Here is a 49239-nt window from a genome sequence, read left to right as displayed (position 1 = left end):
CCTCATCGGGGAATCGCTGCTGAAACTCGAAAATAGTAAGGCTGTCGAACTTCTTCTCCATACTCTAAATCATTTATACCCCTAAAATACTACATTTATCCGTATTGGCTGAATGCCTAATTCAATACAAGAAATACCTTAAGATGCTGGGCGACAACGGTGTGCACGTGAGTATGGGCCTATTGGCAACCGATAACGCTTACGCGGAAAGGGTTAACGGAATAATAAAAAACGAGTATCTCGCCTGCTGGAAAATGAACACGCTCGAGGAGCTACGGCGGGGTGTGGCTAGAGCGGTTAAGCACTACAACACCCAAAGAATACACCGATCGTTGCCAAACCATAGCACGCCAGCTCAGTTTGAAAAAGAATTGCTAGCTTTACCGCGCCAGAAAAGGCCAAAGGTGATTGTTTATTCCGAGGGTAACCATACAATCCGAAATACAGCAAATCGAAAGGGTTATTGGCCAGAACAAACACTTAATGCTCTGGTTTGTCCGATAGCAACGTTAAGTTAATTGTTAGTATAAATCGGTCAACACTAATCAGGGACGGTCACTCCGGACTTCTGACTTCTGACTTCTCTTTCTTCCCCTGTCCCATTCTAACACAGCCATTGGATGATTTTGGAACAGATGGTTTCTTTCGGTGTTCTCTGATTTTACTTATTGTGTTGAAAATCAGTTGCCATTTTGTTGTGGCACAGCAGTTGCTTAATGGCAGAAGAAGTTTTTTCCAACATCAATAAACCGGGTTAGCCATGATACTAACAAACCTTAAAATTGCCTTCCGAAATCTCCTCAGGAGTAAAGGCTATAGCTTTATTAACATTTTTGGGCTGGCTATTGGCATGGCCACCACCATACTGCTGCTGCTTTGGGTCAGCTTTGAGCTCAGCTGGGACAAGTTTTACCCCAACACCAAGCAGTTATACGAGGTGGTGTCGCTCCAGACATGGGATGGTGGCAAGCATCCAATTCCCAATCTTCCCGGACCACTTATCGATGTGGTAAAGGAGAAGTATCCCGAAATTAAGATGGCTGCCAACTGCAACACATTTGGGCAGAAGATGCTCATGCGCTACAATAACTTTGAACGGTTCATTTCGGTAAATCATGTCGACCCCGATTTCTTGAAAATATTCTCCGTTCATCTAGTTAAGGGTAGCATTAGTTCGGCTCTTTCCGATCCGCATTCCATCATACTTTCCGAAAAAATGGCTACCGAAATCTTCGGGAACGACGATCCCATGGGAAAGATAATTACTGTTGATAACAAAACGCCGCTTACCGTTACGGGTGTAATGGAAAACCCACGCGAAAACACCATTTTTAGCTATTCCTGTCTGGTTCCTTTCGAGTTTCTCCGCCAGCAAAATCCCTACCTGCGCGATTCGTGGGGAAACCATAGTTACTTTGGGTTTGCCGAGGTTAACAAGGGGGTAAACGTGGACTCGCTCAACAAGAAGATGAGCACATTTTTTAGCGATTATGTAGACAAGTCGGATACCCTACGTTCCCTATTTCTTTTTCCGGTTGATAAGGTGCATCTCTACTACTACGATGGAACGCCAACGCAGATGAAGCAGGTTGGGATGTTCTCAATTATTGCCATCTTCATTTTGCTCATTGCCTGCTTCAACTTTATGAACCTCTCCACCGCGAGGGCGGCCAAGCGTGCCAAGGAAATTGGGTTGAAGAAAACGGTTGGGGCTTCCCGCTGGCGCCTGATAGCACAGTTTATGGGTGAGTCGTTGCTTATAACCTTTATTGCCGTGAACTTTGCGCTGGTATTGGCCCGGCTATTCCTTCCAGTTTTAAACACCATGATGGACCGAAATCTGGAAATTGACTATTCCAGTTCCAACTTCTGGATATTGGTGGTGGGAGTTACGTTGGTTACTGGTATTCTTGCAGGGGCCTATCCAGCATTTTACCTCACCCGCTTTCGACCCATTAATGTGCTGAAGGGAGATTCTACCCGAGGCAAGGGTGGTGCCCGATTTAGGCAGATATTGGTGGTGCTGCAGTATACGCTTTCAATTGCGTTGGTGGTATGCACCCTTGTGGTGAGCCTACAAATACGTTACCTCCAGAATATGGATATGGGAATGGATATTCACAATATTGTTGCCGTGCCTCTTACTGGCAGCATGGCCGAAAAGAGCGATCTCATTCGTAAGCAGCTGCAGAGCGATCCCTCCATTCAAACGGCATCGTTTGCCTCGCATATTCCCTGTGAGGCCTACACCAACGGTTGGGGTAACGATTGGGAGGGGAAGGACCCCAACAACAATCCATTGGTAACCTACATGAATGGTGATTTCAACTTTTTTAAAACGTTCAAAATTAAAATGGCTGAGGGGCGCTATTTTACAGAAATGACACAACAGTCCGACTCCAATGCCGTGGTTATTAATGAGACCTTTGCAAAGATGATAACTAAGGGTTCTGCCATTGGCATACTCATAAAGCATGGTGATGTGAGCTATCGAGTTATTGGGGTGGTAAAGGACTTTAACTTTACCCATGTAAGTCGGAAGATTGGCCCTCTCATGATGTTTAGTGCCAGTGGAGGGTATTATCAATACCTTTTTGTTAGGGTAGATCCTATGAACAAGGGGCAGGCGCTGGCCACCATTCAGCGGGTGTGCAGCGCTCAGAATCCCGACTTTCCGGTGAGCACCTTCTTTGTGGACGATTACCTAAGCAAAATGTATGCGGGCGATAAGAAATCCATGACCATACTGCTTTACTTCTCCGTGCTGGCAATCATAATCTCGTCGCTTGGACTTATTGGACTGGCCTCCTTTATGGCGGAGGAGCGCACTAAGGAGATTGGTGTTCGCAAGATTATGGGTGCATCGGTTGGAAATTTGGTAGGGCTATTCTCCTACGACTTTACCAAGTGGGTGTTGGTATCTAACCTATTTGCCCTGCCGCTAGCCTGGTACTTTATGAAGAGTTGGCTCCAAAACTTTGCCTACCGAATTGCCATGCCATGGTGGGTGTTTGGAGCCGTTGCGGCGATGGTTTTTGTGATTGCCTTCCTTACGGTGGCCTACCAAAGCTACCGGTCGGCGGCTCAGAATCCGGTGGAGAGCATTAAGTATGAGTAGAAGAGGAAGTTATAAGAAGTTTCGTAAAATGATTCATCCATTAACGTAATAAATATGAAACGACAAATTATTCTGACAACATTGCTAATTTCTATTTTCTATAGCGCAAGGGCTCAAAATGATTCCGTAATAGATAGTTTATTGAATCAGTATGTTTTATCATCGACAAATAAGGATGCTGGAATACTTGTTGGTGTTATTGATTGCAATACGGATAGTGTAAAAACATTTTCAAAAGGAGCAATTGACAAGGGAAATGATTTACGACTAATGTGTCCTGGTTCTAAACCTGTAATTAGCTATTTAATTCTAAAAAATGGGTTGAATATTCAATCTACGATTGATAAGTGGTTTCCGTTAAAACAAGGTTATCAAAAGTCTGACAAAATCACGATTAAAATGTTGTTGTCAAATACCAGTGGAATAAAGGATTATGTTAGATTGTTATTTAATTGTAAACAAGCAGGTAGTGTTCAATTCACAATTGATACTGCATATAAAAACAAGGAGTTAGCTTTTAATCCGGGAGATTCAGTTTTGTATTCGAACACGGGCTTTAACATTGTAGGAACTATTCTTGAAAAGGAAACCAAGAAAACAGTTGATGAATTAATATCAGAAAATTTTAAAGGAATATCACCTTCAATAAGGATGGATAATGGACATGGTAGTTATCCAAAAGGATACGCGAATCCTTGGCCATATCACTATAGCTTATCTGGATATTCTGGTGGTATGATTGGAACAATTGATGATTATTTAAGAATGATGGCCTTTATAAGTAAACAACCAGAATTTAAAATAATGACGGATTGGGTTAAGGTTGTAAATGGATGGAATTATGGTCTAGGAATTGAAGGTGAAGGGAATAGGATAATATATCCTGGTAATTCTGGTGCAAACCTATCTTGGTTAGTTAAGGTTGATTCGAAGATTATCTATATTCATACAGCAAATGATCTAGATAATAACAGGTTTCAAGGGTTCTTAAACAATGTGATTCCATTACTTACGAAACTTTAAAATGCACCTTGCCTAGCCACGATTAAGTTTATTGGGGCTGATAATGCAGATGCGTATGTTTTACTACTTTATAATTTGTTTTGCCCGCGGGATGATGAAATTGGCGGCTAACTCCCAAACAACTCCAACCACGGGAACATTGCACAATAATAAGAACTTACATAGCTCACAAACTCAAAAATACCATGAAAAACCTATTTTTTTCTATAATGATTCTTATATCTGGCGTGATTACTGCTCAGGAATGCAAAATCGATTTGCACTCATTGGCTCAACCAGATATTAATATGATTAATTTCAATAAGTTTGGGCAGAATAGATTATTTAAAATTGTTTTATCCGAGGGTTTTGATACTATTGCCAATAAAGAAATCATTAGTCAACTATCGCAATGGTTTTTAAACCAGAACTCCAAGATCAGTATAGTAAATATTAACGATGTTAAGAAATTAGATGATAGTTGCCATTATCTAATTATCGGGTTAACTAGCAAACTAAAAGATTTGTCGATTTTTGATTTGCCCATAAAGGTCAACAATAACAAATGTACCTTTGGCTCAATTGAACTTGCAGATTGTAACGATGCAATAGCAATTATTAACGAAAGTGCACGATGTTCGGCTGTAATTGGTAATTCATATGCAGCCTTAAGAAATATATCATTTGGACGGTTTTTAGGATTATATAACTATTATATTCTCGAAAATAGCAAAATGAGGTATTTGGGTAATTTAAAGGATAATAAATTTATATCAGATAGCCTTGTTGATTTGGCACTTATAAGAGACGTAAACTATTCTCAAAAAATTGATAATGAATATGTAGAAGCCTGTTTCTCATGTAAATACAAAACGATTAGTCAATTTCAAGGTTCAATTGACTCTTTAATAGATTCGTTTGATGAATTTTGCAGGCTTTATGAAGTGAAGAAACCGTCTCAAAAACTAAAATTCTTTATTCATTGGGATCAATTGGAGATAAATATAGTCAGTGGTGACCCAAAACCTGGTACAACTGGAGGATTAGTGATTGACAGTCTAATTCATACAGTAGGGTTAGATAAAGAGTTGCTAATCCATGAAGGGGTTCATTTTATATTTAATCACAATTATAAAAGTCCAAATGCTTTTTTTAACGAAGGTATTCCTTCGTCTTTTGCACTATTTCAGCATCCCGATCGAATTACGAATGATTGTAAATTAATTCAAGACAATTTAGAAATAAAGGATTTAATAGCTGGAAAAATAGAATTCTGGAATGGGCCATATAAAAATGGACAGTGTTTATCATACCCTATATCAGGCCTTTTTGTAAAATTCTTAATTGATAAATATGGTATTGATAAGTTAAAGAGATTTTATCAATATGCTGATATAGATGAAGGCTTTAAGGCTGTTTATAATACGGAACTGGATATGATAGCAGCTGAATGGAAAAATTATATATTGGACAATACTGCTGATGCGTTAAAATTTAGTCACTAAATAAATTTCTTTGTTCTTTGATATTTTGATTTGTTTGATATTCTGTGAGCAACTCTCGCATAGGGGTTTTATCAAATACTGAGATGCTTAAAATCTGTAATATTTCATAGATGGTGAGATTGCTTTTTAGCGCATGCTTAACTTTTGCTACTAGCAGATAAGTGCAGATTGCAACCCAAACATGTATGTTTACAGCATTTTCTGAGTGCCCCCAAAGTGTTTTAATGGTTAAGTTTTGTTTTATCCATTTGAAAAACACTTCGATTTGCCACCTGTTCCGATACAGATTTGCCACTTCAAGAGCAGAGGCATCAAGGTTGTTGGTTAAGAAAGTAAGAATTACATCATTCTCACTATCAAAAAACTCAACTAACCGTAATGGTGCCGAATAAAGCTGTTTTGATTTATATCCATTGAGCTCGATGATTTTATCGCTTCTTAATCCGGAGCTTTCGTCGATATTGAGATTGCTTTCAACCACCGAATAGTCCATGGTAGTCTTTGCTCTTGAAATAAAGAAAGCTCCCAACTCATGCAGGTGATACAACGCTTTAAAATCAATGTATGCTTTGTCCATAATGTAAATGGCATTGGGGATTGGGGCAAGTATATCAAGAACATTGCTATCATGATATTTGCCATCTGTAATCAAGATATAAGAAGGGATACTTCCTCTTAAATCAAGTAATGTGTGGATTTTTATAGCACCTCTGGAATACTTGCCAGGAGCCCAGCTAAATAGCTTAAGACTCAACGATATCGTTGTTGAATCCAGCGCAAAGACTTCATTCTCAATATCAACATCAGGAATTGGTTCACTGGCATATATTGGTCTTACCTGTTGAATAAGGTAATTGCCAAAGTCTTCGAAAACGCGAAAATCCCTACGTTCATTTGCCCGTGACAATGTAGATTGGTTTACATATTGCTTAATGCCAAGATGATACAGCTTGTTCCTGTGGGCTTTTAGACACGTGCATATATCTCTAAGGGAATTCCTTGATGTTAGCTGACCAAAAAAGAGTTGTATGAACTGATTCCAACAATTTAGGTCTCTGGTTCTGAAGTCCCCACTATATGTAGACACATATTTTTCAAATTCATACCGTGGAATAAACTGTAGCAGTTGAGCAAAAACATATTTACCAGAATTCATAGCTTTACAATTAAGCTTGCAAAGCTACTTTCAAATCAAATCAAAAAATCAAAGAACGTCTGTAATGTATTGATATGAGATTATTTGTGATTGCTTTTTTAAAGTTAACGCATCACTAGTAATTGGACAATATTAAATAATTACTGTAACCAACAAGGCTAAATCTAATGTATGGTTCTGGGGCATTCGAAACTTTCTATTGCGCAGTAAATTTCTGATACCCGGACTATTCTAGCTATCAACAACCCGAAATAATCTTAGCCTTTAGTGGAAGTTACTAAGGAGGCAAAGGAGTTAGAGAATTGGGTACAAATAAAGAGACGCATCACCGTGCGTCTCTTATGCATTAACAGCTATTGTATGGTTGTTGTATCGATGATGTGATACGTAGCTTTTGTAATAAATTAGGTCATTCACATCTTCTCCTATGTTGAATTAATGCATCGTTTGATCCAGCTCTGCCTGTTTCTGCAATTATCTAGCTTATCAATTGATCCGTTATTTTAGAGTATGAGACATTGTGGTGAGATGTATTCAGAGCGACTCCAGAATTTTGTCAATCTGTTCCTTTGTTTTGCCCAATTTGACCTGGATTTTGCCCAGCATCACATCTTTATTATCTTGGTTGAGCATTAGGTCGTTATCTGTAAGAATGGCAAATCGTTGTTTGAGTTTACCTTTCTGCTCTGCCCAGGTTAGCTTTAATTCTGTTGTATTTTTCATGTCTGAATATTTATTGGTGAATGGCATAGTGTAAAGGTACGTTCTTAAGTAAGTGGATCTGTTGCAAAACTCTGCAAATAAGTTACATGATTCAAACCTTTTGTGTTTGAATAATGAAGAGAGGCGATCTTGCTAGACCGCCTCTCTTCAAAAGCTGATACATATTGTTTATTAAGGTTCTGTAACTGTATTTCCATCTAGAACGACAGCGGTTTGAGCTAGCGCCCGACCATTCATGGTTGCTCCTGTTTGGAAGTTGATACCTGTCTGTGACAGAATAACTCCCTCAAAATGTGAGGTTGTTCCACAGGTAACCTGACCTGCTACTTGCCAAAAGATGTTCTTGGCTTGTGCGCCACCTTCTAAGGTAATCATAACTGTAGGACTCAATTCGAGGTCACCTGCAATTTGAAAGATCCAAACATCATCCGCACTACCCGAAATGGTAACGTCTGAAGGCACGGTAACGGTGCTAGTCCATTTGTATAGACCTGCGGTAAGGGTTTTTCCACCAATGTTGCCAGTACCAAGTTCTGAAAAATTAGGTGATGGGCGTCCGGCTGCATCGTTGTATGCTGTGATCATATTTTCAACGGCAGTGGTAAGGTTGATTGGAGTTGGATCTGCCATGTCGGCTGCATATATCTTTCCGGTTATCTGGGCAGAGGTTGCATAGCCAGTTGCATTAGTCAACGAAAATCCTGTAATATACGATGTTGCAGCTGGGCTTAGAGCAATATCACCAGTAACCGCTGATGTAGAAATGTTGTTGATTGCCGTTTTTGCAAGAATTACATAGTTGCCTGCAGCTCCAAGATCTACCACTGCCATATTTGCAGTGCTGCTTGATATTGTGAACTCAACTGCCGTGTTCGTGGCAAGTGCATTACCGGCAAGGTCTTTTGCTCCTACTGAAATGTTAGCTGTATATACTGCTCCTGCCGTCATCAAGCTCGATGGAGTAAATGTTGCTACTTTTCCTGAATAGCTTGCTGTGCCCGAAACAGCTGTAGATCCTTGCATTAGGGTGAAGGTGGACGCATTGATAGTTGATGGATCCATGTTTTCACTAAAGGTAATAGCAATGACCTTGTTGCTTGCAACACCAGTGGCATTATTTAGCGGAGCGGTCAATGTAACGGTGGGATTTGTGATGTCCACAACGCCACTTGTAGTAAAATTCCATACATAGTCACTTGTTAGTGTATTACCTGATAGATCTGCAACCCCTGATTTGATGGTTGCAGTATAAATAACGTTTGCAACCAGGTTTGCTGAGGGGGTGAAAGTGGCTGTTTTATTTACGTATTCCACCGTTCCTGAAACTATTGATGTTCCTTGTTGTAATGTGAAATTTGAAGCCGTCATTGAAGAGGGATTCATTTCCACACTGAAAGTTGCAGAGACTTTACTGTTTAATGCAATATCTGCAGTGTTGTCAGCTGGAGCTGATGATATAACTTCTGGGTTGACGCTGATATTGTTATCATCCTTTTTACAACCGAAGGTTATAACAGCGATTAGCATTGCTATTGCTGGTAATATTTTTTTTAGATTCATTTTATTTTTATTTAAAATTGGTGAATTATTTAATATTACAAAGATAGGTGTTGAAGTATTGAGGTGTGTTGCAAAACTCTGTAAATAAGTTGTATGATTCACACGTTTAGGTGTCAATTAGAATTACATTTAAAAAAGGCAACTCAATCGAGCCGCCTTTTTTAAATGTTTTGCTTCTAATAAATTATTCAGGTTTATTAACAGTATTCATTTGAAGGGTTACTGCTGTTTGTGCCAACATACGTCCGTTTATTGAAGCACCGGTTTGCATGTTGATACCTGTTTGACCAAGTATGTTACCTTCGAAATGGCTGGTAGTACCTAAGGTTACTGCACCTGAAGCAACCCAGAAAATATTCTTTGCCTGCGCACCACCAATTAGGGTAATTCTTACGGCTGAGCTCATGTTGAGCGTTCCGGCAACTTGGAAGATAAAGATATCGTTAGGGCCACCAGAGATGGTAACATCTGTAGGGATGATTAAAGCACTGGTCCACTTATAGAGGCCTGGTGTTAAGGTTTTGCCTCCAATGTTTCCGGCACCTAAATTCAAGAAGCTTGGGTTAACACGTCCGGCAGCGTCAGTGTAGGCGGTTTGCATATCACCCACAGCTGTTGTTAACCTAGTGGAATTAGTAACGCTACTTGGCAGTGGACCCGCAGCATCAACGCTGTATATTGTTCCCACTACTTCGCTACATCTTACAAGAATGGCTGCACCGGTTATTGGGCTTGATCCAATATCGCCTGTAATGGCCGATTTATAAACATCCGTAATTCCTGTCTTTGAGAGAATTGCAAAATCACCGGCAACGCCTAGGTTTACGGTTGGTAATGCACTCTGCTGTGACAGTAATCCATCGGCTGATACATTTTGCTGTGGCATTACTGTTGACATTTCTGCCGAAGCCATCTCTGCAGGCGAGTTGGAGTTTATGGTTTTTTCGCAGCTGGACATTAACCCAACTAAAGCCAGTGCTGAGATTGATAATACAATGTTTCGTTTCATGATAATTTATTTTAAAGATGTTTAATTATTTTGATAATACAAAGATATGTGACCCAGTAGAGGCTTGTGTTACATAACTTTTTATATTAGTTGCAGAATTCCCATTCTCTACAATTAATGATAATTTTAAATAAAAAAGAGGCGATCCATTTGGACAGCCTCTTTGATGATATTATTCTCTTCTGCTGAATAGAGCGTGATTACTGCTTTACTATAGTATTACCTTCCATTGAGATTCCACCAGTTCTTGCAAGGGCTCTTCCATCGAGCGTTGCACCCGTGTTGAACGTAATAGATTGCATTGCTATAATGGTTCCTTTAAATACTGAGGTAGTTCCAAATGTTGCAGAGCTTCCCACCTGCCAAAATATGTTGGCTGCCGATGCGCCTCCGCTTAGGAAAACTTTGCGACCCGATGTGGTCGTGAGGCTCGATGCAATTTGAATAATGAAGACAGCGTTTGCATCTCCTAGGGCATCAAATGTGAGGTCGCCCGATGAAATAGCTAGTGAGGAAGTTGACATATATAGCCCAGGCGTTAGCGTGAGTCCTCCTATGTTGCCCGATAGCGTTACTATGTCTGTAGAAGTTCTTCCGGCAGCATCATTATAGGCAGCTGTTAAATCAAGTTTTGCTTGGCTTGCTGCAGCATCATTGATGTGCAATGTTCCATTTAGAATTCCTGGAGGAAAACCGCCTATCGAAGAACCTGGACTTAGACCGAGATCACCAGTGATGATGGTGGCTCCGGTGTTTGTAATGGCTGAACCTGAAAGAGCTGCGAAGTTAGATGCACCAGCAAGTGATACGGTATTCTGAACTATGGTTTGAACAGGAATTACAATTGGATTTATTGAATCGGTACTATCTTTTTCGCATCCTGTAAATAGTACAACCGAGGCTATTGAAATGGTTGTTAACAGCGTTATTGCTTTCATCTTTTCTATGAATTAGTTAATGAATTTTGATAAAACAAAGATAGATACCGGAGTAGGAGGGAGTGTTACATAACTTTTTAAAAGAGTTACATGATTCACATGTCTTTGTTTGTAAGTGATTAATCCACTGCATATAAGACAGAAAAGCGCCGCTTTCCAAGCAACGCTCTATATCAATTAAGCCTAGATCACAGTATCTCAAATGTATCCATTACCATAGCCCAAGCATCAGATTTCAAAAGGTTGATGCCCTTTGGTTGCGTGTATGTGGTCCGTTATACATTACATTCGGTCCATATACCAACTCAACTCCTTCTCCATTTTTTTGTAGCGGAAGATGGTAGTAATAATTTTTTGTAAGCGCACGAAGGCGGTTTCGCTTTTTACTACATAATCAAATGCTCTGTGGTGCATACAGTTAATGGCCACATCAATTTTATCTTGGGACGATAGCATGACTATGGGAATATCGGGGTTGAATGTTTTTATCTTATCCAATGTGGCTAATCCGTTCATGGCAGTTTTATCAATACCGTCGAGAAAATAATCCAGAATGATTACATCGGGATTGTGCGATAAGTTCGCCATGCAAAGCTCTCCGGTTGGGAATGTTTCTATAGCAAAATCGGCATGCTGGAGGAACTCAATTTCCAGTAATTTTAAGAACATAGCATCATCGTCTACAAGGAATAGGTGTATTTTATTTTCGTTTTTCATCGCACTGTTTTTTAATCTTATATGAGGTTAGAGGTGACTACTCACCTCTTGTCAATTTGTTTGTTGTAGGATATCTAAATTCGCAATGATCAAGTATTCTGTCATGTGCGATTGGTGGTTAATCAACATCGAGCTATTTCATGAGATTGAGTTTTTAATCCGATTAAACTCTTCCTCTAGCTCATTGCAAGCCTGCGCACTTACCTCTTCAAGCTTTATAACAAAGTCCTGTATTCTGTCTGTGCTTTCCTGTGCCATAGAATCCTCCTGAATTTGTCGTGCCATATTTTCGAAATCGACACTCATACCCATGATTGAAAATGACGGAATCATCTTGTGTGCGGCAGCGTGTAACGATTTCCAATCTTGATCCTGCAAGGCAAGCTTCATTACCTTAACTAACGTTGGGGTTTGCTCCAAATAGAGTGAAATCATTTCCATCATCAGCTTAGGATTCGATTTAGTCCGCTGGGTAAGATATTCTAGGTTAGTGCATTTTATCTTTTTGCTTATCGCTTTTTCTTGTCCCACTGGTTTTCTCTGTGTTATAGGGGTAGTTTTTTTAACTAACCCAACTATCTTGCTATACAATAATCTTTCGTCAACAGGCTTTGCGATGTAATCGTTCATGCCGACCGCTTTGCATTTTGCTAAATCCACGGTGGTTACATCGGCGGTTAAAGCAATGATTGGGATTTTTGAATGCATCTTATTGCGAATATATTCAGTGGCTTCGAATCCATTCATAACGGGCATTTGCAAGTCCATTAGGATAACATCGTATGATTTGTTTTGCAGCTTTTCGATGGCAATTTCCCCGTTTTCGGCAATATCCCTATCGAATCCGAAATCATCCAGCAGCGTTTTCATCAGTAGTTGGTTGAGTGCAATGTCTTCAACCACCAATACTTTTATGTTTTTAATTTCGGTGTCCAGCACTTCATTTTCTGATTCTAATTCGGCGGGGGAGTTAGTTTTCAGGAAGGGTAATGTAAAGCTAAAGGTAGAACCCTTACCAATGGTGCTTACAACGTTTATGGTTCCGCCCTGTGGTTCTACTAGTTGTTTAACAATGGCAAGTCCTAAGCCTGTTCCCCCATACAGTCTAGAGGTGTCGCTGGAAGCCTGCTGAAAGTTCTCAAAAATATCGGCTATCTTATTTGCCGGTATACCAATTCCTGTATCTATAATTGCAAATTCAATGGTTGCTTTCTCATCATCTTCTCCAATCAAGCTTACCTTTACCGTGATTTTGCCTTTAGATGTAAACTTAACGGCATTGCTCACCAAGTTTATGATGATTTGGTGCAACCGTACCGGGTCACCAACCAACACGCCAGGAATTTTTTGGTCGTATATGGTGATAAGCTCTAGGTTCTTCTCCTGAAATTTCGTTTCAAACAGATGAACCATGGCTGAGATGGATGAAGCCAGCTTGAAAGGAATTTGCTCAAAAGTCATTTTACCCGCATTTACCTTTGCCAAATCGAGAATATCGTTGATGAGCACAATTAATGCATCGCCACTCAATTTTATGGCTTTTAAATACTCTTTTTGTTTTGCGGTTAAGTCCGTTTTTAGCACCACTTTTGTAAAACCAATAATCGCATTCATGGGGGTGCGAATTTCATGGCTCATGTTCGACAGAAATTGCTGTTTGGCCTTCACTGCATCCTCTGCTATTTGTGTGGCATTTTCGGCTTTTCTTTTTGCTTCTTCAGCAAGTTCAGTGGCTAGCTCCGCAAAAACTTTTGCCTCAATCAACTCAGTAGCAATTCGCTTTTGGTCTGTAACATCCCTAGCAACAATAACAACGCCGAGTACATTTCCTTGATGGTCTTTATACACCGATCCATTGAAAAGCACATCGGTGAGTTTGCCGTCCTTATTGCGAAGGGTAAGGGGTGAATCGGCAACATACCCCTTGGCAAACACCTCTTGATAAACCTCACGCGCCTTTTGCGTTTCGGTGAAATAATCGAAAAAGTTGGTGCCGGTAAGCTCATCACGGCTCATCCCGGTTATGTTGGCTAATGCCTGATTCATATCGGTGATTTTACCGATTGTACTTATGGTAACTAATGGGTCAAGACTTGCCTCAATGAGGCTTCTAGCATAGTTTGCAATTCTTAGCTCTGCAGCTCGTTTTTCTTTTTCTTCGTTTTGAAAAGCCAGCTCCTTGTTGGCAACGCTTAGTTCTGCCGCTCGTTTTTCCTTCTCATCGTTCTGAAAGGCGAGCTCCTTATTGGCTATGGTTAACTCCTGTGCGCGTTTTTCCTTCTCATCGTTTTGAAAGGCGAGCTCCTTGTTGGCGATGATTAACTCTGCCGCACGTTTTTCCTTCTCATCGTTCTGAAAGGCCAACTCTTTGTTGGCTATGGTTAACTCCTGTGCGCGTTTTTCCTTCTCATCGTTCTGAAAGGCGAGCTCCTTGTTGGCGATGATTAGTTCGGCGGCCCTTTTTTCCTTCTCGTCGTTTTGAAATGCCAGCTCCTTGTTGGCAATAATTAGCTCATCGGCCCGTTTCCCCTTTTCATTATTTTGAAATGCCAACTCCTTGTTGGCGATGATTAGTTCGGCGGCCCGTTTTTCTTTTTCATCGTTTTGAAATGCCAGTTCCTTGTTGGCAATGATTAACTCTGCCGCACGTTTTTCCTTCTCGTCGTTCTGAAATGCCAGCTCTTTATTTGCAACACTTAACTCCTGTGCCCTTTTTTCTTTTTCATTATTTTGAAAGGCTAGCTCCTTATTGGCAACTCTTAGTTCTATTGCCCATTTCTGCTCGGAAATGTCTCTGGCGACCAAAACCGCACCAATGATTTTACCGTTATCGTCTTTGTAGACCGATCCGTTGAATAGTACATCGGTTAGTTTTCCGCTAATATGGCGAAACGTCAGTGGTGAGTCAGTAACCGATCCTTTTGCAAATACTTTCTTGCAAATAGCACTTGCTTTTTGGGGTTCAGTGAAGTAATCAACGAAGTTGGCACCTATAATTTTTTCGCGTGCTACACCTGTAATATTCACTTTGGCCTGATTCATATCAGTGACCTTACCCTCGATGCTAATGGTAATTAACGGGCCCAAGCTAGCTTCTAATAGGCTGCTAGCATAGTGAGAATCATGCGACTTCGTTCTTTCCATTTTTATTCGTTTTGACACCGTCGGTAATGCTGTTTGATTCCATCAGGAGTTAAAAAAATCAAATATCCTCAATTGGACTTCTCCTTTTAACCTTCAATCGCTTGAAATGTGAAGGTGAAAGTCCTGTAACCTTCTTAAACTGGTTGGATAGATGCGCAACACTGCTGTAATTCATCTTCCAGGCAATTTCTGTAATGTTTAATTCATCATAAATGATAAGCTCCTTAATCCGCTCAACCTTATGAGCTATGACGAAATGCTCAATAGTAGTTCCTTGAACCTCCGAAAAGAGGTTGGCCAGATAGGTATAGTCGTAATTTAACTTCTCGCTTAGGTAGTCAGAAAAGTTTACCTTGACCATTTCATCGCTGTGATGAATCATTTCAACGATTACATTCTTGATTTTCTCAATCAGCACAGCTCGCTTATCGTCCATTAGTTCGAGGCCTGAACCGACAAGCTCAATTTTAAGTTGCTCTCGTTGCTCCGGCGTTAGCGTTTCCATAATCTCTATCTCACCTAAATCGACAATGATAAAATGCAGCTGAAGCTTTTTCAACGCATCTTTCACCGCCATCTTACAGCGAGTACTAACCATGTACTTAATGTATAATTTCAAGATAGACGTTATTAACCAACTATTTACAAAAGTAATTGTCCAAGCAACCATAAGTGTTACACAACTTTGGTAATAAGTTACGTAATTCACACATTCTCTTGGTGAGGAGTGAGGCTTAACCTTTGAGTAATTGCACTATTTCCAAGGCTCAATTATTTGGTATATCAGGGTTTCCTAATCATCACAGGTGAGGGCATGGTCCCACTATTCCATTGTGAGGTTCAAGGAATCTGCTTCGAGCGTTGTATGGGGTTGTTTCGTTTTTTTTGTTGATAAGCGAAAACGTGGTTTCCGCTAATTACCGAAAACTTAAGGGCTGTGTAGGGTACACCTTCATGAGGAAGAGCAGTGCACGCTATATCGTTGTTCATTGCAATGCAGCAATCATGCACCGCAATGAATCAACGGCTGTAAAATGAATTTCTGTTAACCGTATGGTGTTCGTCCGTTTGTTACTTTCCGGTATTACTGCTGACCCAAATTGCTGATTTGCATTGCTCCTGAAACAGTTTGTTGAATTCATTCCCAATATCGTTGGACACAATAAATAATTTCTTCGATTTTCCAACCAACACGGTGGCCTGTTTTCCAACAATTATTGTGGAAATTTCCATTGGATTTATTGGTATTGGGGCTGCTGAGGGCTTTTGTAAAACAAACAATCCCTCTGTAAAAGTAAGGTGAATATCTATATCGCTAGCTTTATACTTGCGCATCCAACTACGCCTACTAAATGGTTTTAGGAAACCCATAAACAGAACGAGTCTTATTATCAGCATCCATCCAATAAAGGCCGTGATAAATATTAAAACAAAACTTAAAATTCCCATGTCCTTTACCTGACCTATTTCATAGGCACAAAAGAAAAACCACACAACCTGAAAAACAATAAATCCAGCTGATTTTCGTGCGGTGTATCTACTATAATTTTTAATCCCTTCAAAAAACGCCTCAAAGCTGATGATTCCTGAGGCAGAATAGTTTTCACTGCTGCTCATCGTCTCATTAATTTAGTAATTCGGTGGCATAGTTCTTAGGGTCATTACTGTCTTGAGCAATAATAATCAGATAAACTGTGTCGCATAACTGCTTAAACAACAATTCTTCTTTAGCGCCCTTTTTGTTAAGAGTGAGATTTAGAAAGCCAATAGAGTTTCCAGTTGAAATGGATATAAAGTCCCCGGTAATACTAAATTGTCTAAGATAATTAACGTTTTTAATTTCAGCGACCTTGGTTGAGGGGCTTATTTTAAAAATCAGCTGATCACCGGCTCCTTTGTTAGGATTAAAGCTAATAAAGGTGCTATCCCTCCAAATATGTTCTATAAGTGCTACGGGATCTAGGTTAAGGTAATTCGTCGCGTAACCAGAATAAAGAATGTTGGCAATACTTTCTTTAGTGAAGTTGGCATTCTTTATTATCGTAATACTTGTAGAATCTTTATACTGGTATACGGAAATGCTATCATGCTGATAATAGTATGTCGCCTTAAGTTTAAGATCGTTTTCGATCTGGTTTTTCAACAAATTTAGGCCGCATTTACTTGTGAAAGTGGTATCCATATCATAGGAAGGCTCAAAACGAGGAAATGTTGTTTTCCAGTCTAGCTTAACAAGATAGACAACACCGACTGTTACTAGTGAAAGTGCTGCAATGAAAATTGAGATCCTGGTTTTCATTTTATTGTTTTATTATTCCTATGGATAAGTTATGCTGAAAGAAGCAAATGGCAAAACCACCTGTTGATGATTCTATTTTGAAGTGGTACAATTCTACCCCAGCGCATACTCCACCGCCATCTCGGCGTGGATACGGGTGGTATCGAATACTGGAACGGTAACGTCGGATTGATGCACCAGCAGCGGAATCTCGGTGCAGCCCAGAATTACGCCCTGGGCACCGTTGGCCACAAGCCCATCAATAATTTGCAGGTAGCGCTCCCTCGATGGTTGGTTGATTTGGCCTAGGCATAGCTCGTTGTAAATAATATCATGGACGCAGTTACGCTCCTCCTCGTTGGGAATGGTCACGGCAATACCATGCTTTTTGGTGAGGCGCCCCTTGTAGAAGTCCTGCTCCATGGTAAACTTTGTTCCCAGCAGCCCAACGTTGGTAATGCCCTTGGCGGCAACCTTCTGAGCCGTAGCATCGGCAATGTGGAGAATGGGAATGCTGATGCTTGCCTGAACCTCATTGGCCATGCGGTGCATGGTGTTGGTGCATATTACCACGAATTCGGCACCGCCCTTTTCGAGCCGCTGGGCGGCATCAACCATAATTTGGGTGAGCCTGTCCCAATCGCCAATATGCTGAAGATGCTGAATTTGGTCAAACTCCACGGAGTACATCAGGCACTGGGCCGAGTGCAAGCCACCCAGCTTCTCCTTCACCTTTTCGTTAATAATTCGGTAGTACTCCAGCGACGATTCCCAGCTCATCCCACCAATTAGTCCAATAGTTTTCATCTTATTCTGTTTTTACACGCTTAAAAGATCATATTCAGCCCCAACGAGAATGTACTAGCACGAGGATAGCTATAGCTGTCTATTCCAGTTGCCACCTCTGGATCTATGCCGCTGTAGTTGGTAATTACAAAGGCGTTCTGAATGGTGGCTGATAACCTAATTGCAGCCTTGCTGTTCCACACATCTTTAAATGAGTAACCAAGTGTAATGTAGTCCATGCGGAAGAAGGAGGCGTTTTCAACAAAGTAGTCGGAAAGGTATTGTCTGCTTTCAAACTTAGTTTTATTCAACGATTTGTTGACGTTGGTGAGGTAAGCCTGCCCCCAATATATAATGTCGTAGCTGTTGTCGGCGGCAACAGTGTTGTAAACGTAATTTCCGAGGTTTAATCTACCGGAGAATGCAAAATCCCAATTCCGGTAGCTGAGCTGCGACGAAACGCCCATTATCCAATCGGGCTCAGACTTATGGTAGTGGCGTAAACCAGTTCCATATATTCCTTCAAGTGGGCTTCCACTGGTGTTGTATACCTGTTGCTTTACATAGAAGGAGTTTATGGGATAGCCAACGGTTTGCATAAGAACATTAATCGACATATTAGCGGGACCATCGGGTAGGCCAATGAAGCTGTTGGCCTCATCATTATCAATCAATCTCTCGATTTTATTATGGTTGACGGCGGCATTAAATCCAAACTCCCAATGCCAATCCTTGTTGGATAGAGGTATAGCATTTATGCTTAACTCAACTCCGCTATTTTTTATCTTGCCCGTATTGTATACAAAGTAATGGTTGAGAGGGTTGGGAGTTCTTACAAACAGGTTATCTCCGGTCTTGGAGTATACATCGATGGAGCCTTGAATCCTGTTATTAAAGAGGCCGTAATCGATACCAACAGATTTTGTGGTAATTTTTTCAGGTGCTAAATCTGGGGTAACGGTTGCATTAAATGAGCTTCCGAACTGCCAGTTTGAACCTGAAACTCCATATTCTGCTCGGAGGTCTAGCGTGGAAATGGTATTGTTATTTCTTAAAAACGACTCATCTTTTAGTTTCCAATTCAGCGAGGCAGTGAAGGCATGGTTAATTTTATTATTGTCTGCGTACCGAGCGTCAATCTCATTGCGTAAGGAAAAGTTTAAAAAATACCTGTTTTTCAGGGAGTAACCCAACCGAAAGTATGTGGCGATAAGGCTCGATTCAAAGCCAAAGGCTGATGTATCTTGTAAGGCTTGAGGAACAATGCTATACTGGTAGCCATTACCCCATAATGAACTGGTGGTTCTGGAAGTGCCAACCACCAAATTGACCTGGCTCGAAAGCGCTTCGATGCTCTTGGAGTAGGTGGCCGATAGGTTCCATATTTTGCTCTTTAGCGTTTGGTTTGTTTGCTGAATGCTCCCTTTGGTTAAGGATCCAGAATAAACTAAAGCCGTATCAACCACCTCATGGTCTTTTGTGTTAAGGTAATCTTCGCCATAGCTGAACGCTACCCGCATATCGGGAAAGAAATGCAGCTTGTAGTCTACCGAAATGTTACCTATGTAGCGGTCGGAGTTTAGCCTGTTATCAGTAAAGTGGAGCAGAGCAGCCGGATTAGAATATATTGAAGGAAAACCACTATAGCCAAAATAACTACCGTCGCTATTAATAACGGGTTGAGTTGGGTCAAATTGAAGTGCTCTCCTAACTATATTTTCGTCTGCAATTCTTTCTTTACCAAATATTCCACTAAATGTAATGCTAATTTTAAGGTGATTGTCGAAGAAGGTTGGATCGAGGGATGCGGAGGTTGTGGTGCGGTTGTAGCTCGATGTTTTAATAATACCATCTTGGTTGGTCCTGCCAACTGCAACACGGTATGGGATATCTTTGACGGAGCCAGAAACATCCACGTGATGGTCCTGACTAATGGCGCTTCTGTAAATCTCGTTTTGCCAGTTGGTGTTCGCACCTCCAAGTAGGCTTATGGCTGTGGGGTCACTTGAGAAGTGGTCTGTAACGATGCTTCGAAATTCATCACCCGAAAAAACCTCCACCTGCTTAGGTAGGTTCGACACGCCCAACTTACCGGAGTAGCTTACATGCAGCTGCTTGGTTCCCCTTTTTGTGGTGATTACAATGGCCCCGTGAGCCGCTCTGTCGCCATAGAGTGCCACGGCCCAAGCGTCCTTAATCACCGTAACGGTGGCAATGTCGTTGGGGTTTATGTTGATATATCCGTTTACAATGGGAACATTGTCCACAATGTAAAGCGGGCTATTGTCGGTTAAAAAGGTGCTGATGCCCCGGTTTTGAATGGTAAATCCGTCACCCGGTTTTCCGCTGTTGGAGGTTATTCTTAGGCCGGCTACCTTTCCTAGTATAAGCTCCTCCGGCGATACAATGAACCCCTGGTTAAAATCTTTGGAATCAAGGGTTATGGTATTGCCAACGGTGTCGTTTTGTGAGGCAGGAGCGAGGTGATTCTTAACTTTCGCTGTTGTTGTATCTGGCAGCGGCGAAATCATTTGGGCGCTCACCAAATTACTTAATAGGAGGAAGATCGTTAAAGTAAGGAGGTAGGTTGGTTTGATTGTAAAGGAATTCATCTCATAGATAGGTTGATGATCGATTTATAGCTTGGAATGGTTAAACGAATTTAATAATTTTTTTAATACATCTTTTTTATAACTGAATTTTAATGTCGGTATGGAGGTGTATAGGTGGATAGGGGATTAGGTTGTTAGAGGATTGGACTTGACGGATTGGTTCTTGTTTCTCATTTCTCATTCCTCGCTACATAGAGTCAAACAGAAGAATTAGGGAGGCAGGAGACAACCGCACATCTTCCAACTAATAACTAGTTACCTTGTAACCTAGTCTCTTGTCACCAAAAAAGCCAGCCCCACTTTAACTTGTAAAGTGTGAGCTGGCTAATGTCTCGATTTCTGTTTCTCTACCGTTTATGCGTTTGCTATTGGCTTCTTTTTTGGTTGTACGTCGAATCGCACCGTCTTATCCCACACGTTCCCCTCCTTCTTAATGTTATCGATGTAGAAGGCCTTAAACATGATGAATATCCACAATTGACAGTAGGTAAAATACATTATCAGAATTAGTGCAATATTCCTTGGCGTATCCTCCTTATCGAATGATATGGCCAGCGTAATCTCAAACATAAACAGCACTATGGCCATCACCCAAATTACGGAGTAAGGTCCGGGTAGCGGAATTGTGATAATGCTGAGCAGGCTGAGCACAAATAGAATATCGGAAATAATGATGGCAAAGAAGAAGATGTAGTAGAGCGCCATGGTATAGAATAGGTCGAGTCCCAATCGCTTGTTTTTAAAGTGGGGAATCTTCCTGAAAAATTTGGCAATTACGTAGTTGTTGCCTCGTACCCAACGAACGCGCTGCTTTATCCACACCTTCCACGTTTCAGGTTCCTGTTCCCAAGTTACGGCGTAGGGGCAGAACTTAATTTTGTAGCCTAGCTCATAAATGCGGATGCTGAGCTCGGAATCCTCTGTGAGCGCCTCCTCATCCCAGCCATCGAGCTCGTCTATCAGCCACTTCCACATCACAAAGTTCGTTCCTGGAAGGGTGGCAATGTTGTGCATCTGCCAGCGCCCGGCCTGCAGCATCGACTGAAAGCTGAGGGTTTCGATGTTGATAAACCGGGTGAGCAGGTTGCGAGCCTTGTTTACGGTGCGGAACTTTCCGATTACCGCACCATACTCCTTATTCGACATCAGATTTATCACTAAATAGTGCAGCGACATGGGGTCGGGAGTGTTGTCGGCATCGTAAATGGCAATCACCTCCGATTTGGCCTGCTTAATGGCTAGGTTGAGGGCTCGCGATTTGCCTTTACCGCCTTGTCCTACCGGCACGTCGTAAAGCACTACGCGCGAATCGTTGGCAGCATACCCTTCGATTATCTCCTTGGTGCGGTCCTTCGAACCGTCGTTTATCACCATAATCTTGAGCTTATCCTTAGGGTATTTAAGGTTAAGCATGGCCTCAATGGTGTAGGAGATTACCTTTTCCTCGTTATGTGCCGGGATAAGAATGGTGCAGGAAGGAAACTCAGTATACTCCTCATTGTCGATTTTTTTCTTCTCCAGCAATGACTTCACATAGTTGATATAACCATAAACGCTAAAGATGAACTGGTATGCAATCATGAACCAGATTAGAATAACGCTTACAAGGAATATTACCTCAATAAATGACATAGATTATGTTTTAGGGCGTTTTTTAAATCAATTTTTTTCCAATCTTCTGCGCATTAATTTTAGCGCTAAATACATGATAACCAGTAATGATACCGCCATAAAGCCATAGATAGCTATGGCACTAATGGACCACAAGCTGGTAAGGTTAATGTTGTAGGTAAACTTATCACCAGTAACCACTTCAACCTTATGGTTACCGCTAGGTAGCATTACCGCGAAACCATCGTTTCCGGTAAGCACTTTAAACTGGTAATCTTTGCCATCAAGAGTTATTGCTGTTGGTTCGCGATTAAACATGGCGTAGGCTCGCTCGTAGCTGGTGTAGCTGAAGTTCACCTGTCGCATATCATACTTTATGTCCATCAGGTTGCCAGTAAAGGAGAGCAGTTGAGGCTGAAGCTCCACCGTCGAAAATTCAGAGGAATTCTCCGATACAGTAATGTTGTGATCGCCAGCTGGTATTAAAAAGTTATTTTCACGATAGCCAATCACATCTTCACCATCTACCTGAATTACCTTTACAGAGCTTGGCAGCTGAAGCACAAAGGAGTAGGGTGAGTTTACTATGTAGCCATTTTGGGTGTATTCGTACTTAACCGGTGCAGAGCTGGCGTACGAAAAGTAGGACATGTCCTGTGGGTTGCAGGTTGCCTCACTATAGATTGTAAACCTTGGCGCACCTATTGCGGCAGAATTAACCATCTGGAATGCTTCAATGCCAGTTTGGATAAGCGTGGGGAACGGAGTAACCTGATTCTTATCTCGGAATGGGAGAATATTTAAGTCGAGCATTAGCTTTTCAGGCTCTGCCATCCTTTCTGCGTAGTATTTGCCCATTTCGGCATAGCGCTGTGGGTCGGTCGACCACATACTCTGGGGATCTTCAGGCTGAAGGTAGCAGTGGTATTTTTTCTGCAGTTCCAGCATCTTTTCGGAACTGGCGCCGTGGTAAGTCATTATTTCTGGAGAAAAGTGAGTATCCATGAAGGTGACAATTACTCCAAAGCCATTTCTTGTCTTGGCGTAATCGTCGATGGCTTTGAGAAACTTATCATGGATTTCTGCAATTTTATTCACCCGGTAGTTAACTACGTCGGCCTTTGCCTCAGGATTTTTTTGCCAGTAGTATTCCGATTGCTTGTTGAAGATTTGCCTCATGTCGAAGCCATACTTTCTTTGGAATTCGGCACGAGCCGATGGATGCATTGGGGTGAACTTTTCTGGCTCGGAGAAACCCTTTCCTGCCTCAAAGTATACCTCTCCAAGGTTTACGCCGTCCCAATTGTATTTTTTTAGAAAATCCATGTAGTCCTTGATGGCAGTCTTCAGGCAAGTTTCATCAGTAAGGGCAATGGGGTAGCGCCACGATGGGCGAACATCCTTGCCTAGGTAGTTCTTCTCTCGCCATTCGGGGTGTTGCTCCCAGAATTTCTGGTTTACTTGGGGTGGTTCAAGCCAAGCGTATGCAAGCATTCCGTTGGCGTGTGCTAGGCGAATAATACGCTTGTAATCGTAGTCATACTTGGGGTACTGGTGCCATCCGGCAACATGGATGGTTCTAATGCCCTCCTTCGTCCACATTTTAATCAGATTCTCTACGCTGCTGTTCTGGCGTAGCCCAGGATCAAAGTAAACATCAAGATTTTCACGTTTCACCACGGGTTGTAGATGGAAGAATCGTTTGATATACTCCATTACAAAGGGGAAGTGGCTATAGCCTTCTGCCGATAAGGGATCGAACAGCGTGCTAAAATAAATCACCTTGCCTTTTCCAATCTTACGACCAATAGCCACAGGAAGACCGGTTACCGCATCTTCTGAGAATACTTCATCATCGTCGGTTGTCTCAAATTTTGGTGCTCTAACTCCCTCATACCAGTTAATTATCTCCTCTGGATAGTAGCTATCCCTTATTTGGTGGATTGGTATGTCAGAGTTTAGAAAAGTGAACCCCAATGCCTCAATTAGCTTATTTTTCCCATCAGTTATTACGGTTCCACCTTTCTCGATAAAGTGAAGAATATTTTGCTTTTCAAAATAGGAAAGTGAATCGACGGAGATATATGGAACTACTAATAGATTTTCGCCATCGTACTGTATGTCATCTTTTCCAACAAATATGGTGTCGACGTTAATGTTCAGACTCTTGAAAATGGAGACTAGCGATGCCTGATCGTTGTAGAATGCTCCTCGAGCCTGAGGGTTCCAGCATACACCGACCCGTGCCCCCTTCCATTTGTCGTTGCCGGTTTCGTTGGCAATGTAGGTCTTGGTTTTCTGCACCATCCTGTCCATAAAGGTTGGCTCCTTGAGGTGAAACTCAGCACCTTCGGCAACATACAATTCACCCTTGGTAAGGGTTACATCTTTCGTAACTTTACCGTTGAAGCGCTGATCGCTTGTTACCTGCTTAACTATCTCCGACCTTTCGTTAAAGTATCGCTCGTTGAGGAACGACTCATTAAGTGTGAGCTCATACGATTTTGGGCCCGCCCCGGTTAGGGTGATTTTATCGGGCATTTTCACCCAGTTGTTATCTTCCCTCAGGTCAATAAAATTGAACCCATCCGCCTTCATTCCTGTAACCAACTTTTTCAGCAGTGAGATGTCTAGAAAAGGGTGAAAGAAGGCGCAGGCGACACCATCCCTAACCTTCTTTATGGCGTTGGCATTTTTAATTATACGGTTTACCGCCACCATACTGGTGTCGATTGATGGGCTTAACGGAACATAACCCAGGTTTTCAGGGTATATTTTTTCTCCATAAATATCTTTCTGAATGATGTAGGGAAAGTATTGTCCGTAGTCGTAATTGTCAATCACCATACGCTGCTCCACCGCTGTACCAAAGTATTTGGCAATGGCGGTATAGGCTTTGACGGTTCCCATGTAGTGGGGCGTTTCCCACGCAATGGGAAAGAGGTTGTCCTTGTAAAATTCGTTGAGGCCCAGCTCAATTTTTTTAGAAAAGTCCTCCACGTTTTCACCCACAATGGGTTGATTGGCGGTCATGTTCCAAAATTCAGCATCATCGGTGGAAACCCCCTTATACTGGTGGGTTACCCCGTGCATAACAATGGATCCACCGTTTCGAACCATATATTTTAGTGCATCAACCAACTCGGGTCGGTCGGAGAGCTTCACATACCTTCCTTCCGAAGGATTTACGTATATGGGAACTACGCCCACTAGGAATGGAATTCCCTGCTCTGAAAGGTAGTCGGCAATGTCGCGAAGCTCGTTGGGGTTATTCAGGGCTGTAACATCCTCAATTCGTATAATTGCCATGTGATTGGTGGGGTGATTTTCACCAAGAATGTCGTGCAACTTGTCGGCAAAGTAGAGGTAACGGTCAGTTTCGGTAGCACCCAAAAACGGCATATCAGCAACGTAGGTGAGGTTGCCCGACTGCACCATGTAAGGAACAGGGGTGGCAATCCCCTTTTCGGGATTAGCCGTTGCCCAAACCGATACCCTCTTTTTGTCTATAATCTTTACAATATTGATGTCATTGGTACCCTTGGTGAAGATGTCGTTTCCTGCCTTGACTTCGGTGTAGGGCGATGATTCAACATAGGATGAAACAGTAAAGCCATAGCGTTTGGCAACTGCAGGATTTTGAGAGAAATTCTTAAAGCCGGTATTGATCCAAATCACAGGTTTACTGGTTGCAAGCACATCGTTGCTAAATGCTTGCGGAACCTGGTCCTCGGCGGTGAAGCCAATGTAAAAAACGAAGTCATACTTGGCAATTTCATGGGCCTTATACCCGGCTATACCGTTTACGGTTACATCGGTTTTAAAGTGGCCAAGTAGCTGGGCCATCTCGCGGCCCATGGCGGTGGGAATATTATTTAAATCATACTTGCCCTCAAATAGTACAAGCACTTTTTTTGTAGGAATGGTTTGTCCATAAGCGGTGAACACACTTCCAGCAAAAAGAAGCATGAGGAGGCACAGGAGCAGTTTTCTCATAGTAACGGAGAGTTGTGTTTGTTAATTTCTTGGCAAAAATTACTTAGATGGATTAAACTCCTCAACGGTTTCACTTGCCATTCCGAAGTAGTTTTTGATGATTTTAATGGTTCTTTCGGCTGACAATCCATCGCCATAGGGATTGGTTGCATTGGCCATTTTAGCGTATTCGAGCTTGTTCTCGATGAGCATGTTGGCGGTGTTAAATATAACCTCCTCGTCGAGCCCTACCAGCTTTACCGTTCCAAATGTAACGGCATCGGGACGTTCGGTAACTGAGCGTAGGCATAGAATTGGAATACCAAAGTGTGGCCCCTCTTCTTGCACGCCGCCAGAATCGGTCAGGATGAGAAACGAGTTGGCCATGGTGTTCACAAAGTCAAGGTAATCGAGTGGCTCAATGAGTTTGATGTTTGCTGTATTCTCAAGAATGGGCACCACCGCTTCCCTCACAATGGGGTTTTTGTGAAGAGGAAAAACAAAGTTCAGCTCAGGATACTTAACTGCTAGGCGTTTAATGGCCCTAGCTGCACCTTCCATCGGGCTACCCCAATTCTCGCGCCGGTGCATGGTGATGAGCACTATCTTTTTGTTCTCATCGATGATGGCTTTCAGTTCGGGAACGGCAAATTCGTAACCATCCTTAACCGAATACTCAAGTGCGTCAACAACCGTATTGCCAGTAACAAAAATATTCTTAGGATTTGTGTTTTCAAGTAGAAGCGACTGTTTAGCCGTTTCGGTGGGAGCAAAGTGAAGGTCGGTTATACAGCCTGTTATGCGTCGGTTTATCTCCTCTGGGAATGGGTTGTTTTTGTCGTTGGTGCGGAGTCCGGCCTCAATGTGTCCAACCGGTATTTGGCGGTAAAAGGCGGCCAAACTGCCAATGCAGGTGGTGGTGGTATCGCCCTGAACCAAAACCATATCGGGCTGCTCCTTTTCAAAAATTTCGTCTAAGCCAGTTACAATTTTGGCTGTTAGGCTGGCAAGCGTCTGCTTGGGAGCCATGATGTTGAGGTCGTAGCTGGGCTTAATGTTAAAAACCTCCAGCACCTGATCGAGCATCTGGCGGTGTTGTGCCGTGGCAATGGGTAATACGTCGAAAAATTCAGAATTTCTTTGTAGTTCCAGAATGATAGGTGCCATTTTTATGGTGTCGGGGCGCGTACCGAACACAACAGCGATCTTCTTTTTGATCATTTAACGCAATGATTAACAAATGTTTGTTTTATTATGAGTAGGGCAATAATGGACTGTAAAGGAAGTTAATTTTTGGTTCCGCTATTCTCTTGTTATAAAAATAGTTATGGCGTTAACATTATTTATGAATTTTAAATTATTCAAGGGATGTTTATATAGAAAAAACTTAATTAGTTGTTTGAAATACAGCTAGATAAAGTTGATGACTGATAATTTTAATGCAGGATTAGTGTTTTCTTCACACCATTGAAGCAATGGAAAATATAAAATAGTTTTATTACTTCAGTATCACTACTGTCCGGGGAAAAAACTTAATTTTTCCTGTATTGCATAAAATTGTTAAACCCTGCCTGTCGGTGAGGCAGGCTCTACGAGGTACGTAAAAAACAGGGGCTACTTTCTCTACAAAACTATATCCTTGTCCGGCGGCTGACGGATCGATCCTACGGAGAATTTTCCGCATAGCGCCAGCCTGACGGCAAGGCAGGGATTAAGTATTGTAAAACAGCATACCAATATTTGATTCAAGTTCCCTGTAAGGGATCAACAAATGCTTACCGGACAATAGTGACTTCAGTATTGTCGAATGATGAAGCAGATAATGGAAAGAGATACTGAATGCCAAGATTAGGGCATGTCACAAATTCTGTTTTTGAACCGATAATGGGCTACCTTTTGACTGCTAAGAATGTTAATTCATTATTTTTCAAAATACGCACCACCAACTTTTTGTTCTAACTGATCATATTGTTGAGTAGCTTATTTATTACTCTTCCTTAACCGCAATGGTGCTTTGGTTATCATTGCGGGGATTCCTCTTTGGGAATGGAGATACTAAATATCGTTCCTTTGCCCACTTTACTTTTCACCCATATCCTACCATTATGTTCTTCCACAATCCGTTTTACAATTGAAAGGCCAAGACCAGTTCCCTTTTCACCCGATGTGCCCTTGGATGCATTCTTTTGAAATGGGGTAAATAGTTCTTTCTGATCGACTGTGCTAATCCCTTTACCGTGATCTTCAACGGCAATTATTATTTCCGAATTTTTTTCTTCCAAGGCAAGCCGGATTTCACTTTCAGGGTAAGAAAACTTAATGGCATTGGTTAAAAGGTTGTTTACCACCTGCTCAATCCTTCCTCTGTCAGCAATAGCTCGAATGTCCGCTAAATTGCAATCAAGATGCAACGATATTTTCTTCTGGTCAGCAATTACCTTCATTTTATGATAGATTGTTGTTACCAACTCCACCAGATTGAAGGATTCTAGGTTAAGGTTTAATTTTCCTGATTCTATCTTGTTGTAATCGAGAAGGTTTTCTACTAAGTATTGCATGAACTTGCTAGAGGAGTATATAGCCGTTAAGAAGCGGCGGTGCTTTTCAGAGAGTGTATCATCCATCTCCTCCATAAGAATTTCGCAGTAAGTAGAGATTATCCCCAAAGGGTTACGCAAATCGTGCGCTGCAAAACCTATAAATTGGTTTTTTATTTCGTTGAGTCGGTTGAGTTCAGTATTTTTCTTATTGAGTTCTCGTTGGAGGTTGGCCATCTCATTATTTATCGCCGAAAGTTCATTGAAAAGCTTTTCCGTTTCGATTTCAGAACTTATTTCTTCCTGCAAATTAATGTTCTGGCTTATTGCAACATTGCTTTTGAGCAGCTGCCTAATGTAATTTGCCTGCTCATTATTTATTTGCTGCATATGATCGGCAAATGCCACAGCTTCTTTTTGGTTATAGGCTCCAATTATGAGCAGCTGAGCATTGAGATGAACTCCAAAAAAATAGAGTGATTTGATAATCCCATCCACGAGAACATCGAGCTGGTAATCAAAGGCGATGTTTTTCACTTTGATTTCAAACACCAAATCGAGCGCAGTAGTGCTTGTTTCAGCGGTAAACAATGACGGAAACAACTTTCCAACACTACTCTTTCCAGCTAGGCTAAAATCATCTCTTAGCACCTGCTCAATGGCCCCGTTTTCATTGCATAGAAAAGCACATCCAAGAACTTTGTTCATAGCCCTATACTTCCATAAGTTTATTTGCAATATCAACTGCTCCTTGGGCATCGGGAGCGTAGCCATCGGCTTGGAATTCGTTCAAGTTTACTGAGCTGCTATTTATGGCAACGCCTCCAATTAGCACCTTTACCTTTCCATGGGTTGCCTCCTTAATTTTGATTATGGTTTCCTTTAGCGCAGTTCGATGGTGGGGAATGGCAATGGATAATCCCACCATGGCAGCGTTGTTTTCCTTAATGGCTGAGATGATGCTCGATGCTGGTGTATTAGCACCAAGGTAGTAGGTATCCCAACCCTCCATTTCAAAAAAATCGGCAACCATTCGTATCCCAATTTCATGCAGCTCATCTCCTACATTAGCAGCAACAAAAGATTGCCCTATCCTTTGCTGCGCGAAGATGAGCGGATAAATTTGTGACATTATTTGTTGTGTGGCTGCGGAGCAAAAATGCTCTTTGGCCACCGAAATCTTATTGTCGAGCCAAAGGCGTCCAATTTCATATTGAGACTGCTGAAATACGTTAAGGTAAATGTCTTTAATTGAGGTTTCTTTTCCTATGGCATCCATGATCAGCTTACTCGCGGTGCGCCTATCGCCAGATAAAAGGGCTTTAGTATAGCTGGTAGCAAGGTACCCCAAGGGGCTGGAAAGTGAAATGAATGATTCTGATTCTGCAGTGGGTTGCATAAGTTCAACAATTCCAGAATCGACAAACTTATTGATTAACTCAGACATCTCCTTTGGTAGCTCATGTAGTATCACATACCGTGTAGCCTCGAGCGTTTTGACCATCACATCATCGTCGAGCCTTAGTCCAAGAAATAGTTTTTTGACCCATGCCACATAGGTAGAAAAAATCTCGATGTTGTTGGATCCAACAGCTTCTGCTAAGTATGCAAGGTGGTAACCTGTGTCTCTTAGGCTGAGTATTTTACCCTGAGTTCCAAATTTACTCCAGTAGGCTGGATTGGAGGCCTACATCCTTTCAACAATCTTCTCAGCAAGGCTGGTGGCTCGCAGCTGGAGTTCATTCTGAATGGAGGCTAAATCAGCTTGCATATTACTAATCTTTAGATCAAAGCTAGAACGTCGGTGCATCAGCAACCTAACTTTACTATGCAAAAAACAAATATACTATTTTAGAAGTTACTTCAACTGTGTTTACAATTGCTTGAGAGTCTTGGTCGTTTCAAATTGTTGTCTCCTTGTTGGTAATCGTGGGTAATGTATACCTGAAAACTACAAAGTTTCTTCAGATTCAACTTTTAACTTTAATACGAAAATGCAGAAGCATTGAATGAATCATTTTGATGTGGCTTAACTTTCACTCCACCAATCCAAAATCTTATAGTTTTTTCTCCATGTCAATGAAAAGGTTATGTAAAGCAGCAAGGCTTAAGGCTGATGGTGGATAATTCTGCGAGTTTGATTTTTATATGCTCATATTCAGTATGTTTTAAAACTAATTAGCTGAAAGGCACAATAAATTTTCGCAAGTATTGTCTAATATTACAACTCATTTTAACCCAAATATTACCTAAAATCGATACAATGAAACACTTTTCTTTTTGCCTAAGTTTAGCAGCCTTGCTACTTATCGGCATGATGGCCAGTGCCCAATCAACCTACAGCGTCGTAAATAAAATTTCGGTTGAGGGCGATGGTGGCTGGGATTACCTCACCGTTGACCAGGCAAATGGTTTACTATTTATTTCTCACTTCACCATGGCGCAGGCCATCGACCTTAAAACGGGCAAGGTGGTTGGAACCATTCCCGATACCAAGGGAATCCACGGAATTGCCATTGCCGACGACCTGAATAAGGGCTTTACCAGCAACGGTCGCGACTCCTCGGTAACCGTTTTCGACCTCACCACTTTTCAGGTGATTGAAACGGTGAAGATTCCTGCCAAGAATCCCGACGCCATCCTCTACGATCAGTTTTCGCAGAAGGTGTTTACCTTCAATGGCGGTAGCAACACCTCAACGGTTATCGATGCCAAAACCAACAAGGTGCTTGCAACCATTCCGCTGGATGGCAAGCCTGAGTTTTCGGCAACGGATGGTGCCGGAAAAATCTATGTGAACATTGAGGATAAAAGCGTTATTAACGTAATAAGTGCTGTTTCCTTTGAGGTTGTTCAGCGCTGGTCCATTGCACCGGGTGAGGAGCCAAGTGGGTTGGCTTTGGACAATGTAACCCACAGGCTTTTCAGCGTTTGTAGCAACAAACTGATGGTGGTTTCCGATGCCATTGAGGGTAAGGTGGTGGCTACCCTACCCATTGGTGAGCATTGTGATGGTGTTGCCTTTGACCCCATGCTTAGCCGTGCATACAGTTCCAACGGCGATGGAACCATTACTGTGGTGCAGGAGGAGAATGCCAACAGCTTTAAGGTTATGGAGGCCATACCCACTCAGCGCGGTGCCCGCACCATTGCCGTGGATAAGGGCAGCCACCATCTCTACCTCTCCGTAGCCGAATACGAGGCAGCTCCCACCGAAGGCCATAAACGACCTGCGATTAAGCCGGGAACATTTGTGGTTTTGGATGTTGCCCCGGTTAAGTAGCTCAAATCGAAAAAGATTAACCAACCAAAAAATAGAAAAACTACCGGCACAAACCATTTGGTCAGTGTCGGTAGTTTATTATTAGCCCTACAGTTATCCGTAGATCTCCTTTTTTACCTCCGGTAAATTTAGCTTATCCAACGTTGCTTTTAGGGGAATTGATGTTTCTGGATCCCACTCCATGGCTGCAAAGTAGGCCTTTTTTGCATCATCCCACATCAAAACGTTTGGGCTGTATGCATTTGGGCCATCTTTCATGGCTGGGTTTCCTCTAGCGCGCTCGGGCATCCGAATTTTGGGAACATCAATATTCTCGCGCAGGTTGAATGCGTGCCTAATGGTCTTAATTCGCTGACCAACGAGCAGGTAATCGTCCAGAGAATTATCCCATCCGGTAGTGGCATTTATCCAATCCACGAAGGGAACCGTGGGGCCTAAGTAAAACCCAAAATTACACAGCCCCATGGCATTGATGATGTCTTCCCCGCAGCTGGCATTTTTAAGTGAGATGCCCAACTCGGTATCGGTAGATTGGTAAGACAAATTGTATTTGGACTGGAATTTAAGCTTCTGGTAAAACTTATTGAGCACCTTAGAATGAAGAGCCAACTCCTTCTTTTCCTTTTCGAGGTAGTCGTCAATGCCGGCAAATGTGCTGGTGTGCCTTCCAGGTGTGGGCTCGGTTTCGTAGCCAATGCCTAGCCCCAATCCACCCTCCTTATTTCTGGAATCGTGCATTGGCAGCTCTTGGCCGTGCACGTGCATGGCAGTAAATGCCTTGTCTTCCAGGTTGAGGTGTATTAAGGCTTCGCGTAAGCCATCTTTCAGCTTGGCACCAAATCCTTCGTTATTGGCCATCTGCTCAACCAGCTTAACCACCGCCTCGTTGTTTCCCCACTCCAACTTTAACCCACCAGTGGTTTTGGAATCGATGAATTTTCGCTCGTAGGCTTCAAAGGCCCAGTTTACAGTGGTGGCACAGCTGATGGTGTCGAGGCCGGCTCTGTTGCACAGCTCGTTTACCATAAAGATGCTTTCAACGTCGTCGTTGAGCAGCTGAACTCCAAATCCACAGAGGGTTTCGTATTCGGGTCGATGTGTTTCCTTCAGCAACTTTTTCCCCGGAACTTCACAAATTCCACCACACCCGAAGGGGCACCCGTAGCAGGCGTACTTTTCGCGCTCATACTTGGTTACCTCAAAGGCGTTGATTTTGTTGGCAATTTCAGGAGGGAAGTCCTTGGAAGCTACCCCAACCCAGTTTTTTACTGGGGAATCACCGCTTTCGGCTGAATCGGTTAGGGTTCCTGCTGTTCCGCAGTTCTTCATGGTCTTTCCAAAATCGTTGAGGTTGTTAACTAGGTCGGTAAGCAAATCGGAGGTGTGCTTCCAAACCTTGTCGGCATCGTGAACTTCCACCATATGAGTTCCCTTTACACACAATGCTTTCAGATTTTTGGAACCCATCAGCGCCCCAAAACCGCTTCTACCGGCCAGCCGACCTCTGGCGTTTACCACGCCGGAGATGAGCGACAGATTCTCGCCACCCGAACCAATGCATATCACCTTGTAATCGGAGCCGTGGACCTGCTTTAACTTCTCCTCAGTGTCGACTGCATCAACCTTTAGCCAGAGGTGAGAGGCATCCTCGAAAACTACTTTGTTGTCGTCGAGCAGGATGTAAACCGGATTCTGGCTTTTGCCAACGATGAATATTCCATCATACCCGGAGTCCTTAATGGCTGGGGCAAAGTCCCCGCCACAGTTAGAATCGCCCCAGGTGCCAGTGAGAGGGCTTTTCCCAGCCAATATCCATCTACCATTGAAGGCCGCTCTTCCATTGGTAAGTAAGCCGCTCATCACCGCCAGAATATTATTGGGATCAAAGCGCGATAGTCCTTGCTTTTGCCTGTCGTAGATAATTTTGGCCGCTAGGCCATACCCACCGATAAAGAGCTCGTACACTTCATCCTTAATGGCCTCCTCATGCGATGTTTTGTCGGTAAGGTTTATCCATAAAATCTTACCATGATATCCTTTTTTGGTCATAACTTCAGATTAAGTCAATCATGAAAATAATTACTTGGTCATCCATACGGTCTTGAACTCTGTCGACATATTTACCTGATACCACCTGTTGTTTTTTAAGGTGTACTGCCACATAGTGTCTGCTGCACCGTGGTAAGGAGGATAGGCATATTCACGCGTTGAGTCGTCGTGGTTGAGGAGATACTCAACGTTGGGATACTTGCTGGTAGAGGTTAAATGAAACATGCCAAAATCGCCCGTAGTGTTTCCAAAGGCAAATACCGGAACCTTCCCAATTTGGGAGTAGATGTTTAGGCTCTTCCCGTTCTTATCATCCTTTGGAGGGAATACCCCTTTGCTAATAATGAATTGCGTATGCTTGGTAGTGGTATCGTAAACCGGAGTCAATATTTGATAGGTTCCAATCAGATGTTCCCTATCTAGCGCAATAGTCTGTGGGCAAACGCTCCAAATTACTCCTTGAACCGAGCCAGAAACAACATACACAGTGAACTGCTTTGATTTCAAATACTGTATAAGCTCCAGCATTGGCTGGTAGAACATCTTCGACAGCGTAATATGGTACTTCTGGTCCTTAGTTCTCGATAAATAGGCTCTTGCCGAATCGATGTATATCTCGTTATCTACGCCGGCGTATGCTTTCCAAACCATCGAATCGATGTAGTTGACGGGGTAGGCCCAATGGTTCAAAACAGAGGTGTCTGCTGGGTTTATTGCCAACTTTCTTGCATACTGGTATTCGGGATATTTCAACAATTTGGGGTTTGCTGCAGATTGTTGGTTTAGCCCATTTACTGCAACATACATTTCGAACCACAGCGGTGTTTCACAGGTAATGGTACCGTCCATGTCGAATACGGCGATGCGATCTTCGACAGGAATTGAGTCCACACTGTTCTCGAGGTAATTTACAATCGATTTTTTAACATCGGTATTATTCCACGATGGAAGCGGGTCGCCTTGCTGCTTTGCCTGATTGCAGGAGGAGAAGAGGAGCAGTAACGAAGCGGATATGATGGCCGTAATATGTAACGTTTTCATAAGTCTTATTTTTTTAAAAATTAACAATTGATTGTGTGAGGTCCTTACTGTAATGTGGGCTTCACCGGTCTGTTGATGTAGTTTTCCATGTGCGAAAGGGGGAGGGTAATGAACGGGGCATTCCATCCACCTACGCGAACCATGATATCAGCATACTTAAGCAGCTTACTGGATGCTATGGATTGATTTTCAATTAGGTTGGATGCCTTCGCAATCTCGTATATTTCTTGATAATGCGACGAGGCGATAGTTAGCGTAAGCATGCCTCCCTGCTTCTCCACAAATGTTTTGATGATATTTTCAAGCAAGGCGTCCGATTCAAGGCAGATGTCGGTAATGACCCCAGCTGCAAAACGATTTAGACCCAGGTGGCTGAAGGTTTCCAAGAGCTGTGCTGGTGTGGAGTTCCATGTGCCGGATGTTGGCGTAAAGTTTGGTGCCAACGGATCGCCTGTGTTGCGTGCTGCAGAGGCTGCATTTCCGGCTCCCTGCCAGTTGTATTGCTCAAAGGTACCTAGCCCTGCCGTAAATTTGAGGTCAAAGTTTGGAAGCGTGGTTTGAAGTGCATTGCCATAGTATCCAGCAATTGCACGCAACGCCCATACTTGCTTATCCTCATCACCCTTTGGATCGAGGAATACCTTATATGTGAGATCCTTCGATTTATTTACTGCACTGTAGAAGGTGTCCAAAATAAACTTGGCAATACCGTCCGTTTCGCTACCGTTTCCAAATTGTGGCGAGTTGGTAAAGAGGTCAACCTTAATGGAGTCGAACAATCGCTGGGTCCTGAAATCGCCAGTGTCTCCTGCTGTGAAATTGTAGCGTAGAGCGCTGAGCACATCGGAATACTTATACTTCTTCTTGTCGAATACCCACTCCTTAATTGCGGCCATTGTATTAATCATGTCGGGTACCCCACCCAGAACGGTTCCACCAAGGTTGTATTCGGCTCCTCCCCACGATTTGTCACGACCCGTTTCTAGGCATGTTCCAAAGAGGGCGGATACGAGTGGGGTGGGAACAACGAACTCGGTTGTCATGTAATACATGCACATGGAAAGTGCCGACTGATCAACGAAAAATTGAATTTGGTTAGCGAGGGCCTTTTTAAGGTCTTCAAAGTTCGTTATTTCACCGGTATCGATGCTTAGCTTTTGACCACGAAGCAACTCTGGGTTTGAGGTTAACGCCGCACCACGGTTTAGGCTGCACTCCATTATGGTCATTCCATTAATCATTCCGAAGGTCCATTCGCTTACCCCGTTCAGAACAGGTTCCCAGCAGCCATCAACGCAGTAGTCGTTGGCCAGCTGCTGATACTTCTTCAGCTTATCGGGGTCGGTTTCACCATACGACATGGCATTGGTCAATGCCGGAATCATCACCTCGTCGTTTAGTATTGACGGAAGGTTTTTGGTCTGTTTGAGCGATTCCGTTACGGCAGCGTATAGTTCCTTGGGGCTGTTTTTGTGAAGCCTAACGTAGATTCCAGGTGTAGAAAGATTCACATTCCTGAAGGCGTCAAGTATAAGATAGGTGCAATTGTTGGTTGCGTCTTTTCCTTCCGGTGTTTTGCCACCAATAATGATGTTTTGCAAAAAGTTGTTTAAACCCGCTCTCTGGTCTAGATAGTAGGGGTGGATACCCAGCGCCGCATTGTAGTCCATGTGGTCCTGCTCAACGAGGTATTGGGTTGTAAGATTCAAACGCCCTGCCGCCTTAATAATGAAATTTTCGACCAGTTCACGGGCGAAGGCCTTATTGGGTTCTTGCTCTAGATAGGGATTGAGAACTTGATCCATCCTTCCAAGCGACATGTAATCGTTGGTGGCGTGGAGGCAGCAATGTACCATCCAGATGCTGTGCATGGCTTCGTAGAAGGTGCTGGCTGGCTTTGCTGGAACTTTTTTGCATATGCGGGCCAGCTCCAAAAGTTCAGCCTTTCTCTTTTCATCCTTGCAGGCTTTTGCTTTCTCCTCTGCAAGAGTGGAAAAGCGATATGAATAGTCAATTACTGCATTGCACGAGATGATTACAGCTTTGTAAAACGCCTTGGTGTCGTAGGCATCTTCTATTCCCATCAGCCGCTTGGGATGCAGCTTCTCATCGGCATATTTAACAATGCTCTGCAAACCATTTTGTAAAACCCGTTCGTAGTTTATGGTATTGTGACCCAGCAACGCCATTTCGGTTTTGTTGGTGGAGGAGCCAACTCTGAGCTCCTCTTCGGTAAGGTAGATGGGAAACACCTTGCCCAAGCCGTTTGACCCCATTGGTATGGTGCCGGCAAACAGATCACTATCCTCAATTTCGAAGCAGTGCGTATTGCCAAAGTCCTTGGTATTACACATTGCCTTCAGCATTTCATCGATGCCGTGTGCTCTTCTTACAATCACGTGCTCGTTGGGAAATAATTTGGCAACGTTGGGAAGTTTGTTTTTGTCGAACCATTCCGTTGACCTGTTTTCGAAACCTCGCTTTACAAGGTTTTCACGCAGTTTTGCGATACGTGGGCTTAATTCTTGTTTCATAGCTTTTGGTTTAAATGGTTGGTAAATAGTTTAGATAATTGGAGACATGCTTGAACATATTCTCCGCTTGATTTTTATCGTATTTAACCATGGGCGTTTTACCCATCGCTGAATAGTAGTGGGAGCTTTCAGGGTTGTGCGGAAGTATCTCTATTTTCTTTATTCCATATTTCTGCAAAAGCTGGTGAACGGCATTAAGATATACCTCGGTGGTGGTAATTCCCGGAATTACAGGGATGCGCACTACTATATCTGCATTAGCCTTATGGGTTAAGTAATCCAACGTTTTGAGAGTTTTGTTCTTGAGATATTCAGATTGCTCATTCTTTTTGCTGGTCACCAGCCTAATACCTACCAGCCAAGTGTCGATAAACGGATGAACGGCTTGTATGTGCTCAATGGGAACAATTCCGGATGTTTCGAGTGCTGTATGAATACCCGATTCCTTGCACATTTTGGCGAAGGCGGCAAGTGGCTCAGCTTGTAGGAGTGGTTCTCCTCCGCTGAAGGTAATTCCTCCGTCGTGCCCTAAAAGTTCCAGCTGGGGTTTCACCATTTCAAACAGTTGGGTGATCTTCATTTTTGTCGTTGGAAGAATAAGTGCACCGCTGTGCTTTAGCTGTGACGACTGTGGACAGGCTTCCACGCAGGCACCGCAGTGAGTGCAATTTTCCCTTTGTAGTATGTGAGCGTTGCCGCTGATGAGGTGCACATTGTTGGGGCAGGTAGTTTGGCAGCGGCCACATTTTTTACACAAGTTATCAAAGTAAAGAATAGGGCTTTCTGCTGGCTGGGAGTGGGGGGAGTGGCACCAGCTGCAATCCAAGTGGCAGCCCTGTAAAAATAGGGCCACTCTTTTTCCGGGTCCATCGGTTTCGGATAACCAGCTAATGTGGAAGTATAAAAGATACTTGTCCATTATTTTCGTAGAATATCTTTACAATTTCAATAATCGTTTGGCAATGGTATTCTTTCTGCAAACAGGAATCCTGCAACCCAGAAGTAGTGGAAGTGGGGCGGTTTATACTTTAGCGCTCCCGGCAACTACTGGCTGGTTCAGATATCTTGTTAGCCCTGAGTGCATTTGCTTCCAGGGGAGAAGAATTACTTTATTGCGGTTTTACTTACTTAGCGATAGTACCAATAAGTGTGCGAATACACAGCTTATTGCAGGTATCTGCTTTTATTGAAAAGCAAAATGTGTTTTGTTTGATTGCGGCCTACCAAAGCTATGACTTTTTTTTCTGATATATACAATATCGTCTGTAAAAAATATGGTGATAAGTATCAAATAGTGATATGGCTTTTGTAACAACCCCACGGATGTGATGCAAGAGACCATTGCTAGTTATGTATTGCTAATATTTTACACTGTGCGAGTTCGATGCACCGTTTTACTGTCGAGTTGGTCCGTTTGCGCTGAATGTTTTGCACATCCTTTGAGCCAAACGCAAATAAAAGTGCACTAAAAAGCACAAGTCTATGTGTTTCTTAGTGCACTTATTGTAAATCTCATCGGATAGTGCAACAGAGTGCACTATTGAGGCAAATTATTTAAAATTAGGAAATCTGCATTAAATGACTTCTTATTTTCGGATCACTATTACCTCATTTATTGATGTTTAGCTTTAGGACTTATCCCGCTGTCGGTGGTCATTTCCGACAAAATCGCCTTCATCTGCCGCAGCTCTTTGCCATAACCGTCCCAGTCATCCTGTTTCAGGTATTCAACGGCTTTATTGTAATGGGAGAGTGCTTCCTTCGCTTTGGTTGACAGCCCTGATTTTACTAGGTTTCCCATGACAATTCCTAGCTGTACCGTGGTGGAGTCTTGCAGTCCGGAAGAGTTAAAGATCGCTTGGAGCGCTTCATCCAGCGTTGGCCGCATTTCAATCTGGTCCTTATAAATAACGATAACGCGCTTCAGCTCGGGTATCTGCCCCTCCTGCGATTGCAGGTATACAGGTTCCACATAAATGAATGAGTTGTTGATAGGGATTACAAGCTGGTTCCCCTTGAACACATGCGAACCCTGTTGACCCCACAGGGTGAGCTCAGCTGAAATATCCGGCTTCTGATTGATTCTTCCTTCGATCTGCATTGGCCCGTATACGAGCTTATCTTTTGGAAGCGTATAGACTATAAGTTCACCGTAGTTGGGTACGTCGCAACGGGCACACATCCAGGCAATCATGTTATCTTTCTTAGATGGGGTAAGCGGCTGCATAAGGATATACTCTTCTTCTGTATTCCCAGGCAAGCGCATGATAACGTAGTAGGGAAACATCTTCGCCTGCGCGTTATTATCGGCCAAGGCATTGGGCACGTCCCAGTAATCTTCCTGGTTATAAAACACCTTGGGGTCGGTCATGTGATAAACATTGTACATCTGCGTCTGTATGTTAAACAGATCGGTTGGGTAGCGGATGTGTGCTTTCAGGAAATCCGGCATATCGCTGAAAGGCTTGAAAAGGCTGGGATAAATCTTTTGTAATGTCTCCACAATAGGGTCATTGGGATTGATTACATAGTAGGAAACATCCCCGTTGAATGCGTTGATGACTACTTTTACGGAGTTGTCGATGTAGTTGAAGCTGTTTCCGTCCTGGCCTTGTGGGAATGGTTCAGAATAGGGAAACATATTGCTGGTGGTATAGGCGTCGTGTATCCAGTAGAGCTGTCCGTCAGTTCCAACAACTAGGTAAGGCTGACTGTCGTATGCAAGAAATGGGGCGATGGTCCGATCACGCGTTACAATATTTCTATTGAACATTATGCGGCTTTGTGGGGTGATATAGCCGGTAAGTAGAATTTTTATGTCGGAAAATTTCCAGGCATAAACAATGCGCTTGAACAGGTTAGAAATGCGAACACCTCCGCTACCTTTATAGTCGGTGTAGACATTATTGGCCCCCTTGGGATAATCAAATTCTTTGGCCGTTGTATTTACCAATACGTATTGGTCGGTCTCCTCGCCGTAGTAGAGAGCCATCTGCTTTAAGCTGATTGGGGTAGTGGTGGTTGGCGGAATGTCCTTCATGATTAGCTCGGGCATACCATCCTCCATAATTTTATTGACAGGATTCATCACCACGCCGTAGCCATGGGTATAGATCAAATGCTTGTTTACCCAGGTCTGGGCACGGCTTGGAATTTGCGAAGCAGGCAGCTCCCTTGCGGCCAGCGCCACTTGCGTATACCTGTCAAAGTGGTAGCGGTCTACCTGCACACTGTTAAAGTCGTAATAAAGGCGGATTTCCTGCAATTGCTTGTAGGTTTGTATCAGTGGTCGGCGGTCCCACAGACGGATGTTCTCAATGGTGCTGTGGTTTTCCTTGATGTCGGCGTAGGTGAGCGACTGATCTACCGGAAAAGGTTTAACCTTTACTTTGTTGAGCCCGTAGGCTTCTCTTGTAAATTTAATGTTATTCAGGATGTATGGTGTTTCTTTGCTCAGCTCGGTGGGCTTTACCTCATACTGCTCCACTAATCCGGGATAGATCCATACAAAGCCCACTAGTGTGAGTAGCCAGACACCGGCGGCATAAAGCAGAATTTTGTATTTTTTTATGAGCGGCATTAAAAATAGAAGGATGGTAATCACCAAACTCATAATGAAAAGAGCCCAACCTGCAGGTATCTGCGCATGTACTGTAACGTAGGAAGGTCCGAAGGCAGGCCCTTGCGAGGAGTATAAGTTCTGGTAGATACTCAGAAAGTTGGATGCTGAAATGCCCAGCATAAATAGTCCAACCAACCTAATCAGGTGATTTTTTACCCGTGTGGCGATATTGAACTTATTGCCGGCAAGGCTAATGGCGCTGTCTAGGTAATAGGAAACCAGCACACCAATTGCCGTAAGAACGATTAAATAGAGATACTGGCTCACCACGAACTGATAAACCGGAAGTTTAAACACATAGAACCCGGCATCTTTGCCAAAAATAGGGTCTTTGATTCCAAAGGAAGAGGATTGAATGAACTGTAAAAAATCGTTCCAATGGCTCACGGCTGACGAGCTCATGATGATACCGAAGAACAGCGCAACTATTCCCCAAAGCCAGAAGGCTGCTTTCCCATTGTAGTAGGGTTGAATCAGGATCCGTGGATCATCTTCGCGCAGGAGCTGGTTGTTGCGGCTGACAGTGCCATTTTTATATGCCCGGCGGATGTTCAGGCCGAAAAAGAGGATGAAGACAAGGAAGAACGCCATAAAGGAGGTAGCCTGTGCCGTAAGCATGGTTGCGAACACCAAACCGTAGTGCATGTTGTTGAACCAAAGCCAGTCGCCATAGTAATTTAAGAAGAGGGTTAGTAGGTAGAAAACCACTAAAATGGCGGCAATGCTAATGATTATCTTTTTGTTTGTTTTCATAGGTTTTCCTATTTATGGTAAGAATTTAAAAGAAGAGAGGACCTCTTAACCAGAGATGACACTTTAGAAAGGTAAAATTACGCATTGTTTTGTAATCCTTCCCGTAAAAAGTGTTAATTGCTAGATTTTTAAAAAGTTGTAGTGGAATACCAAAAGGACGATAGTAGGCGAATTTAAGCCAACGTGCTGTAAACAGTGATGAAAATTGGTTATGAACTAAGTTGGATTGGACGCTCTTTAAAATAACAAAACGGTTAGCACCAGCATAAAAGCCTTGAGCATACCTGTAAGTAGATTGGTGTGAATCTCGCAGGGTAGCTGTTTAATCTTGCTCTTCCTTTTTTAGTGATTTAGGGTTTTGACGATTGTCAAAAATTGTAACGACATCTATCGTTGTCTCAGAATATTTATAGAAAATGGTTGTCTACTTGGTTACAACACATTTCCTTAAGCCTTTTATCATTTCCGATTCAGGGAAACTGTCCGGAAGTTTTTGAATTTGACTTAACGATTTATCTAGCTTCAGTATGAATTCATGCTTTACTTTGTTTGACCATTCTTTTTCGAGGTAGTAAAGGAGAATATCAAACTTTCGCATTGCAATCTTGGAGAGCCTTATTTCTCTTTTCATTAACGATGGTGCTTAATGAATTCCTTATAGTCTACTGTTTCTCCATTTTCAATCTCTTCAATTCCTTGTAAGATTTCGTCTTTCTGGGATTGAGGTAAGCTATCCCAAAAGTCAACTTTCTTGGAAGTTGCGAATATCCGCTTAATGGAGGTGAGGATGCTAGGATTATCAGTGTCCAGTATCATCCTTACAAGTTCCAATTTTTCCGCTTGAATATCCATGTCAAACCTTTTCTGCAAAGTTAAAGAATAATCGATCAAAAGGCAATTATTGTTTAATGGTCAGCGGTTTGCTTTCCATTAGATTGTGGTCGGTTTCCTGTCGGACAGCATGCCCTGACCAGCCGGTATGTTTAAAGTATGCTGTGCTTAAAAGCATTTTTAGCTGAAAATAACAATCTTACTTAGAGGTAATCTAGGTGCTTTTTTATATTTGTGCCCTGACTTTCGGAAGTTAACAGTTGATAGTGAATACCCGGGTAGACCGGTTCCTACGATTGCTTAAACCAAAATAAAATACCAAAAAATGTCGCATTCAGAGCTTATTGACTTAACCATTCTTGCCGTATTGACACTGGGATTTTTTGCTTTTTTGCTGAGTGAAAAAGCACACATCTCCTCCATTCCAATACTCATTGTTCTGGGGTTCCTATTCGGGCCTGTGTTTGGTCTTATTCCCAACAACCAGGGACACACCATTTTTAACTATGCCCGTGTTTTAGGACTAGTACTCATATTGTATACCGAGGGTCATAATTTGAAATGGACCATAATTAAAAAGCACTTGGCTACCATTGGGATACTGGATACAATAGGCTTACTTTTAACAGCTGCAATTAGTGGGTTCCTGTTTTCCTATCTGTTCAATCTACCATTAGCCGCCGGTTTCCTTTTCGGAACCATTGTTTCGGCAACCGACCCCGCTACGTTGATTCCACTTTTTAAACAAAACAAGGTCGACGAGAACATCAAAACCGTTATTGTTACGGAATCCATTTTCAATGATCCGTTGGGCATCGTATTGAGTACACTGGCCATTGCCATGGTTGCTCCCCATGCCGATCAGGCACATCTCATTGAGAAGATTGCACATTTTACGACTATTTACCCAGCTGGAGCCATATACTTCCTTTACGTGATGATTTCTGCTGTGGCACTGGGCCTTGGCTTAGGGGCTTTCGGTTACTGGACCATCCGTTGGTTGAAACCGGGACTTTTCCCCCAAATCTTCGGTGTAGCCATTGCATTTGGAGGCTTTCTTATTGGTGAAGCAGCCCAAACATCGGGTTATTTGGTTGCCACGGTCATTGGTATTGTTTTTGGAAACCATGCCCTTGTGTTTAAAAGATGGAACGAACACGCAGGGTTCAATAAGTTTGTGAAGGAGGAGATGCACTTTAACGAAATCATCTCCGATATGGCCAGCGTATTCATCTTTATTTTGTTCGGTGCCACCGTTAACATCTCCATTCTCAATGAGACACTAGTAAAAGGAGTTTTAATTGCTCTGGGGGTTGTTTTTATTGCCCGCCCCATTGCCTCTTTAGCCATTCTTCCATTGAAAAAATGGACATTCAAAGAGTATCTCTTTATATCTCTTGAAGGGCCCCGGGGTGTTGTTCCTGCTGCATTGGCGGGAGTTCCCCTAGCCATCGGTTTTATGAATCATAATCAGATACTGATTGATTGGGGCCAAGTTATTCTCTCGGCTACCATCATGACCGTTTTGATTTCCGTATTGGCCGAAACACTTTGGGTAAAACCTCTTACAAAGAAATTGTTAAGCCACAAAAAGTAACCGTATCGTATACTGGTAATTACAGGCACCAAAAGGGTTCAAATAAGGCCTTTTTGGTGCTTTTTTCATTCATACATTGTTGGCAGTTACTATTGAATTAAAAGCACGACTTTTTGCCTTGGCTGCTATCTTGAACTCATGTCCGGAACAGTTCTGGGCTTCTCCCAACCCACGGCCTCACATAGGCCAACCATTGGTAGCTGCAACTGGAACATTAGAGAATGGTGTGTTGTAGAAATTTGGGGGAGCTCTCCCCGCCAGCTTAGCTGGCAGGGTAACCTGCTCAGTTAGCGGGTCGTTGTTTTTTGTTCGTCATTAGCATATTCTAAAATGTCACCGGGTTGGCATTCTAATACATTACAAATTGCCTCCAAGGTGCTAAATCTAATTGCCTTTGCTTTTCCTGTCTTTAATATTGAAAGGTTCGATAAAGTCAATCCAACTTTATCAGATAGCTCATTAAGCGACATTTTTCGCTTTGCCATCATTACATCTAGGTTTACTATGATTGGCATAGCTTATACTGTTAAATCGTTTTCGTTTTGAATATCTACTCCTTTTTTGAAAATGGTTGCAATAATATAGATTACAGCAGCCATCAAAATAAATGCTTGACTATCTACCCAAAACTGACTGAGCTTGTCTATTTCATAACCGTGATGTGACAAATTTTTTGCCGTTTCTCTTGCTATGAAACTTAAAATTCCTATGGAGAAAGTATAGTAGCTGATTTGCTTAATTTTTTTGGCTGCAAAACTGCTAAATGGCTTTGCCAAATCTAATTTGTATAGTAATTCTATTACAATATAGAAAAGCATTGCCTTTAATACGGAAATGGATATTGCAAAACTATACATACCATAGTAAGCCCATTTGCTTTGTTGATACATACCACTCAAATCAAGCTTTTGATACAGCTTAGCCACAATTTCAGGCTTAAATACACTATAAACAAAGTTTACAATCAGACCACCTGCTTCTATGCACAAGCCGACAAAAATTAGCCAAGCTACAATGTGCAAGGCTTTAAATACGAGGTTGTTTCCTTTTGACATGGCTTTTATGAGTTAAAATGATATCGCAAAAATACAAAATAAATTATCGATAAACAATAAATATGTGTCGTATATCAAAAAATATTTTTTGATATTGCAAAGAATTTACGATAAATCGTTGATTGTATGCGATTTATTTTTGAGCGTATATCTCCGAATAGGAAGGTGGGGTTTATTTGTGATGTGTTTATCTTGGGGTACTGTCGGGGTGTTGATTTTTCTTTGTCATTTGTTTCTCGGCAGATAATACAGAATTACCGCTCCACCGTTAAAGGTTTTACTCTTAACGAGTTTAAAAATTGTCCTGTCGTATATGTTTTCAAATAGTGGCAAACCGTTTCCCTCAACAACCGGATAGATGCAAAGTTGGAGTTCATCAATCAAGTTTAGCTTCATTAGCTGTATAATTAAGCTGCGGCTACCAACAAGAATATCTTTACCCGGTTGTTGCCTAAGTCCTAAAACTTCCTCATTTAAATCACGCTTTGCTACTGTTGCACTTTTCCATTCAACATTGTTCAGCGTATGGGAAAAAACAATTTTGGGAATCTTGTCAATAGCCAGAGCAAAGTCATTCATAGATTTTTCTTCTGAAGGGTTTTCTAAAAGTGTTCGCCAAAACTCCATAAGTTGGTACGTTGTTCTACCATATAGAATTACGTCTCCCTGGCCTAGTAGCTCTGTGTAATGTTGATGTATTTCCTCATCAGGTATTCCGGCCGTATGGTCGCAAAACCCGTCAAGTGTCATATTTATTGCTGCAATTACTTTTCTCATACTTCGTTCCCTGTTGTTAAGTTTGTCGATCTACTGTTTGTAAAAATTCAAACTTCCATTTTCGTTGGGTCGTTGTTTTTGTTCATCAGTTAGTTTCAACATATTTTTTGAAGTTGTTTAGTATCGCCTGCCAACCATTTTTCTGCATCTCAATTGAATTTTCTGTTTCAGGATCAAATATCACAATAACTTCTGTCAAACCGTTTTCTTCTTTAAACTTAACTGTTGCTTGTCGACCACCAAATTCATAGGTAAAACTTTCATTTTTTTGAATTTTTGTATAGACGGCGTCAAAGTCAAAACCAAAACTTCCGTCTTTGGCTTCCATTCTTGCTACATAATGTCCCCCGATTCTTAAGTCGTTTGATGCTGTTGGGCAATGCCAACTTGGGTCGGCAAAATTCCATTTTGTTATGTGTTTAGGTAACGTGTAGTAGTCCCAAACCTTTTTACTGTCTGCCAAAACAGTTACATTAATTGCTATTTTGTTATCTGTCATACTGATTGTTTTTTAGTCGTTAAGTGAATTAATACCGAGTTGTCTTGCTCGTTCAATGTTATCTTTCATTAGTTTAACTTGTTCAGGTAAGTGTCCCTGCCAAATAGTTACTTCTCCAACAACTCTAAATGGATGTGTCGAACGAAATGACTTTGAGGGGTTGCTAGGAAATTTTTTATCCGTCAAATCAGGGTCGTCCTCTATTTGTCCGGTTGGCTCAACTAAATAAATTCTTTCTCGTCCTTCTCCAATAGCAAGTTCGGCTCCCCAGATTGCGGCATCTAATGTCGCTGTTAGGAAAATATATTTAGCATTTTTTCTTTGGCCAAAGTTTGAGTTGTATCCAATTTCGACAAGCGCACCAACTTTTAAGTCTGCCTTTGTCCCGTGGAAATATGTTTGAGCAAAAGGTGAGGCACCTTGCCTACTTTGATTCAGTCCGTTTTTGTTATTGTATTCCATTGTTGAAATCTATTTTCTTGTGCCAGTTTATTTATACTGGTCGGTTTTACAATGCCCACTAACTAACCTGTATATACGAAAAAACTGTATATACACACCCATATTGGTATGTATTGTACGGATTTAACTGTATAATACCCAAATCAACAATGTAATTTGTAAATGGTTGGATTGGGAATCAATCTTTTTTAGGCTACGATTCAGCCATATGGCTTTATCCTTGCTGGCCTGAGCAGTGGTTTGGAGGAGTTGGGGGAGGGGACCTGTTTGCTCAGCTGGCGGGGCAATCTGCTCGATTGCGTGTTGTGTTATATCAACCGATTAGGCATATCTTAACGCTGTAAAACAGTAGAAATATTATGATGACTACCACGGAATTTCTCCAGCGTCTTCAAAATATCCGCCACTTGTGCCGGTTTCATCTAACATGGCCAGCTTAACAATAATCTGGGAGGCCTGCTGCACTGTTCTTTGACCTTTGCCCTCATTCATATCCGTAATGGTGTAGCCTGGTGCAGCAGCATTAATTTTTATGGGAGTATTCTTTAGTTCTTTTGCGAATTGAATGGTTAACGCATTAAGAGCAGCCTTTGAGCTGTTGTAGGCGAGCTGTATTCTGGTGGAGTCTGGACCGCTGCTTCTTGTTAGCGAACCTTGTCCGCTCGAAACATTGACAATCCTACCTCCAGTAGATTTCTTTAGTAAAGGAAGCATTGCGGTAATCATGGCGAAAGCGCCGAAAAAATTAACCTCGAAAGTTTCTCTTAAAGTTGTGAGCTTAAGCTGGCTTGGCAATACCCCTTTTTCGAGAAAGACACCCGCATTGTTAATAAGAATATCGAGGTGTCCATACTCTTTCTCAATGAATTTGACTGCGTTATCAATGGTATTCTGGCTTGTAACATCAAGCACTATTAATTGAGCATCAATACCCTCTTCTTTTAAAGCATCCACTGCTTTTTGGCCTCGTTCTTTATCCCTTATTCCAAGAAGCACTTTATAGCCTAATTTCCCCAATTGTCTTGATGTTTCAAAACCGATACCCTTATTTGCTCCTGTAACCAGAGCTATTTTATCTTTATCCACGAGTAATAGATTTTCAACGTTACTTAAACCAGCCAGTCAGAAAATCTTGGCATTTATGAAGCTTAAATTCCGTAATTCGATACTCTTGAATGCCTGCTTTTACCAAAGGGTCATCATTACAAAATTTCTCTATATCGTCACATTTTACTATGATAATTCCACCTCCAACACCAACTTTGGGACCTGAAACAAGAACGGATCCATCTTTAAACCCTATATTCAGATATTCAAGATGAGCCTCAATAGCTTCTTCCATTTCTTTTTGTTCCGGAAGATTTTTCACGAACGAACCTTCTAACGTGTAATATTTATTTTCTTTCATAATTTACCTCCAGTGTTTGTAGTGTAGTAAAATCGTAAAAAAGAGCCTGTTAAGTTCTGTTTCTTGTCCGCCTGTTACTCAATTGAATAAAAAGTCCTCTACAAGTTTTAAATACCTTTCTGTTTCTTCATACATTGGCGCGTGTCCCGAAAATTGCATTTCTGCAAACGTTGCAGTGGGAATTATCGAGGCGATTTCTTGTCCGTCTTTCGGAGGATTTAAACCGTCATACTTTCCGCTCACTACAAGTGTTGGGGCTGTAATACTTGGTAAATCTTTCCTGAAATCAAAGTTTGTTATGGCCTTATTGGCAGCGGCAAATTGTTCTGGTGTTAAATCTGTTTCAAAAACATCAAGATGGTGTTGCATTATCTCAGTGTTGTAAGCGAAATATCCCAGTAAAGTCAAAATAGTTTCGTGAAAATTCTTCCCCTTAATTTCTTCTGCGTGTTCGCTGAACAATATTTGCAAGGATGAAGTAAGTCCATTGGATTTTGGAACAGTTAATATCAGCTTTTCAATCCTTTCAGGTGCAGCAATGGCAACACCTTGTGCAATATAGCTTCCCATTGAAACACCAAGCAAATACGTTTTTTCTATATCGTAAAAGTCCATAATGCCCAACACGTCATTTATGTGGTCCTGCAAGGTGTATTC

The 49239-nt window shown here is 42.2% G+C and carries 39 protein-coding genes; 6 read left to right on the top strand and 33 right to left on the bottom strand.

The features are described 5' to 3' along the window. Positions 1-104 precede the first annotated feature (104 nt). The 4 genes from VMW01_02450 to VMW01_02435 all read left to right on the top strand — a co-directional run bounded on the left by VMW01_02450 (position 105) and on the right by VMW01_02435 (position 5625). Positions 105-518: an integrase core domain-containing protein gene (locus VMW01_02450; GenBank protein HUW05098.1), complete on the top strand. Its 414-nt coding sequence runs from the start codon at positions 105-107 to the stop codon at positions 516-518. 242 nt (positions 519-760) lie between these two features. Beyond that, on the top strand, positions 761-3118 hold the full coding sequence (locus tag VMW01_02445; GenBank protein ID HUW05097.1) for an ABC transporter permease: 2358 nt from the start codon (positions 761-763) through the stop codon (positions 3116-3118). 54 nt (positions 3119-3172) lie between these two features. Further along, positions 3173-4141 (top strand): serine hydrolase domain-containing protein, encoded by a 969-nt coding sequence (locus VMW01_02440; GenBank protein HUW05096.1) that lies wholly within the window; start codon positions 3173-3175, stop codon positions 4139-4141. Between the two features lie 185 nt (positions 4142-4326). Then, positions 4327-5625 carry a hypothetical protein gene (locus VMW01_02435; GenBank protein ID HUW05095.1) on the top strand — a complete coding sequence of 433 codons (1299 nt, stop codon included), beginning with the start codon at positions 4327-4329 and terminating at the stop codon, positions 5623-5625. On the opposite strand, the gene VMW01_02430 is transcribed toward VMW01_02435, so the two are convergent. The 18 genes from VMW01_02430 to VMW01_02345 form a co-directional block, all read right to left on the bottom strand. Beyond that, positions 5615-6781 (bottom strand): IS4 family transposase, encoded by a 1167-nt coding sequence (locus tag VMW01_02430; protein ID HUW05094.1) that lies wholly within the window; start codon positions 6779-6781, stop codon positions 5615-5617. The two genes, VMW01_02435 and VMW01_02430, sit on opposite strands and share 11 nt — an antisense overlap. Before the next feature lie 534 nt (positions 6782-7315). Next, positions 7316-7504, bottom strand: a complete 189-nt coding sequence (locus VMW01_02425) for a hypothetical protein (protein HUW05093.1) — start codon at positions 7502-7504, stop codon at positions 7316-7318. Positions 7505-7675: 171 nt separating this feature from the next. After that, positions 7676-9064, bottom strand: coding sequence for an ice-binding family protein (locus VMW01_02420; protein ID HUW05092.1), 1389 nt, complete (start codon positions 9062-9064; stop codon positions 7676-7678). A 184-nt stretch (positions 9065-9248) separates the two neighbouring features. Further along, positions 9249-10073, bottom strand: a complete 825-nt coding sequence (locus VMW01_02415) for an ice-binding family protein (protein ID HUW05091.1) — start codon at positions 10071-10073, stop codon at positions 9249-9251. Positions 10074-10273: 200 nt separating this feature from the next. After that, positions 10274-11011, bottom strand: coding sequence for an ice-binding family protein (locus tag VMW01_02410; GenBank protein HUW05090.1), 738 nt, complete (start codon positions 11009-11011; stop codon positions 10274-10276). A 282-nt stretch (positions 11012-11293) separates the two neighbouring features. Further along, the gene (locus tag VMW01_02405; GenBank protein ID HUW05089.1) at positions 11294-11728 is read right to left on the bottom strand and encodes a response regulator; all 435 of its coding nucleotides are present in this window, start codon (positions 11726-11728) and stop codon (positions 11294-11296) included. A 138-nt stretch (positions 11729-11866) separates the two neighbouring features. Then, complete coding sequence (locus tag VMW01_02400; protein HUW05088.1) at positions 11867-14872, bottom strand: ATP-binding protein; 3006 nt, start codon at positions 14870-14872, stop codon at positions 11867-11869. Between the two features lie 58 nt (positions 14873-14930). Continuing rightward, entirely contained in the window at positions 14931-15491 is a 561-nt protein-coding gene (locus VMW01_02395; protein HUW05087.1) for a helix-turn-helix domain-containing protein, read from the bottom strand. 452 nt (positions 15492-15943) lie between these two features. Further along, complete coding sequence (locus VMW01_02390; protein HUW05086.1) at positions 15944-16489, bottom strand: hypothetical protein; 546 nt, start codon at positions 16487-16489, stop codon at positions 15944-15946. 7 nt (positions 16490-16496) lie between these two features. Next, positions 16497-17171, bottom strand: coding sequence for a hypothetical protein (locus VMW01_02385; protein ID HUW05085.1), 675 nt, complete (start codon positions 17169-17171; stop codon positions 16497-16499). 93 nt (positions 17172-17264) lie between these two features. Next, complete coding sequence (locus VMW01_02380) at positions 17265-17957, bottom strand: aspartate/glutamate racemase family protein (GenBank protein HUW05084.1); 693 nt, start codon at positions 17955-17957, stop codon at positions 17265-17267. Positions 17958-17977: 20 nt separating this feature from the next. Continuing rightward, positions 17978-20548, bottom strand: coding sequence for a SusC/RagA family TonB-linked outer membrane protein (locus VMW01_02375; protein ID HUW05083.1), 2571 nt, complete (start codon positions 20546-20548; stop codon positions 17978-17980). A gap of 354 nt (positions 20549-20902) precedes the next feature. Continuing rightward, positions 20903-22180 (bottom strand): glycosyltransferase family 2 protein, encoded by a 1278-nt coding sequence (locus tag VMW01_02370; GenBank protein ID HUW05082.1) that lies wholly within the window; start codon positions 22178-22180, stop codon positions 20903-20905. A gap of 27 nt (positions 22181-22207) precedes the next feature. Continuing rightward, positions 22208-26155 (bottom strand): DUF2334 domain-containing protein, encoded by a 3948-nt coding sequence (locus VMW01_02365; GenBank protein HUW05081.1) that lies wholly within the window; start codon positions 26153-26155, stop codon positions 22208-22210. 39 nt (positions 26156-26194) lie between these two features. Then, on the bottom strand, positions 26195-27355 hold the full coding sequence (gene wecB, locus VMW01_02360) for a UDP-N-acetylglucosamine 2-epimerase (non-hydrolyzing) (protein HUW05080.1): 1161 nt from the start codon (positions 27353-27355) through the stop codon (positions 26195-26197). A gap of 800 nt (positions 27356-28155) precedes the next feature. After that, on the bottom strand, positions 28156-29379 hold the full coding sequence (locus tag VMW01_02355) for a HAMP domain-containing sensor histidine kinase (protein ID HUW05079.1): 1224 nt from the start codon (positions 29377-29379) through the stop codon (positions 28156-28158). Between the two features lie 4 nt (positions 29380-29383). Further along, the gene (locus VMW01_02350) at positions 29384-30226 is read right to left on the bottom strand and encodes a cobalamin-dependent protein (protein ID HUW05078.1); all 843 of its coding nucleotides are present in this window, start codon (positions 30224-30226) and stop codon (positions 29384-29386) included. A gap of 132 nt (positions 30227-30358) precedes the next feature. Then, positions 30359-30481, bottom strand: coding sequence for a hypothetical protein (locus VMW01_02345; GenBank protein ID HUW05077.1), 123 nt, complete (start codon positions 30479-30481; stop codon positions 30359-30361). 453 nt (positions 30482-30934) lie between these two features. Here VMW01_02345 and VMW01_02340 point away from each other — a divergent pair, with 453 nt between their 5' ends. Further along, a complete protein-coding gene (locus VMW01_02340) occupies positions 30935-31954 on the top strand; it encodes a YncE family protein (GenBank protein ID HUW05076.1) in 1020 nt (339 codons plus the stop codon). A 93-nt stretch (positions 31955-32047) separates the two neighbouring features. Here VMW01_02340 and VMW01_02335 read toward each other — a convergent pair whose 3' ends face one another. The 7 genes from VMW01_02335 to VMW01_02305 all read right to left on the bottom strand — a co-directional run bounded on the left by VMW01_02335 (position 32048) and on the right by VMW01_02305 (position 42805). Next, complete coding sequence (locus tag VMW01_02335; GenBank protein HUW05075.1) at positions 32048-34003, bottom strand: aldehyde ferredoxin oxidoreductase C-terminal domain-containing protein; 1956 nt, start codon at positions 34001-34003, stop codon at positions 32048-32050. 30 nt (positions 34004-34033) lie between these two features. Next, positions 34034-35044, bottom strand: coding sequence for an HAD family hydrolase (locus VMW01_02330; protein ID HUW05074.1), 1011 nt, complete (start codon positions 35042-35044; stop codon positions 34034-34036). Positions 35045-35088: 44 nt separating this feature from the next. Next, a complete protein-coding gene (locus tag VMW01_02325; GenBank protein HUW05073.1) occupies positions 35089-37578 on the bottom strand; it encodes a pyruvate formate lyase family protein in 2490 nt (829 codons plus the stop codon). Positions 37579-37588: 10 nt separating this feature from the next. After that, positions 37589-38497, bottom strand: coding sequence for a glycyl-radical enzyme activating protein (locus VMW01_02320; GenBank protein HUW05072.1), 909 nt, complete (start codon positions 38495-38497; stop codon positions 37589-37591). A 693-nt stretch (positions 38498-39190) separates the two neighbouring features. Further along, positions 39191-41953 carry a UPF0182 family protein gene (locus tag VMW01_02315; GenBank protein ID HUW05071.1) on the bottom strand — a complete coding sequence of 921 codons (2763 nt, stop codon included), beginning with the start codon at positions 41951-41953 and terminating at the stop codon, positions 39191-39193. A 424-nt stretch (positions 41954-42377) separates the two neighbouring features. After that, positions 42378-42584 carry a hypothetical protein gene (locus VMW01_02310; protein HUW05070.1) on the bottom strand — a complete coding sequence of 69 codons (207 nt, stop codon included), beginning with the start codon at positions 42582-42584 and terminating at the stop codon, positions 42378-42380. Further along, positions 42584-42805, bottom strand: coding sequence for a hypothetical protein (locus VMW01_02305; GenBank protein ID HUW05069.1), 222 nt, complete (start codon positions 42803-42805; stop codon positions 42584-42586). The genes VMW01_02310 and VMW01_02305 overlap by 1 nt, the downstream gene beginning before the upstream one ends. A gap of 304 nt (positions 42806-43109) precedes the next feature. Between VMW01_02305 and VMW01_02300 the strand changes: the two genes are divergently transcribed. Next, positions 43110-44381 carry a sodium:proton antiporter gene (locus VMW01_02300; protein ID HUW05068.1) on the top strand — a complete coding sequence of 424 codons (1272 nt, stop codon included), beginning with the start codon at positions 43110-43112 and terminating at the stop codon, positions 44379-44381. 287 nt (positions 44382-44668) lie between these two features. Here the strand turns inward: VMW01_02300 and VMW01_02295 are convergent, their stop codons facing one another. From VMW01_02295 to VMW01_02260, 8 genes are all read right to left on the bottom strand, one after another. Further along, a complete protein-coding gene (locus tag VMW01_02295) occupies positions 44669-44869 on the bottom strand; it encodes a helix-turn-helix transcriptional regulator (GenBank protein ID HUW05067.1) in 201 nt (66 codons plus the stop codon). A 30-nt stretch (positions 44870-44899) separates the two neighbouring features. Continuing rightward, the gene (locus VMW01_02290; protein ID HUW05066.1) at positions 44900-45436 is read right to left on the bottom strand and encodes a DUF2975 domain-containing protein; all 537 of its coding nucleotides are present in this window, start codon (positions 45434-45436) and stop codon (positions 44900-44902) included. A 225-nt stretch (positions 45437-45661) separates the two neighbouring features. Then, complete coding sequence (locus VMW01_02285) at positions 45662-46213, bottom strand: dihydrofolate reductase family protein (protein HUW05065.1); 552 nt, start codon at positions 46211-46213, stop codon at positions 45662-45664. A gap of 85 nt (positions 46214-46298) precedes the next feature. Continuing rightward, a complete protein-coding gene (locus tag VMW01_02280; protein ID HUW05064.1) occupies positions 46299-46712 on the bottom strand; it encodes an SRPBCC family protein in 414 nt (137 codons plus the stop codon). 12 nt (positions 46713-46724) lie between these two features. Further along, complete coding sequence (arr, locus tag VMW01_02275) at positions 46725-47174, bottom strand: NAD(+)--rifampin ADP-ribosyltransferase (protein ID HUW05063.1); 450 nt, start codon at positions 47172-47174, stop codon at positions 46725-46727. Positions 47175-47540: 366 nt separating this feature from the next. Further along, the gene (locus VMW01_02270; GenBank protein HUW05062.1) at positions 47541-48260 is read right to left on the bottom strand and encodes an SDR family oxidoreductase; all 720 of its coding nucleotides are present in this window, start codon (positions 48258-48260) and stop codon (positions 47541-47543) included. A 19-nt stretch (positions 48261-48279) separates the two neighbouring features. Next, positions 48280-48582 (bottom strand): YciI family protein, encoded by a 303-nt coding sequence (locus VMW01_02265; GenBank protein HUW05061.1) that lies wholly within the window; start codon positions 48580-48582, stop codon positions 48280-48282. A 78-nt stretch (positions 48583-48660) separates the two neighbouring features. Beyond that, on the bottom strand, positions 48661-49239 hold a 579-nt coding region (locus VMW01_02260), incomplete at its 5' end, for an alpha/beta fold hydrolase (GenBank protein HUW05060.1).

It is taken from the genome of Williamwhitmania sp., from assembly GCA_035529935.1.
In the GTDB taxonomy this organism is placed as follows: Bacteria; Bacteroidota; Bacteroidia; order Bacteroidales; family Williamwhitmaniaceae; genus Williamwhitmania.
The sequence above is the reverse complement of the archived record's forward strand: the minus strand, read 5'-3'. Positions and strand labels throughout refer to the sequence as shown.

Excerpts from the sequence above, each read along its gene's own strand:
- VMW01_02445 (HUW05097.1), top strand. The coding sequence starts at position 761 with ATGATACTAACAAACCTTAAAATTGCCTTCCGAAATCTCCTCAGGAGT.
- VMW01_02440 (HUW05096.1), top strand. The coding sequence starts at position 3,173 with ATGAAACGACAAATTATTCTGACAACATTGCTAATTTCTATTTTCTAT.
- VMW01_02435 (HUW05095.1), top strand. The coding sequence starts at position 4,327 with ATGAAAAACCTATTTTTTTCTATAATGATTCTTATATCTGGCGTGATT.
- VMW01_02430 (HUW05094.1), bottom strand. The coding sequence starts at position 6,781 with ATGAATTCTGGTAAATATGTTTTTGCTCAACTGCTACAGTTTATTCCA.
- VMW01_02425 (HUW05093.1), bottom strand. The coding sequence starts at position 7,504 with ATGAAAAATACAACAGAATTAAAGCTAACCTGGGCAGAGCAGAAAGGT.
- VMW01_02420 (HUW05092.1), bottom strand. The coding sequence starts at position 9,064 with ATGAATCTAAAAAAAATATTACCAGCAATAGCAATGCTAATCGCTGTT.
- VMW01_02415 (HUW05091.1), bottom strand. The coding sequence starts at position 10,073 with ATGAAACGAAACATTGTATTATCAATCTCAGCACTGGCTTTAGTTGGG.
- VMW01_02410 (HUW05090.1), bottom strand. The coding sequence starts at position 11,011 with ATGAAAGCAATAACGCTGTTAACAACCATTTCAATAGCCTCGGTTGTA.
- VMW01_02405 (HUW05089.1), bottom strand. The coding sequence starts at position 11,728 with ATGAAAAACGAAAATAAAATACACCTATTCCTTGTAGACGATGATGCT.
- VMW01_02400 (HUW05088.1), bottom strand. The coding sequence starts at position 14,872 with ATGGAAAGAACGAAGTCGCATGATTCTCACTATGCTAGCAGCCTATTA.
- VMW01_02390 (HUW05086.1), bottom strand. The coding sequence starts at position 16,489 with ATGAGCAGCAGTGAAAACTATTCTGCCTCAGGAATCATCAGCTTTGAG.
- VMW01_02385 (HUW05085.1), bottom strand. The coding sequence starts at position 17,171 with ATGAAAACCAGGATCTCAATTTTCATTGCAGCACTTTCACTAGTAACA.
- VMW01_02380 (HUW05084.1), bottom strand. The coding sequence starts at position 17,957 with ATGAAAACTATTGGACTAATTGGTGGGATGAGCTGGGAATCGTCGCTG.
- VMW01_02375 (HUW05083.1), bottom strand. The coding sequence starts at position 20,548 with ATGAATTCCTTTACAATCAAACCAACCTACCTCCTTACTTTAACGATC.
- VMW01_02370 (HUW05082.1), bottom strand. The coding sequence starts at position 22,180 with ATGTCATTTATTGAGGTAATATTCCTTGTAAGCGTTATTCTAATCTGG.
- VMW01_02365 (HUW05081.1), bottom strand. The coding sequence starts at position 26,155 with ATGAGAAAACTGCTCCTGTGCCTCCTCATGCTTCTTTTTGCTGGAAGT.
- wecB (HUW05080.1), bottom strand. The coding sequence starts at position 27,355 with ATGATCAAAAAGAAGATCGCTGTTGTGTTCGGTACGCGCCCCGACACC.
- VMW01_02355 (HUW05079.1), bottom strand. The coding sequence starts at position 29,379 with ATGAACAAAGTTCTTGGATGTGCTTTTCTATGCAATGAAAACGGGGCC.
- VMW01_02345 (HUW05077.1), bottom strand. The coding sequence starts at position 30,481 with ATGCACCGACGTTCTAGCTTTGATCTAAAGATTAGTAATATGCAAGCT.
- VMW01_02340 (HUW05076.1), top strand. The coding sequence starts at position 30,935 with ATGAAACACTTTTCTTTTTGCCTAAGTTTAGCAGCCTTGCTACTTATC.
- VMW01_02335 (HUW05075.1), bottom strand. The coding sequence starts at position 34,003 with ATGACCAAAAAAGGATATCATGGTAAGATTTTATGGATAAACCTTACC.
- VMW01_02330 (HUW05074.1), bottom strand. The coding sequence starts at position 35,044 with ATGAAAACGTTACATATTACGGCCATCATATCCGCTTCGTTACTGCTC.
- VMW01_02325 (HUW05073.1), bottom strand. The coding sequence starts at position 37,578 with ATGAAACAAGAATTAAGCCCACGTATCGCAAAACTGCGTGAAAACCTT.
- VMW01_02320 (HUW05072.1), bottom strand. The coding sequence starts at position 38,497 with ATGGACAAGTATCTTTTATACTTCCACATTAGCTGGTTATCCGAAACC.
- VMW01_02315 (HUW05071.1), bottom strand. The coding sequence starts at position 41,953 with ATGAAAACAAACAAAAAGATAATCATTAGCATTGCCGCCATTTTAGTG.
- VMW01_02310 (HUW05070.1), bottom strand. The coding sequence starts at position 42,584 with ATGAAAAGAGAAATAAGGCTCTCCAAGATTGCAATGCGAAAGTTTGAT.
- VMW01_02305 (HUW05069.1), bottom strand. The coding sequence starts at position 42,805 with ATGGATATTCAAGCGGAAAAATTGGAACTTGTAAGGATGATACTGGAC.
- VMW01_02300 (HUW05068.1), top strand. The coding sequence starts at position 43,110 with ATGTCGCATTCAGAGCTTATTGACTTAACCATTCTTGCCGTATTGACA.
- VMW01_02295 (HUW05067.1), bottom strand. The coding sequence starts at position 44,869 with ATGATGGCAAAGCGAAAAATGTCGCTTAATGAGCTATCTGATAAAGTT.
- VMW01_02290 (HUW05066.1), bottom strand. The coding sequence starts at position 45,436 with ATGTCAAAAGGAAACAACCTCGTATTTAAAGCCTTGCACATTGTAGCT.
- VMW01_02285 (HUW05065.1), bottom strand. The coding sequence starts at position 46,213 with ATGAGAAAAGTAATTGCAGCAATAAATATGACACTTGACGGGTTTTGC.
- VMW01_02280 (HUW05064.1), bottom strand. The coding sequence starts at position 46,712 with ATGACAGATAACAAAATAGCAATTAATGTAACTGTTTTGGCAGACAGT.
- arr (HUW05063.1), bottom strand. The coding sequence starts at position 47,174 with ATGGAATACAATAACAAAAACGGACTGAATCAAAGTAGGCAAGGTGCC.
- VMW01_02265 (HUW05061.1), bottom strand. The coding sequence starts at position 48,582 with ATGAAAGAAAATAAATATTACACGTTAGAAGGTTCGTTCGTGAAAAAT.